Here is a 57,671-nt window from a genome sequence, read left to right on the forward strand (position 1 = left end):
TATAGTGCGCCCGGCGGGCGCACGTTTCAACGGGTGTGAGTCCCGAGTCCGCCTGGTAGTAGGAAGGACATAGCCAATGGCAAGGGTGTTGTGGGTGACTACGAATCTGAAGGAAGCCGGATGGCAAATCTCTGGTCTGACGCACAGAAATCATATCAGGCTAAAATCGGGGGTAAGGCTGCTATACAAGTTGAAGCCCAATAACTACACGGAACCGATTGTGGTAAATATGGCAGATGGATGGAGAGAAGGAACGTGCGAGTACCCGGGGAGATCTGCATGATGCGCTCTGAAAGGAGTAACTATTATCGCAAGGTAATACTGAACATGCAGAAGTCAGCAGAGGTCGTAGTAGTCGAGAGGTGAAGGACCGAATCAATAGGAGTCCCAAGTATAACCGAGAAAGGAGGAATGGCTGATGAAGGCAGAAAACTCTGATAACAGAGACTGTCCGCAAAGAGATAGTGCGGAACATGAAGGGTATGCGGAAGTGCGTAGGTCATTCCGCTCGATATGGAAAGAAAAGGACAGTGCACAGCCAGAACTCTTGGAGAAGATACTGTATAAGGACAACTTAAACAGAGCTTATAAAAGGGTGAAGGCAAGCAAGGGAGCACCGGGAATTGACGGAATAAGCGTTGATGAGATAGGTGCATACCTACGGGATAATCAAGAAACCATTATCGAGAGGATATACAAGGGGAAATATACACCCGACCCGGTAAGGGGCAAAGAAATCCCAAAAGCAGACGGTGGAATGCGAAAGCTTGGTATTCCAACAGTCAAAGACCGTATTTTTCAGCAAGCCATTGCACAACAACTGATGCCGATTTATGAAGCGCAATTCTCGGATGGAAGCTTCGGTTATCGCCCGGGAAGAAATGCGAAAGATGCCATCATTAAGGTGAAGGAGTATGCAGAAGAGGGTTATCGCTATGCAGTATCAATTGACCTCTCGAGGTACTTTGACACCCTGAACCACGAATTATTGCTGAACATTCTTCGGAGAAATGTGAAGGATGAAAGAGTAATACAGTGGATTAAGAGGTACTTGAGGAGTGGTGTCCTGGAAGATGGAGTAGTCGTGGACACAGAGGAAGGTTCACCACAGGGTGGAAATCTGTCTCCACTACTGGCAAATGTTTATCTCAATGAGTTTGACCAAGAATTCCAAAAGAGAGGAGTTCCGTTCGTACGTTATGCAGATGATATCGTTGTGTTGGCAAAGAGCGAAAGAGCCGCAAAGAGACTTTTGGAGACAAGCACGAATTATCTTGAAGGAAAGCTTAAGCTGACCGTAAACAAAGATAAAAGTCGTGTGGTCAGTGTGTTTGCAATCCGAAATTTTAAATTCCTTGGCTTCGCATTGGGAAGGAACGGGGAGGGTATATTTGTCCGAGTTCATCCGAAGTCATGGAAGAAGTTTAAATCCAAGCTGAAAGAGCTTTCTTCCCGAAGGTCTGTTCAGAGCATACGACCGGCATTGGAAAAGATAAAGGTATATGCCAGAGGATGGCTTAACTATTACGGAACTGCAAGGATTAAAAATCCCATTGATGCCATCAACGGGTGGCTTTACCATCGGATTCGTATGTGTATTTGGAAACAATGGAAGAAACCGAAAACCAAGAAACGCAATCTGATGAAGCTTGGCATACCCGAATATTTTGCACACCAGGCGGCCAATAGCCGAAGGAAATACTGGTATGTATCGGGTATGGGTGCGGTCAACAGAGCATTAACAAAAGAAAGACTGATAAACAGTGGCTTTTATGACTTAGCCACAGCCTATCAGTCTGTGCACATCAACTATTGAAAGCGCCGTGTACCGAACGGTACGCACGGTGCTGTGAGAGGACGGCGGTTAGTCACTGCCTCCTACTCGATTAAGCAGGAATATAGTTTTTTATCTGTGCCAAACTGGACAGTTCAGTGAAAACACGCTGTTTTCCGTTTATTTTGAAGGAATAATCTCCAGCCAGTATCCGTCAGGGTCTTCAATAAAATAGATACCCATTGAAGGATTTTCAAAACATACACAGCCCATCTCCTTATGCTTCGCAAATGCGGCATCGTAGTCATCTACTTTAAAGGCCAAATGTATTTCGTTGTCACCAAGCTCATAAGGGCGGTTCATATCCCGCAGCCAGGTGAGCTCAAGAAGGTGGGACATTGTGCCGTCTCCCAGAAATGCGATGGTGAAACTGCCGTCATCTGCATCCTTTGTCCTGACAACCTCCAGGCCAAGGGCTTCTTTATAAAAATCAAGTGACTTCTGTAAATCATAAACGTTCAGATTATTATGTGCAAATGTAAAATGCATATTTTTTACCTCCATATCTTGTGAATTTATATGTTTAGTATATCATATAGGAAGAGATAAGAGCAAGACAAGATGTGCCAGAAAATCCTTGCATTCTGTTGTTTTCTGTGATATACTACAAGCGTTGCAAAAAAACACGTGTGTGGATTTCTTTGACGGTGCCAAAGCCTGTTTGGAACAGGCCGGTTTCAAAGAAGAATTTAAAACATGCGGAAGTCAAAAACCAAATGGAGGAAAGAAACATGAGCGTTATTTCAATGAAACAACTTTTAGAAGCAGGTGTTCATTTTGGACATCAGACTAGAAGATGGAACCCTAAAATGGCTCCATATATTTACACAGAGAGAAATGGTATCTATATCATCGACTTACAGAAGTCAGTAGGAATGGTTGATGATGCTTATCAGGCAATTGCAGATATTGCTGCAGATGGCGGTACAATTCTGTTTGTTGGAACAAAAAAGCAGGCGCAGGATGCAATCAAGACAGAGGCAGAACGCTGCAATATGTTTTATGTTAATGAAAGATGGCTGGGTGGTATGCTCACGAACTTTAAGACAATTCAGAGCAGAGTTCAGCGTTTAAAAGATATTGAGAGAATGTCCGAAGATGGAACATTTGACGTACTTCCTAAAAAAGAAGTAATTGAACTGAAAAAAGAGTGGGCTAAACTGGAGAAAAACCTGGGTGGAATCAAAGAAATGAAGAGAGTCCCAGATGCTATCTTTATTGTAGACCCGAAAAAAGAGAGAATTTGTGTTCAGGAAGCTCATACATTGGGAATTCCGTTGGTTGGTATCTGTGATACAAACTGTGATCCGGAAGAATTGGATTTTGTAATCCCGGGTAACGATGATGCTATCAGAGCCGTTAAATTAATTGTTTCCAAAATGGCAGATGCTGTAATCGAAGTGAACCAGGGTGCAACAGGTGAAGATGAATATTATGAAGAAGCTGCAGAAGCAGTAGCTGGAGAGACTGTAGAAGTATAATAAGCATGTATGCAAAATGCTTCAGCCTGTGGGCACAGGCTGGGGCATTTTTGGATAATGAATTATCTTTTGGTGTATACCGTAATATATGTCCGTAAAAAACGGCAGACAGCATAAAAATATGAATAATGGAGGAATAATCATGGCAATTACAGCAGGAATGGTAAAAGAATTAAGAGAAATGACAGGTGCAGGAATGATGGACTGCAAAAAAGCTCTGACAGAAACAAACGGAGACATGGACGAAGCAGTTGAGTTCTTAAGAAAGAATGGACAGGCTAAAGCTGAGAAAAAGGCAGGAAGAATCGCAGCAGAAGGTGTCGTGAAAGCAATTGTAAAAGATGACAAAGTAGCAGCAATTGTAGAAGTAAACTCTGAGACAGACTTTGTTGCTAAGAATGAAGAGTTCCAGAAGTTTGTTGACGCAGTTGTGAATCAGGCAGCAAATACAGATGCAGCAGACATAGATGCATTCCTGGCTGAAGCATGGGCTGAAGATACAACAAAAACTGTAAAAGATGCTTTAGTTGCGGAGGTTGCAGTAATTGGCGAGAATTTGAATATCAGAAGATTTGAAAAAATCGTAACAGACGGATGTGTTGTATCTTACATTCATGGCGGTGGACGTATCGGCGTTCTTGTAGAAGCTGACACAGATGTTGTAAACGATGAAATTAGAACATGCCTGAAGAATGTGGCTATGCAGATAGCAGCTATGTATCCGAAATATGTATCCCGTTCAGAAGTATCTCAGGAATACATGGATCATGAAAAAGAGATTCTGCTGGCTCAGGCTAAGTTAGAAAATCCAGAGAAACCAGAAAATATTATTGAAAAGATGATTATCGGACGTTTAAACAAAGAACTGAAAGAAGTATGCCTGTTAGATCAGGTTTATGTTCAGGACAGTGACCTGACAGTCGCTAAATATGTGGAAAAAGTAGGAAAAGAAAACAATGCTAATTTAGCAGTAAAGAAATTTGTCCGCTTTGAAACTGGTGAAGGTCTGGAGAAGAAACAGGAAGACTTTGCAGCAGAAGTCGCTGCTCAGATGGGACAATAAGCCTAAGTTTATAAAGCATTTGGAATCTTGGAAAAACAAGTTTAGAAAATGCATTTTTTGATAGTACAGCTAAATATATAGAATGAGATAAGCTCTTGCAAATGCCGTAAATGCGTTATTTGCAGGGGCTTTTATTATTGTTGTGTTAATACAACAGCCTCTTCCAATATTTTAAAATTAGGTTTATAGTTTATAATTCAACATCGATTTTATTTGTGTTTTTGTTAGAAAATAATCCATATAAATCTCCACTCCACAAGAATATAACATTACTAACACCATTATTATATTATAATAAGATCATTAACACCTATAGAATTACTAGAAAATTTATGGTGAAATCATTGACATTAGATAATATTATTGACATTAGATAATATTGAATATACAATAACAGAAAATGTACATACTTATTGAATTGCTAACATTCTATATGGTATACATGGGCAGTTATCTGTATAATCGGCTAGGAGAAGATTAGAAGAGGAGTTAGTGGTATGAAGAAAAGAATCATTATGGTAGTCTTTGTTCTTATCGCTGGTATTGGTCTGGCAGCATGCGTAAAGACACCGGATGAAAAGGTAGTCGTGGATAAATCAAAAGGGCTGGCAAAAGAGAATATCATCCCGAAAGAAGATAAGATTCCTAAAGATCTGGGGATTCCGGAACATTGGCAGGAGCCGATGGAGAAGAATGATGGTTTTGTTATTTTGACGGCGGACTGTGATATTCAGATACCGGATATTTATAATACACCCGTATATTCTTATGAAAGAAAACACATGACAGATGAGCTGCTGAGCAAATTGTGTGACTACTTTTCCGATGGCGATAGATTATATGAAGACCCAGCTATGACGAAAAGCGAACTGAACAGGGAAAAAGATAAATTGCTCAACTATAAGGGAAGATGGCAAGGTTATTCTGATGCAGGATACAAGCATCGTGTTTTGGAATACGAGGCAAAATTAGAGGAACTCATTGAGAAAGCGCCGGAAAAAAAAGAGGAGCATAAATACATAGATGCCGAACTTACGACAGTGCATCAGACAGAAATAGAATATGTCAAAGGCTATTGGTATGAGAAGGTGTGGTATGCCTGGTATCATGATACTGAGGAGAAGATTGGATTAACAGCAAGGATAGACAGGGGCAGAGAAGTTGACCCTATTGTTCGGGCGATAGATTTCAATGATAAGGTGGGAAGCAATACGGGATTCGTCTTCAGCCAGGGTACGTTTATCGATGAAAAACAACTGGAAAACGACTGGATGGTGCAGAAAGCCTTTGAAGGGAGAGATGAAGAATACCTGACTTATTTGACGGGCAAGATGGAGCAGACGGTGGACGATACGTTTTCAGAAGAAGACGCTCTAAAGGAAGTCGAACAGATACTGAAGGACTTGTTGATAGAAGAATTTGCGGTTACAGATTGTGTGAAAGCAATCGGAACTATGGACAGTGAAAGCTGGGCGAGATTAGATGAAGAGGATCTTCCTCTGAGCGCGGGGTATTCTGTATACCTCTCCTTAAAGGCCGGAGACCTTTTGGGATATCCATTTCCGTGGATATATCTTTATAATGATTTGCCGGAGACTACGTATACACCAACGTTTTTAACAGAGAGATTGCACATTATTATCACAAAAGAGGGTGTACAGAGATTTGAATGGGTCGATCTTTCAGAGAAAAAGGATACAATTGCTGAGAATACTAAATTATTATCTTTTGATGAGATTAAGGTCAAACTTTTAGATCATCTGTTTTATACAGAGATTTCTGGCAGTGAAGAAACAGAAGGGTATACGAATACATATGATGTAAAAAATGTACAATTGCGGGCGGCAAATATTAATGCATATGAAGACCCTTCAGCTGCCTGGCTGGTTCCGGTATGGGTGATTGATGTAGATGGTATAACCGTTTACGAGAAAGCAGAGCAATCATGGGAGTTTAAATCAGGGATTACAACGGTTGTGCTGAATGCAATTGATGGTGGATATGTGACCATACAATTTTGATGTAACTGTGCCAGCAGACGATTTAAGCTGCATGTCTGAACTGTTACATATTTGATTCATATAAAATCTAAGAGAGATTGTGAAAGACAGGAGATGGGCATGAAAAGAATATTCCAAATTGAATTTAAGCGAAGGTTTTATTCAGCGGGGTTTTATGTGAGTATTCTTCTACTGGTGGCTGCTGGTGCGATTGGCTCTTACAGTACCGTAGAGTACATAAGGGATATGGGGCTGCCTAAAGGTGAAATCCGATTTATTGTTACAGTATATCAGGCGCTGTACTCGGAGGCATTTACTTTTATATTGCCAATTGCATGTACATTGGTTGCAAGTGCCTCATATCTGGAAGATTTGCAGAGTGGCATTTTGCGTTATGTTATGCTTCGTACAACGAAGAAAAGATATCGTTGGAGTAAGGTGATAAATTGTGCACTTTTTGGCATGTTTGTAATAGTTATTGCATTTCTATTGATGTTAGTCATATTTTTTACAGTATTTTTTCCAAATCATGGGGAGATACAGTATTTGAAAACTCTGGATATACCGTACATTTCTCAGTTTTTACAAAGGGTGGTTGTACTTGGACTCAATGGTTCATTTTATGCTCTGCTGGGAGGTGCAATAGCAATTATTACCAATAATAAATATATGGCTTATGCGGCACCTTTTATCTTTTACTATGTGATATCAACACTGTTAGGAGCATACTTTACAGGTGCATATATCATCAATCCAAAAGAATGGCTGTTGGTGCGATTTTCATTGCCGGGGGTGATTTTGGCTATTCTGGCAGTTGTTAATATAATTGTTATCATTTGTTATTCTAAAATTATGGAGAGAAGATGCAAAAATGAGTAATGTACGGTTGGTATTTTCTATAACAAAACTAAATTTTCTGGGATGGAAGAGAAATCCTAAAATAATTTCTGCATTTGTATTAGCTTTTGTTTTTTGCGTCATGCTTTCGGGGAGAGCGCTGACATTTGCGGGAAGTTACGGTACAGTTATGCAGATATTTGAACCTTTTATATGGGCATTTGGAGATGCGCAATCCATACTTCTGGCATCTATGCTGCTAATCTTTTTTTTTATTGATATGCCGTTTATAAATGATGCCACACCTTACTATCTAATGCGTATAAACAGGGTGATTTGGGTCAGTGCACAGATACTGTATATCGTGTTGGTCACCATAATATATATGTCGTTTTTATTAATTACTTTCTGTTTGTTGTGTGCACCCATATCTTTTCCAGGCAATATGTGGAGTGAAACTGGAGCAATGCTAGGTTACTCGGGCGTAGGAACCGAAATCGCATTGCCTGCATCAGTAAAGACGATGGAAATGTCCAACCCTTATGCGTGTACTGCAACTATTTTTCTCTTAATGACACTGTATACTTTACTTATAGCGACAATAATGATGGTATTTAATTTAATGAAGAACCGGTTTGGCGGAGTTCTAAGTGTATTTATCATTAACTTGTATGGCCTATTATTAAATCCTGAGTTTATTAGAAGAGTTTTAAAAATTCCTGAGACATTGCAGTATAAGAGCAATGTCATCAGTGGATGGATTTCTCCACTAAACCATGCGACATATTATATGCATAATTTTGGATATGATTTCCTGCCGAGGCTATGGCACAGCTATTTAATATTTGCGGTATTAATTTTGATTAATATTATAATAATTAAAAAGCTGGCAAAAAAATATCAATTTAATTTCTTGTAGAATATATGGGGAGGCCAAAGATGGATAGTGCGATGATAACAATTGAAAATCTCAGAAAAATCTTTAATGAGGAAGAAGTTTTAAAAGGGATTACATGTGAATTCACAAGAGGCGAAACCCATGCGGTAATCGGAAATAACGGGTCAGGGAAAAGCGTATTTTTTAAATGTATCTGCGGGTTTATAGAGCCTACGGGGGGCCATATTATTGTGGATGGAAAAGAAGTGAGAAAGGACATAGACTTTCCAGAGTCAATCGGAGTCATCATTGAAAGACCCGGATTTCTCCCTACATTGTCCGGGTTTAAAAACCTGCAATTGCTTGCGAAAATACGTCAGATTATTACAGATGAACAGGTGAAAGAAACAATCCAAAAGGTAGGGCTGGATCCATCTTCCAAAAAGGCAGTTGCCAAATATTCTATGGGAATGATACAGCGGTTGGGGATTGCCCAGGCTATCATGGAAGATCCGGAAATTCTCATATTAGATGAACCTTTTAACGGATTGGATAAAGAAGGGGTAAAAGAAATCCGGGGGTTGCTCATGAGATTAAAGAATAAGGGTAAGACCATCTTTTTAACCAGCCATAACAGCGAAGATATTAAGCTGCTGGCTGACAAGGTATGGGAAATGGATGCAGGTCAATTAGTGAGGATAGAATAATAGAATTGAATGATGGATATGCAAAAACATTCTGAATTTTCAATCCCCGAGAAATCCCGTATTTACGGGGAATTCGGGGACTTTTATTATCATCCATTAAGAAAGTAATAATAGATATTACATAGGGAACGTGATATACTATTGAGAATAGACAAAAGTTGATTGCATTGTTAGGCAGTAGATGGATCCGTGGAGAGTTTGCTTTACACACTTGAAACGGGTTCATAAGTCCTGTTTGGATATACATGAACTGGATATTGTTCTGCATTTACTAAAATATTTAAATTCCTAAAAACGAAAGGATTTCATCATGAATAAACATAGAAGGATGAATTTGATTCTGCGCTTTTTCAAAGGATCAAAACGCTTTTTCATTATAGCTGTACTTGCATCTTTGGCAACTACGATTTTAAATGCTCTTATCCCACAGATTTTCCGTTTTACGATAGATTCGGTTCTTGGCGGAGATGGGTATAAATATCTGGCATCTCACCTTTGGGTGATGTCGCTTTTGTTAATCGGAGTTGCGCTCCTGTCCGGGGGTGCTCTTTTTTTGACCAGAACTTGTACGGCAAAGTCAGGAGAAAACTTTGCAAAAAATCTGAGGGATGCTTTATTTTCCCACGTGCAGCGTCTGCCGATGAAATGGCATGATAGGCATCAGACAGGGGATATTATACAGCGTTGTACCTCAGATGTGGAAGTAATACGCAACTTTGTGCTCACTCAGTTTTTGGAAGTATTCCGAACTGTTTTTATTGTAGTGGTTTCTTTTGGGATGATGTTGTCTATGAATGTAAAGCTGTCGCTGCTGACTCTTATATTTGTTCCCATTGTTGTCTTGTATTCCACCATATTTTACCGTCTCATAGCCAAGCGGTTTACCATTGCTGACGAAGCAGAGGGAGAGCTGTCCACAGTCGTGCAGGAAAATGCAACTGGGGTGCGGGTTGTCCGGGCCTTTGGCAGGGAAAAGTTTGAGATGGAGCGGTTCAGGGAAAAAAATGAAGGCTTTGCACGTCTTTGGATTCGCCTTGGAACCCTTTCAGGACTTTATTGGGGCATAGGTGATCTGATTACGGGGCTGCAGGTTGTGACGGTGATTGTAGCAGGCGCAATTGAGGCGGTAAGCGGCAGTATTACAGTGGGAGAGTTTATTGCATTTGCATCTTACAACACTACACTGGTGTGGCCTGTACGGGGGCTTGGAAGGATTCTTTCTGATATGAGCAAGGCGGGGGTGTCTTTTGAACGTATGGAATATATTCTAAACGCGAAGGAAGAGGACTACAGCGAGAAAGAGATTTACAATAAGGAAGTTCGTCGCGAAACCGAGAACCACGAGATTGCTTTTTCTCATGTAAATTTTGCATATGATACAGAGAAACAGGTTCTAAAAGACGTGGATTTTATCATACCACAAGGAAGCGTATTTGGAATTCTGGGAGGGACGGGAAGTGGGAAATCCACCATTATACAACTTTTAAACCGGCTTTATGAACTTGGAGATGAGGATGGAAAAGTAACGGTTGGAGGACGAAATGTAAAGAAAGTTCCGTTAGAATGGCTTAGAAAGAATGTGGGGATGGTACTTCAGGAGCCATTCCTTTATTCCCGCACCATAAGGGAGAACATAGCTGCCTCTGTACCAGGGGCAACCATGGAAGAAATTCGGGAGGCGGCAAAAATTGCCTGTGTGGATGAAGCAATTATGAATTTCGTGGATGGATATGATACATTGGTAGGCGAACGCGGGGTTACCTTGTCAGGAGGTCAGAGACAGAGGATTGCCATTGCCAGGATGCTTCTTCAGAAGACGCCTATTATGGTGTTTGATGATTCTTTATCGGCGGTGGATTCTGAGACCGATTCCAGGATACGGAAGGCGCTGCTTCAAAATAGAAAACAAACAACGATTATTTTAATTTCCCATCGAATTACAACGCTGATGAATGCAGATCAGATTATGGTCCTCCATCAGGGGCGCATAGAAGAGTTGGGAACCCACAAGGAATTGATTGGGCAGCAGGGGATTTACAGACGGATCTATGACATTCAGATGAGTCAGGATGATAGAATGCAGGTGGAGGAATAGTTATGGCGGCATATGAAGAACAAGAATATAACAAACCATTCAGCATAAAAGTATGGGCAAAAATGCTTCCATTTTTTCGCAAATACCGCAAACAGTTCATCATTACAATAGCGATGAACGTGCTTTTGGCGGGGGTGGATGTGCTGGTTCCTCTGTTTCAAAGCTTCGCCATTGACAGGTTTATTGTGCCGGGGAAGCTGGATGGAATCGGGTTATTTGCCGGATTGTATGTGGCAGTGATTGTGGGGCAGACCATCGCAGTATATATTTCTGTACGTGCGGCCACCACCATTGAAATGTATGTGGGAAAAGACTTGAAACAGGCTCAGTTTGAGCATTTACAGACGTTGTCGTTTTCCTATTACAATACTACGCCGGTGGGCTATATCCATGCAAGAGTTATGAGTGATACGCTGCGGATAGCAGGGATGACGGCGTGGGGACTGATTGATATGTTTTGGGCCTTGATTTATGTGGTCAGTGTATTTTTTATTATGTTTGCGCTGAATGCGAAACTGGCATTGATTATTCTTTGTATTGTGCCATGTATAGCAGTCCTGACGGTGTATTTCCAGAAGAAGATTTTATACTGGAACCGGAAAGTCCGCAAAATAAATTCACACATTACAAGTGCATACAATGAAGGAATCACCGGGGTCAGAACTTCAAAGAGTATGGTGATAGAAGAGGACAATCAGGAGCAGTTTTGCCATATTACAAAGGATATGCACCAGGCAGCAAGCCGTTCAGCAAAACTAAATGCGGTTTATATTCCGTCCATTTTATTTTTCAGTGCAGCTGCATCTGCTATTGTACTTGCAAGGGGCGGCTATATGGTGCAGGGAAATTTGATGAAGCTGGGAACCCTTTCGGTATTTATCTCCTATGCAGTGGTCATCTTTGAGCCTATTCAGCAGCTTGCAAGATTGCTGGCAGATCTGGTATCTTGTCAGGCCAACATAGAGCGTGTTATGGACTTGCTGGATCAGGAGCCAAATGTAACGGACACAGAAGAAGTGGAAGAAAAGTACGGGGATATGTTCCATCCCAAGAAGGAGAACTGGGAGCAGATTAAAGGAGATATTGTTTTTGAAGATGTATCCTTTATGTATCCCGATGGAAAAGAATACGTGTTGGAGCATTTTAATCTGGAAATTCCTGCGGGGACGAACGTGGCCATTGTGGGAGAGACCGGGGCGGGGAAATCAACTCTTGTGAATCTGGTTGGCAGATTTTTTGAGCCTACAAAAGGGCGCATTCTGATAGACGGGAAGGATTATAAAGAACGTTCTCAGCTTTGGCTTCACAGCCAGATTGGCTATGTACTGCAAACCCCCCATCTTTTTTCGGGAACGGTCTATGACAATATCCGCTATGGACGGCTTGATGCCATCGATGAGGAAATTGAAGAAGCAGCAAGGCAGGTTTCGGCAGACGTGGTGGTAAAAAAGCTGGAGCAGGGCTATCAAAGTGATGTTGGGGAGAGTGGTGGAAGGCTTTCCACGGGAGAGAAACAGTTGATTTCTTTTGCAAGAGCAATTCTTGCCAATCCAAGTATCTTTGTACTTGATGAGGCCACTTCTTCCATTGATACCCAGACTGAACAGCTGATTCAGGAGGCCACAGACCACCTGCTTAAAGGGCGCACCTCTTTTGTTATTGCCCACAGGTTATCCACCATCCGTAAAGCAGATGTAATTCTGGTCGTGGAAGATGGGAAGGTTATTGAGCAGGGAACCCATAGAGAGCTGCTGCAAAGAAAGGGATATTATTACAATTTATATTCCAAGCAGTTTGAAGAGGAAGCTGCCATGCAGGTGCTGTTGTCAGAGTAGCTGCAAAGAGAGTGGTGTCGTTAATATAGTTACAGCATATAGGGAATGAAGATATTTGGAAAGAAAGGTAGCCATTATTATGAGAGTTGAGTTATTGAAGAATTATCCCCAATACGTAAAAGAGGTATCTGCATGGCTGACAAAAGAATTCGGCGGCTCGGAGAGCCTGAATTTTTACTCTGAAATTGTACATCACAGTTTAAATGAAAACTACGATTTGCCAATCACATTTATCGCGCTTGAAAAAGACGAGCTGGTTGGAACCGTTGGACTATGGCGCAGTGATTTTCTTCCCAGACAGGATGTTTTTCCCTGGTGTGCAGCGTTGGTAGTAAGAGAGGATAAACGAAAGGCAGGAATCGGAACTGCATTACAGCGATATGTAATTCAATATGCAAAGAAATTGAATTATGAGAAATTGTATTTATTTGCAGAATTCCAGGGGTATTATGAGAAAATTGGATGGAAAAAATGGGGAACCGGCCATGAATACGGCGGAGGTAAAATTACAATATATAGTTATGATTTAAACTGAAACAGTTTAAGAAAGCCGAGGGATCCTTGTGTGAGGGATACTTATCTTCCAAGCTATAAACAGCTTTACGGATATAGGATTATTTGACAACAGTATTACCGTTCTTTGTGGAAAGTAATAATGGATATTGCATGGGGAACATGATATAATATTAAGAAAATAGAAGAATAGGAGGGGGACTATGACAGAGTATGACAGGATTATTAAAAATATAGATGCCAGTATGGCAATGGAAGGTATGCCCCTGACAATAGATGACAAACAACGTATCCGCGCATGTCTGGAGGGAAAAACGACTTTTCAGGATGTTGTAAATGAAATTATTAAAAAGCACACAAAACAGGCGGCAATGTGAATATGTTAAAAGATTATTCTTACGAATATGAATACGATTCCCGATACTGTTACCCGGAGAGTCGGGTTTTGAAAAACAAATTGAATATTACAGATGAAAAAGAACTCCTAGAGGCAGAGCGGGAAATAATCTCTGTAAGGATGGCAGAAATTTTAGGAGGTAGGTGGACTCGTGGAAAGTTTGATTTTGCACACTTGAAACAAGTCCATAAGTTTTTATTTGGAGATATTTATGATTGGGCGGGGAAAGTTCGCCTTGTTAACATCTCAAAAGGAAATCGCTTTTGCAAAGTGGAATTTATTGAGAAGCAAATGAATGAGATTTTTCAAAGGCTAAAATGTGAAAATTTTCTTAGAGATGTGAAAGATACACAGGAGCTAGGAGAGCGTTTAGCTTATTATTTAGGAGAAATCAATGCAATTCACCCTTTTCGCGAGGGGAACGGAAGAGCACAAAGATTGTTCATAGAACATCTGGCACATTTCCTTGGATATCGTCTGGATTTTATGAAGATAAACCGGGAGGATATGTTGCTTGCCAGTGTGAAAGCTTTTGACTGCGATTACACGATGTTGGAAGAGTTGATTATAGAAGCGTTGGAAAAAGAAATGTAGATAGTGAAACTGTTTTTCAAATTATCCTCCAAATAAAACATTGGAGGAACAAGATAGATGAGAGGACCTGAGACAACGGAAAGTCCTGTAAATATTTGGGGATTGGTTTAGCGCCATACAAAAGTTTGCAAAACAGATGGGACTATAAGCCCAATTTCATATTGAATCTGGTCCCCGGGAAAGTCCATGTTAATGGAAAATTCGGGGATTTTCTAACGTTCGCCCCCCCTTTTGTCTATAGTATACAAGAGAGTTTATTAATGAATGAAGTTTGTACAATAATAGTGGAGGTATGACGCAGATATGGATTTAAGGGTATTAGACTATTTTCTGATGACAGCCAGAGAAGAAAATATCACAAAAGCAGCTCAGCTCCTTCATATTACTCAGCCCACCTTGTCCCGGCAGCTCCGGCAGCTTGAGCAGGAGCTTGGCGTAGATTTATTTCAGAGGAGTAATCACAGCATTTATCTAACAGATGCCGGTATGCTGTTTCGCAGGCGGGCCCAGGAATTGGTTGACCTTGCGGATAAGGCAAAAAGGGAAGTGCATCAGCCAGATGAAATGCTTACTGGAGAAATTGGAATCGGCTGTGGAGAATTAAGCAGTATGGCAGAGCTTTCAGAAATGATGACTGCCTTTTTGAAAGAGCAGCCGTTGGTGAAATTTGAATTGCGAAGTGGTAACAACATAGATATTAAGAGTTGGCTGGAACGGGGAATACTTGACCTTGGTCTGATGATTGAACCAGTAGATGTAGGGAAATATGATTACCGCAGGATGCAGACAAAAGAACGATGGGGAATTTTAGCACATAAGGATTCAGAATTTGCAGGCAGAGATTCGATTAAGCCAGGAGATTTGGCTGGTGTTCCGTTGATTACGGTTGGAAATGATTTGGTTCATAATGAACTCGTAAGATGGTATGGAGATTATGCGGTACAGATGATGCCGATTGTGCATTATAATCTGTTGAACAACGCAGCGACGATGGTTCAGCAGAAAGCGGGCATTGCGGTGTGTCTAAAACTGAATTGCCAATATGAAGATTTATGCTTTATTTCCTTTGAACCCGAGCTGACATTAGGGTCTGTTCTGGCATGGAAGGATCAGCAGTCATATGCAAAGGCAACAGCCGCATTTATTAGGTTTATAAAGAAATACAAAAAATGAATTTCTGATAATACAATATAAGCGTTAGACGTGGAAAAATAGCAGATGTACAATAAGGGTGTTCCAAAGAGGAACGCCCTTAATTTCATTATATGGAGATAGCAATATGTATAATACACCTCAAATTGCATTAGGAATATGGTCATGGGGCATTGGTTTCATTGGTGGTGGTCAGGTATCCGGTGTTGATACCAGAGGTTTCTGGGATATTGCGATGGCTTGAAAGGCGGTGACAGGCATATGACAAAACAGGAAGCAAGCAAATTTTATATGATTCCTGAAGAAGTTCTGGATGAATACGCAGCATGGGGACTGTGTGGTGAAGTAAAGAAAGTTATGGCGGATTGGAAGTACGATGATCAGGATTTGGAACGGCTCAGTATGATTATGGCGCTCCACGATATGGGCTTTGCAAATGCGGATGTGGAGATTTATATGAGGCTCTTGTTGAAGGGAGATTCCACAAAGCCGGAGCGTATGCGTATGCTGAACAGGCAGAGAAATAAAGCTCTGGATGAGATTCATCTGAGGGAACGGCAACTGGAGCGGATGGATTATCTGAGACATGAAATCCGACAAAACAAATGACAGAATTGTTATTGGGCGCTATAGTGAATGGTAAGTCTGCCTGGGCTCTGGCTGCTAGTATTTCCAAACCGGTGATAAAATTGGCAACTGTATGAAAATTGAAGAATAAGGGCCGGCAACAACAAGCTTTTGACAAAGTCAGAGGAAGATATTCAGAATTAGCTGGATATAATTATGATTGAATAGGAGGATAAATGTTATGGTAAAGCAGACAGCAGGAAGAGACAGTCTTGGAGATTTTGCTCCGAAATTTGCGGAATTGAATGATGATGTTTTGTTTGGCGAGGTGTGGTCACGGGAGGATAAGTTAAACTTAAAAACCCGTTCTATTATCACACTTACTGCATTAATCAGCAAAGGCATTGTGGATAGCTCTTTGCAGTATCACCTGGCAACTGCCAGAAAGAACGGTGTGACACGTACTGAAATGGCGGAAATTCTGACACACCTTTCGTTCTATGCGGGCTGGCCAAATGCATGGGCAGCATTCCACATGGCGAAAGAAGTCTATGCTGATGACATCGGGACAGAGGAACATGGCGGTTTTTTCGGTCAGGGTGAGCCAAATGTGAATTTTGCGCAGTATTTTATTGGAAGTTCTTATTTAAAGCCTTTGACTAATCCACAGGAAACAGTATTTATTGCCAATATTACCTTTGAGCCGGGATGCCGTAACAACTGGCATATTCACCATGCTGCGAAAGGGGGCGGCCAGATTCTGATCTGTGTAGATGGAGAAGGCTGGTATCAAGAAGAAGGAAAAGAGGCCCAAAGTCTGAAGCCGGGCGATGTGGTAACGATTCCCTCAGGCGTGAAGCACTGGCATGGAGCTAAGGTAAACTGTTGGTTCAGTCATTTGGCAGTGGAGTGCCCCGGAGAAAATACTTCCAACGAATGGCTGGAACCAGTAACAGATGAATGGTATCAAAAATTATTGCAGGAGGATTAAAAATGGAGAAGAAAACATTAGTTGCATATTTTTCTGCCAGCGGAGTTACTGCGAAGCTGGCAAAAGCGCTGGCAGAGATAACGGGAGCTGATTTATACGAAATTCAGCCTGCACAGCTATACACAAGTGCTGATTTGGACTGGACAAATAAGAAAAGCCGCAGCAGTACAGAGATGAACAATCCTGATTCCCGGCCGGCCATTTCCAGTAAGGTCGAAAACATGAATCAGTATGAGACTGTATTTGTGGGCTTCCCTATCTGGTGGTATGTGGCTCCTACGATTATCAATACATTTCTGGAGAGTTATGATTTTTCCGGCAAGGCGGTTATTCCATTTGCAACCTCTGGCGGGAGCGGCATGGGGAAGACAGACAGTATTCTGAAAAAGTGCTGCTCTCCTATAACGAAGTGGAAGTCTGGCAAACGCTTTGGCGGTGCTGATAAGGCCGTGCTGAAGTCTTGGGTTGATAGTCTTGGGTTGTAAATTCCCTCACGAAAGTTAATTAGAGAGGGGTCTGACTAATAAATTATGTAAAGTATACAAATAAAAAGTGGAATACCATATAAATTGTCCCAAATGACCAATTCTTTAAAAGTGACGCGATGAATGTTATCTTTTTCAGCTGACACAGCATAGTATATTATAAAGGTACAAGCAAACAGGAAAGGAGAGAAACGTAACTTAGAAAGAGGAGGTGCTTATTTTATGAAACGAAAAACTACATATGGTGCTTTATCTGGAAAAATGTTGGCATTATGTCTGGCGTTGATGTTGGCCATGATGTCTCTTACAGCATGTTCTGGCAAAAATAATGACGGTTCCACTGAGACAGTAACAGACTCAAAAGACACAGAAGAAAAGGAAGCTACTGCAAAAGAGCCAAAGTATATATTTTTATTTATTGGGGATGGCATGGGTTTTCCCCAGGCATCCGCTTATGGAGTTTATAAGGGAACCAAAGATCATAATTTTACAGGAACATTGGATGACCCTACAATTGACAATATGCCGCAAACTGAGAATGCAAGTTTTATGGAGTTTCCAACGGTTGGGGCTGTAACTACATATGATGCCTCGAAATTCGTTACGGATTCTGCTTCAGCAGCAACGGCAATTGCCTGTGGTGTGAAGACCCTGGACGGTTCTATTGGAGTTGATGCTCAGGGAGAAAAAGTTCCCAGTATTGCTGAAATGTTAAAGGAACAAAAGGACTACAAAATCGGAATTATTACTACAGTATCATTAAACCATGCAACTCCTGCAGGTTTCTATGCCCATGTAGAATCCAGGGGTGATTTGGTTACCATTGGGGAGCAGTTAGCAGAAAGTGACTTCGACTTCTTCGGCGGAGGCGGTATCAATACGAAAAAAGATGAAGAACGTGATGCTGTTATGACAAAAATCGAAGAAGCGGGATACAATGTAGTAAACACAAAAGAAAATATTATGAGCTTATCTGCAGATTCCGGCAAGACCGTTGCTATTAATGAAATACTGGATACAGAAGATGATATTCAGTATTCCATAGATCAGCAGGCAGATGATCTGAAGCTGTCTGACTATGTACAAAAGGGAATTGATGTAATTGACAATGATACAGGATTTTTTATGATGGTTGAAGGCGGAAAAATTGACTGGTCAGCCCATCGAAATGATGCATACACTACCATCAATGAAGTAAAGGAATTAGAATCAGCGGTAGATGTAGCTGTAAAATTTTACAATGAACATCCTGAGGAAACCCTAATCTTAGTTACCGGAGATCATGAAACAGGAGGAATGGCCTTAGGGCAAAATACGACCTTCTATAACACTTACTATACAGCTATGGATAAGCAGCAATTGTCTTTCCAGGTCTTCAATACGGAATATTTAGAGAAATACAGGGAAAACAGCACTTCTTTTGAAGATGCCATGAAAGATGTGAAAGAGCAGTTCGGACTGCTGATGCCAGGAGACCCTGATGCAGAAACAGATGACATTTTGCTTTTGACAGAGGATGATGTAGAGATTTTAAGAGAAGCCTATGATATAAGTATGATTCCATATGATGACAGGGAACTGACAGCAGAGTATGAGAATAAATATTCTTCTTATGACTATGAACCGTTCCAGTTAATGATTACAAGAATCGTAAACAGTAAAGTTGGTATCGGATGGTCTTCTACCGCCCATTCAGGGCTTCCGGTTGCAATTTATGGACAGGGAACGGGCAGGGAGGTCTTTGACGGATTTATAGACAATACGGATATATGTAATAGCTTGAAAGAGCTTGCCGGATTAAAATAAGAAGAAGCGGGATGAGAAAATGGTAAAAAAACATAAGGGGAAAATTCCCTCTCTTGTCATACTAGGATTTATAATCATATTATTATTGATTCCAAATTCTTTTGAAAATCCAAACTATGAGCGTTTCCAGCAAGTAAAAGCAGAAGTATTATCGGTTGATAATCATCAGGTCCAAGATATGGGAATTTTAAACTCGGGTTTACAGATTTGTGAAATAAAAATCTTACAGGGACCCAATAAAGGAGAGATTGTTTCAGCAGATAATTTGCTGTCAGGCTCTTTAGAGACGGATAAATTATATGAAGCTGGAGATAAAGCATTGGTACTGGCAGATTTCCGGGATTCTAACAGTGTGAAGGCCACATTGGTAGACCTGTACCGGCTGCCTTATGAATTGATTTTAGTTGCAATTTTTGTGCTGTTACTGGTCTGCTTTGCAGGATGGGTAGGAGTTCGGGCAATCTTGTCGTTTATATTTACTATGCTTTCTATTTTCAAAATTTTAATACCATTGTTTTTGAAAGGAATACATCCCATTTTACTGGGAGCAGGGGTTACTATACTGACAAGTACGGTCATTATACTTCTTGTATATGGCTGGAACCGGCAATTTGCTGCAGCTACGATTAGTGCGGTCACAGGAACTTTGTTTACTGCGGTACTGGCATATATTTTCGTAGAACTTTTTCAAATACATGGAGCAGTTATGGAGTATTCCGAAAGCCTTCTATATGCAGGATACTCGGGACTGAATCTTACTTCTATATTCATTGCAAGCATTTTTATTACTTCTTCCGGAGCAGTCACAGATATTGCAGTAGATATTACTTCGGCATTGCAGGAGCTGGTTGAGAAAAAACCTGAACTTAGTATGAAAGAGCTGATTGCCTCAGGCATGGTAATCGGAAAAAACAACATTGCTACAATGACGACAACTTTGCTGCTGGCATATTCAGGAGGATACATTGGTTTGCTGATGGTATTTGTGGCTCAGGGAACTCCTTTGATTAGTATTTTGAACTTGAACTATGTATCAGCAGAGATTTTAAATACGATGGTAGGAAGTATCGGATTGGTTTTAGTTGCTCCAATATCTGCGGTTATTACTGGAAAATTGCTGGCCAGAAAACCGGTATCAGTATCGGCAGTGGAAAACAAAGAATCATACGAATCAGTTTCTTAACTTGTGAAGACTGGGAAAATGTATTAGCAGCCTTCAAAGGTTTGCAAAACAGATGGGTTAATAAGCGCAATTTCATAATGAATCTGGAATCCCCGGAAAGCCCGTATTTATGGGAACTCCGGGGATTTTGTGTTTTAGTATAATAGAGGAAAATATACTAGTATCTAGTGTTGACTGTACCACATTTTGTGTACTGAGTGGAGTGTAGGGATGGGATAACAGTAGTTGGAGCGAGCGGAATAATATTATATAAAATATTATTTCTAGTAGTGGAAATGGAGTGTAGTGTGATAAAATATAGCATATGAAATAGAGGAAGATTTATGGAAATGGAAGTATCTTAAGAAGCAGAGCTGCTTGCTCTTTGATTAAAAATCATTTAATTTATGACAATCCTTGGATATTATAAAAAATATGAAATAATATAAAATTGATGTTTATAATATATCATTGTGTTGACAATTATACAAAAAGATGATAAAAATAAATTAACTAATAAAATGAAAAGTCATATTTGTATTGCGCATTATAATAAGAGCTGTTGAACTTGAAAAACATATTACGAGTTCAACAGCTCGTTGAATATAAAAGTTTCATAAGTTGACAAAGGAGAGGTTATGCAGACAAAAAGGCGAATATATTTTGTGTGTAGCGTAGGAATCATATTGACCATGTTAACCGGCTGTATATCGGAAGAAAGTGCTTCAATAAAGAATAAAGAATTTACAATCGGTATAGTAACTAAAGCAAAAGACAGTGAATACTGGATGTCGTATATATCGGGAATTAATAACGCTGCCCAGGATTACAATGTTAACACGGTCCTGATCTCCCCACGGACGGAGAAGGAGGGTGACGTTCAAAAGAAAATGATAACCGATATGCTCAAGAAAGATATTGATGCAATTGCAATTTCTCCAATTGATTCAAATAAGACCTCCTATCTGGAGATGGCAAATGAACGCGGCATTCCTGTGTTTGCGACCGATTCGGACTATTTTGATGCAGATGTACCATATATCGGTTATGATAATTACCGAATGGGCGCAGATCTGGCGGCAAATGCCAGCCAATATTTAAATGGTCAGGGCAGTGTTGGTATTATATCCGGCAGCCTAAGCCAGGCCGGCCATAAGCAGCGGGTGGATGGTTTCTGTGACTATCTCAGCAAGAATTCGGCTATCAACACGGCCTTTATCATCGATGGATATAGCAATTTGATGTTGCCGGAGACAGAGATAAGTTCATTGTTAGAGAATAATCCGGAAGTTGGTGTGATTTTTGTTACGAATGCAGTGGCGGCCTTGGGTCTTGCTGATTACCTATATGAACAGAAAATTGATATTGCAATCTGTGCTATGGATGCCCAACAAGATGCCTATGAAGCAGTCAGAACAGGAAGGATCCTGGCGTTGGCAAATCATTCGGGGTACGACAATGGATATCAGACCGTAAAGCGTATTGTTAAAACGGTGCGGGATAAGGAAGAGGCAGAAAATGTGTTGCTTAGGGCGGATATCTTAACGAAAGATAATATCTATAACTATGACCTGCAGGGAGAACCGTAAGGGGGGATGGAAGTGTGGAGTCTGCGGAATAAGGTTTTGCTGGGTGTCTTACTGGTAATAACACTGATTGTAATCTGTGGTGTAGCTGTAATATATAAGAAAGATGCTGAAATGATTCAGGATGATTATTGTCATAATTTATATTACCGGGTTGAACAGGCCGGTAAATATTTTGATGATACCATGAGTAATATTTATGAAATCTCAGTTGAGCTTACATATGAGAATGACCTAATCCACCTTATCAAGCAATATAAACAGCAACAGACAGAAGAAAGCGCTGCGGATTTGGCACAGGTTCTGATGGAATATAAGAATAAAAATATGCAGATTAGTTCGATTTGCGTTTATATTGAGGACTTGCCTGTTATTATCACCTCGGAAGAGTATCCGATGCGCCTGGAAAATACGAAAATAGATTTGGATCAGTCATGCGCAGTCGGCCCGGTACTGATTAAGGAGCCTTATAAAAAAGAAGGTAATGTTCTGTCCTTCGTAAATAGCTTGGAAAGCCCGGGGCTGGAAGATGTAACGGTGATGGTAAATATCCAGGAAAGATCAATATACTATAATTATCTGGATTATTTAGATGGTGAAAAGGTCAAGGCAATGGCACTGGTAGATACAATTGGGAAGGTGGTATCAGCAAAGGAAAGGAATCAAATTGGTTCCCAGTTTAGCGAAGAGTTGTTTTCAGATATTGAAAGTCAGGCAATCATCAGAGATAAAGACAGAGATGAAATTGGTATTTCGTACCGGACTCCATTTTCTCAATATACTATCCAGGTAGTAGTGTCGACTGATGAAATACTGGTACAGCTGCGTTCACTGCGTTTTTTTGTTCTGACATTAAGTATTGTCTTTATATTGGTTGCTTTCTTTATCTCCTATCTTAGTACGATGCTGATCTACAAGCCATTAAGCCAATTGACTGAAACAGTAAAGGAGGTAGGAAATGGAAATCTTAATAAACGCTATGTCGTGACAACCAGGGATGAAGTGGGGACACTGGGAACAAATTTTAATAATATGCTTGATCAGATCAATGAACTATTCCGGCAACTGATCAAAGAAGAGCGGCTAAAAAAGGATGCTGAACTGGATGCACTTCAATATCAGATTACACCGCATTTTATGTACAATACGTTAAATACGATAAAGTGCTACGCCCTGACCAGAGGGGAGCGGGAAATTGCCGATCTGATTGCATGTTTTGCCGATTTACTGCAAACTGCAATCAGCAAAAAGGGGTCATTTATCACTCTTGCCCATGAGGTAAGTATCGTCAATAAATATGTGATTCTGCAGCAGTTCCGTCACGGCGATGCTTTTCAGGTAGACTATCAGATTGGGGCAGCCTCAGATTGCTATATTCCGCGATTGATTTTACAGCCGTTTGTTGAGAATTCAATTGAGCATGGTTTTGATATGCGAAAGGGTGATAATAAGATTCTTTTAAAGGCTGTAATTGCCGGTAATAAGCTGGTGATCCGGGTAAAGGATAACGGTATTGGTATGACACAGGAGTCTATTGAAGAGTTGTTAAGCAGCCCGGCGAAGAAATTCACCGGTATGAGTAATATTGGAGTTTCAAATGTTAAGGAGCGGCTTAGTCTCTATTTTGGTGCAGAGGGAAGCGTTACGATGGAAGAACAGGCAGAAGGGATCGAGGTGATAATATCAATGCCGGCTATTTTCGATTCCCAGCAATTATATAAGTTTAGTGATACGGAGGAAGACAATGAAGTATAAAGCAATTATCGTTGAGGATGATCGAATTGTCCGAAGCTATATGTCCAATCTTGAAGTGTGGGGCGACTATAATATTGAAATTGTCGATGGGGCCAGGGATGGTGTGGAGGCATTGGAAAAAAATCAGCAGTTGCACCCGGATCTGATTATAACTGATATCTCCATGCCGCAGATGAATGGTATCGAACTGATTAAGGAAATCAGAGCAATCGACCAGTCTGTCTACATCATGGTGCTAAGTTGCCACGACGAGTTTGAATATGTCAAAGAAGCGATGAAATTAGGTGCCAATGAGTATGTGCTGAAAAACACTTTCAGTGAAGAGACGCTTGCTGAGATATTGCCTAATACGGTAAAAAGCATGCAGCGGCAAACTAAAATTCAAGATCATCAGTTTTATGCCAAACAGGATTTAAAGTTTTATTTTTTCAATCAGATGATGGCCGGGATGTTGTCTGGAGAGGAAAGGGAAAGAAAGCGTGAAGAAGCAGATATAGCCGGGAAGTATGTTAACTGTGCAGTCATCAACTTCTTTATAGCGGAGTGGAGTTCAGTGAAATTTCAATCATTATTGCCGGATTGGGATCGATATAGCCGGATTTTGCTGGAAAGGTTAGCAAATTATTTTACCAAATATTTAAAGGACAGTCAGGAATATGTTGAGACTATTTATCTGGGGGAAGGGAACTACTGTTGTTTTGTAGATGTATCAAAGGAACGACGGGTCAGCCGTATGCAACAGCAATTAATTGAAACTGTTTCGGTCGTACATAAATGCCTCAAAGAAGAACCGTATCGGTACGTTCTGGGAGTAAGTGATGTCTGTGCCGGTGAGTCAAATATCAAGCAGGCCGTGTTTCAGGCCAGAAACATGGTGAAATCAAGTTTTTATCTTGATGATGCAGTACTATATTATGCAGGTGGTCTGGGCAATCATATTACCGAAAAGCTGCCAGAGCCGGCAGCGGCTCTGATCAGGCAGTTATCCTCATATCTGCAGGAAGATAAAGACGAAGAAATAATTATGGCCCTGAAAGAAATAATTTCTCGATTTAAGGAGGAGCTCACTGCTCCCAGTGTTGTGGTGAAGTGGCTGAAAGATTTAGATCACCTCCTTCAGATGGACCGGGATGTTGAACACTATAACCATATATATTCAATTAATGATGTCCAAAAGATCTGTGACAGTTATAAAGGTGCAGTGCTGATGCTCCCGGTAAAAAAGATGCCGGAAAATATCAGTCCGGCAATGCAGAATGCACTAATTTATATTCATGAAAATTATAAGAAAAAGATTGGTTTAAAAGATGTTGCCGATGCAGTCCATTTAAATGCAGCATATCTGAGTACGTTGTTTAATAAAGAAATGCCAATTGGATTTTCTAAATATTTATTAGAGTTAAGAATGAAAACGGCCAAAAAATTACTGAAGAATACAAATTATAAAGTGAAAGAGGTTGCAGAAAAAGCGGGTTTCTTTGATTATCATTATTTTGCCAGAGCTTTTAAAGATCTAACCGGCTTAAGTCCGCTGGAATATCGAAAAAATAATATTAGACAATCTGATATTTAGAGATTGTAAAAGAGTGGAATCGAATTGGCTTCGATTCCACTCTTTTTTGCGGAAAAAGCAGGTGTGGAAAAATAACATATTTTGTTACTAAAATTCAGGTTTCTAAAAAAAAGATACAAACTTGCAGATTGTAAAGCAAAAAGCCAAATATATGTAATGAAATCTGAATTTATACGACTTAATCTTATCTAAAATAGCAATTATAATAAACCAAGGTCAAGATATCATTTACAGATCTTGCAAAATTACAGGATTGGAAAGGATAGGAGAAGAAATGAGAAAAGTTGGAATTGGATTGATTGGAGCAGGGGTTATTGCAAAATTTCATATGCAGGGATATAACTCTGTATTTGAAAATTATGGAGATGTAGAACCGAGATTTGTGATTGTGGCAGATTTAGATATAGAACGGGCGGAGAAACTTAAAGCTTCCTATCGTTTTGAAAAAGCTACGGATAACTGGCGCGATGTAATTGAAAATCCAGATGTAGAATTGGTTTTAATTACTACCCCTAACTATTTACATGCAGAAATGGCAATAGCAGCAGCAAAAGCCGGGAAGCATATCATGTGTGAAAAACCGATGTCAATGGATCTTGAAGAAGGAAACGCAATGGTCGAAGCGGTAAAAAATGCCGGAGTCATCAGTCAGGTTGATTTTGTATACAGGAAATGCCCGACCATTGTTGAAGCAAAGAAAATGATCGATAATGGCACAATCGGTGAAATTGTTACTTTTAGGGGCTGGTTTGACTGTGCTTACATGGCAGATCCAGAGACGCCGATGATGTGGCGGGAGTATAAAAAGTTTGCCGGCACCGGCAGCATGGGGGATTTGGTGGCTCACGTAATCAGTCTTTCGGATTACCTGTTAAATGAGCAGGTCGGTGGAATTGACGAAGTAAATTGTTTCTGCGATATCGTTTATAAAGAGAGAGAAGATATGTTTGACCCGGCTAAAAAGGCTGAGGTGGATACAAATGATATAGATTACTCAATTGTCCGCTATCAGAACGGCCGAATCGGAGTGCTTTACTCCTCCAGAGTGGCAGTTGGTCATGACAGCCGGTTAGGCTTCGAAGTAGTGGGATCGAAAGGAATAATTAAATTTGCCTTAAACCGGATGAACGAACTGGATATCTTCATCGAAGACGGCGATGCGGTCAACCGTGGTTTTAAAACATTATCTCCCAATCCTAATCATGGAGAATTCAGTCATTATTGTACATATGGTGATGATGGCATCAGTTACCCGAACGTAATGGGAATCCAGGCGCATTCGATGCTGGCAGCAGTGGCAAACAATCAACCACTGGATATTGATATTGCTTATGGATTAGAAGTGGACCGTGTAATGCTGGCAATGCAGAAATCAGCGAAGAGTAAAAAAGCTGTAAAAGTGTCTGATATAAGGTAAGAAAGGAGATGGGACGATGAACGAATTACGAGTAGGACTAATCGGCTGTGGTGCGATTGGAAAAGACCATGCTCTGAGGATTCAAAATAAACTGCAGCGGGCCAGGATTGTTGCAGTAACAGATGTGGTCAGGGAAAGCGCTGAAAAAGTTGCACAGCTATGTGATTGTACGGTCAGAGATACAGCAACCGAGATCATTGCTGACCCGGAGATCGACGCCGTGGTTGTGACTGCCTGGGATCCGGCCCATAAAGAGCTGGTACTGGAATGTATCGAACATCAGAAATTCGTTTTTTGTGAAAAACCACTTGCGACTGAAGCAAAAGGCGCTGAAGAAATCATCAGGACAGAAATGCAGGGAGGAAACAGACTGGTCCAGGTTGGATTTATGCGGCGTTATGATAAAGGGTACCGCCAGATGAAAGAAATTATCGATGGAGGAGGGATTGGTGCACCGCTGCTGGTTCACTGTGCACACCGAAATGTCGCTAGTGGAAAAGGGGTAACAGAAGATTTTATGATAACCCAAACCTGTATTCATGAAATAGATCTGACTAAGTGGCTGGTTGATGACGATTATGATTCAGTACGCTGTCTGGTCGGCCGGACTTCAAAAGAAGCGCCGGATGGGCTCAGAGATCCACAGATGGCCCTGATCAGGACAAAAAGCGGGATTTGCATTGATGTAGAAATCTTCTTAAATGCACGTTTCGGATATGATATCCAGTGTCAGGTGGTCGGTGAAAGAGGTACCGTTAACCTGCCCGATCCATCTTATCCACCGATCAGAACCGAGGCGATGAAAGGAACTCAGTTGTGCACCGACTGGTCAATCAGGTTCATTGAGGCATACGATGTGGAGCTTCAGGAATGGATTGACAATACGATTCAGGGCATCACCGCAGGGCCAAACTCATGGGACGGATACATTGCCGCCTTAACGGCTGATTTATTGATTAAGTCAAGAGATGAAGGTGGTGCTGAGATTAAGTTAAATACGCCTGAGCGCCCGGTATTCTACCAAAATTAGGAGGAGAAAAGAAGATGGGTGACACAAAAACGACGACAGTTCCGCTTTTAGAGATGCGGAATATTACGAAAATATTCCCAGGTGTGGTGGCGCTTAATAATGTAAATCTCACGATCAGGCAAGGTGAAATACACTTGCTGCTCGGTGAAAATGGGGCTGGAAAATCGACTATGATAAAAACAATCATCGGAATCAATAAGCCGGAGGGAGGCGAGATGTTCTGGCTTGGCCAGCCGATGAAAATACATAGTCTGGATGACGCCTATGAACTCGGGATTTCAGTAATTTATCAGGAACTCAGTAATATTCCCTGTCTAAGTATCGTTGAAAATATGTATCTGGGATGTGAAAAGCGGAAGAACGGACTGATTAACTGGAAAGAACAGCGTACTTGTGCAAAAAAAGCTCTTGAGCGTGTTGGGCTGTCAGATATTGATGTTGATACACCGATGGAGAAGCTTGGGATGGGGCAAAGACAGCTTGTGGAAATCGGGCGGGCAATCGACCGCAAGGCTAAACTGATTATCATGGATGAACCGACTTCATCGCTGAGCCGGAAAGAGATTGATTTCCTGATGAATCTGATGCTTGAGTTGAACCGTGAGGGGGTTGCCATTTTATTTATTACCCATAAGCTTGACGAAGCCAAATGGGTTGGAGACCGCGTTACGGTTCTGAGAAACGGACAGAATTCAGGGGAAACGCTGATGGTCAGTGATGTGACTGAGGATGATATTATTCAGATGATGGTTGGCCGTACGCTTGATGAGAAATATCCAAAACGAAAAAATATTTCCATCGGGGAAGAGATTTTGCGTTGTGAAGGATTATGTGCGGATAAATTTGATGAAGTGTCTTTTTCTGTTAGGAGAGGTGAAATGCTCGGTGTGTTTGGCCTGGTAGGGGCTGGGCGGACCGAAGTGATGCGGGCGATTTTTGGCGCTGATGCACTGGCGGATGGGAAAATCTATCTCGAGAACAAGGAGATCATTATGAAACATCCGCGTGATGCGATTAAGCAGGGCGTGGTGCTGATCACCGAAAACCGTAAAGAGGAGGGGCTAATCTTAATTCACGATGTGGTTGAAAATGGAACGATTGTTACTCTTGATAAATTCAAGAGCAGGATTGGGCTGATTGATAATAAAAAGCGTAATGCGATGGTCAGAAAGCACGGCGAGGATTTAAATCTCCGTCCGCTGCAGCCTGATAAACAGTCGCTTAATTTCTCAGGCGGCAATCAGCAAAAAATAGTTATCATGAAATGGCTGCTTTCGGGAGCGAAAGTATTTATTTTCGATGAGCCGACAAAGGGAGTTGATGTTGGAGCAAAAGTTGAAATATATAACATCATGAATCAGCTTCTGGAAGATGGCGCATCAATCATCATGGTTTCATCGGAAATGGATGAAATCCTTGGAATGAGTGACCGAGTTATGGTTATGTACGAAGGAAAACAAATGGGTATTTTAGATAACGATGGCTCGGTGGGACAGGAAGAGATTCTGACACTGGCAACAGGAGGGACGCTATAAAATGAAGAAAGAGAAAAATGTAGGTATTCAGATAAGAGAGATCATGGGTAAAGCAGGACCGATTATTGCACTGATTCTGTTATGTATCTTTTTAGCATTTAAAACAGATAAATTTTTAACCTTAAATAATATTATGAATATCGCCCGACAGACTTCCATGAGTGGATTTCTGGCTTTGGGGATGATGGCCTGTATTTTAACTGCGGGCATTGACCTGTCGGTTGGTTTTACGATGACCCTTTCAACAATCGTTATGGCGAAGTGTGCGGTTGAACTAGGTTTGCCGCCATTCCTGTGCCTGATCATTTGTGTGTTTACCGGTGCGGTACTGGGGTTGATTAATGGATTGCTGCTGACGAAATGTAAATTGCCGCATCCTTTTATTTCAACTATGGGTACACAAAATATCTATAAAGGGATTGGCCTTGTTATTACAGGGGCGACTCCTATTGCAGGGATGCCGCTGATGATTTCCTGGGCAGGTTCGGCAACAGTAGCAAACTCGAGTGGGACGGTTCTGGATAAGATTCCTGTCGGTTTTATTCTGATGCTAATTGTATATGTTATTTTCAGTATTTTCCTAACCTATACCCGATTGGGACGCCATATTTATGCAGTCGGAGGGAATATGACAACCGCCGGCTTATCGGGTATTAATGTTGATTTTGTCCGGACCAGTGTTTATGTTATTTCCGGGATAATGGCATCACTGGGTGGAATTATTGCCGTTGGCCGAAGCGACTCAGCTTATCCACTTTCCGGGTTGTTGCTGGACAATGATGCGATTGCCGCAGTTATTATAGGCGGTACTAGTTTCTTTGGTGGTAAAGGTAATGTTTTAGGCACATTTTCTGGTGTAATCCTGATTTCAGTATTGCGTAATGGACTTAATCTGCTGAAGGTAAGTGCTGATATGCAGACCATTTTCCTGGGAGGCATCATCATTATTGCTGTATTTATTGATGTGATTCGTAATGGCGGCTTCAAACGCGTAAAACGGATGAAAAAAGAAGACGAAGTAAAAACAGTAGTGGCATAGTCGCAGAAAGTAAATAAAAATCCCCTACCTATGGGCAGGTGGAAAATAAAAGGAGGAAGAAAGTATGAAAAGGGAAACAAAGAAATGGAGTGCACTGGTATTGAGTATCATGATGCTTATGTCTTTATTAGCCGGATGTAACGGCGCTGATAAGGCTGAAGAGACTGATGGTGATGTGCAGTCAGGTGGAAAAGATTATGAAATTACCGTTGTATGTATGGCTTTGAATAGTGATTACTGGCATATGGTTGAAGCGGGAGCAAAGCTGGCTGGTAAAGAATTGGGAGTAACAGTGGATGTGGTTGGGCCTAACGCAGAATCTGATTCAGCATCACAGATTAACATGGTTGAAGATGCCTGCAATAGCGGCGCTGATGCGATTGTACTGGCACCAAATGAGCCGACTTCTCTGGTTTCCGCGGCTAAGACGGTAAAGAATAATGATATTCCGCTGGTAATCATTGATGCTAGGCTGGATACAGATGATGAATCATTATACAGCTGTTTCATTGGGACGGGGAATGTTGCAGCCGGTGGAGAAGGCGGAAAGTACATAGCTTCTAAGCTGCAAAAAGGTGATAAGGTAGCCATCATTCGTGGATTGAATGGTCAGAGCATCCATGATCAGCGTGCCAACGGTGCTCAGGAGGCAATGGAAGAAGCGGGCCTCAAAATCGTTTCGGTTCAGCCTGCTGATTCGGACCGCGGTAAGGCGGTCAACGTAGCAGAAAACATGCTCCAGTCAGACCCGGATATCAAAGCATTCTATGCAACTAATGATGATATGGCCCTGGGTGCGCTGCAGGCAGTTGAATCGGGCGGTCTGAAAGATGTTGTAATCGTCGGTTTTGACGGTACCTTTAATGCGATGGATTCGATTGCAGATGGTAAATTGACGGCGTCTGTGGCACAGCAGCCAATTGAAGAAGGATATCAGGGGGTTGTAAATGCAGTTAAGCTTCTTGACGGCGAAAGTGTTGAGAAAGAACAGTCACTTGATGTAGTTGTCTTAACAGAAGATAATGTGGCTGATTTCCGTAAGAATATTGAGGACTTAATTGAAAAATCAGGTGTTAAGCTTAACTAAGCTAAATATTAAGAATGGTGCCGGGCAAAATCTTTTACCGGCACCATTTTAGAAACAGATGAGGTGAGCTTAAATAAGGAGGCGCAAGATGTTAAAGAGAAAAAATATAAAATTAGGAATTGCTCCGATTGCCTGGGCAGAAGATGACATGCCCGAATATGGAAAGGAAACGACCTTCCTGCAGATTATCAGTGAAATTGCTCTGACAGGATATGAAGGGACAGAGATTGGCTGTAAATATCCTCATGATGCCAAAATCCTAAATGAAGAACTGGCGCGCAGGAGGCTTGAGAATATAACTCAATGGTTTAGTTCTTATATTAATGAATTACCATTCTGGCAGGTTGAACGGGACTTTAAAGACCATATGTACTTTTTAAAAGCCTCAGGCGCGAAGCTGATCAACGTATCCGATCAAAGCTTCAGCGTCCAGCACCGGTCCAGTACCTGTTTTACCAGAAAGCCGGTTTTAAATGATGAACAGTTCCGGGAACTGGCGGATGGCCTGAATAAACTGGGTAAAACTGCCGTTGATCATGGAATGATAGTTGTGTATCACCACCATATGACCACGACTGTACAGACAGCAGCAGAGATAGACAGGTTGATGGAGCTGACAGACCCCCGTTATGTGAATTTGATTTTTGATGCGGGACATCTTGCATTCTCGGGAGATGATCCGGTTACTGTCCTGGATAAACATTTTGACCGGATAAAACATATCCATTTAAAAAATATCCGTCAGAATGTCGTTGACCGGTGCCGGCAAGAGGGGCTCAGCTTTCTGCAGTCAGTGTTAGAAGGAGCATTTACAATACCCGGTGATCCGGAAGGTTGTGTGGATTTCCCGGCAATCTTTAAGATTCTTGAAGAGAGGGATTATAAAGGCTGGCTGGTAGTCGAGGCAGAACAGAATCCATATATCTACAATCCGTATGATTATGCGGTCATGGCCCGAAAATATGTAAGGGAACAAACAGGAATCTAAAGAGAATTATTCAGTGGAAAGCAATTTTTCGTAAATTACTCGGTAAAAACGAGTGGAAACTACTATTTTCCGGGCAAGATTACGATAACGTAATGGTAATTTGAAGTGTTAATATTAATTTAAAGAAATGATTTCTTAAGAGATATCACAAAAGTCAGATATCTCCAAACATGATATCTGACTTTTTATTAAGCAAAATGAATGACTTTGATGTCTTTAGGGTCTAGATGATAGAAAGTCGCCAGATGCTTGGTCGTGGTTTCTAAAACAGCCTCCAGATTTCGGCTATACAGTGCATCGAGGATAGCACCATGCTGAGCTACATCGCAATATGCAGAATCCACATCTAACTGTTCGGTTTGCAGCAGCCTGGTTTTGAGAACCATACTTTTTTGGAGATTGATCAACAGATCATTTTTACTGATTTCTACTAATTTCATGTGGAATTGGGAGTCGTATTTAAATTGATCGTACCAATTATTTTCCAGGTGTGCGGCATCGCATTTCTCAGTTAGGCCTTTTAGTTCATCAAAATCCCTATTACTGCCATTTTGAATTGCCAGTTGTGCAGAAAGACAGTCCATTGTGATCCGTACCATCCCCAATTCTTTAATTGAATTCTCATCAAAAGTTATAACTTCAGCGAAACGATTGGGGTAGAGTGTGACGATACCTTCATTTGATAAACGGCGGACAGCTTCGCGGACCGGGGTTCTGCTGACGCCTAATTCTTCTTCTAAAGATTGCTCGTTAATCCGATCACCGCACTTTAACTTTTTAGTTAATAATAGTTCTTTGATGTGATCATATACAAAATCTCCCAGGACAGCTTTATTTTTAACTCGCATAGTACTTGCTCCTTTTAAATTATAATAGTTAATTATATCAGAAGAGGAATATAAAAATCAATATATTATAAAATAAAATGCATTTTATTTAATTAGTACAAATAATATACAAAAATAATAACATATGTTAGTGCAATATTCTTGTTAGTTTAACTTGACATTCAAGAAGCGATTATATACAATGTGAGTAAGAATATATAATATATAAAATATTATAAAATTAAAACAATATTATATTTTAAAAAGGAGAAAATTATGTATCAAAACAAAGATCCAAAAGAGTTTGCTAAAGAGATCCGTATCCAGGTTTTAGAAGCGCTGAAGAATCTTGGGTTCGGGCATATCGGAGGAGCGATGTCAGCCACTGATGTTTTAGCAGTATTATATGGAAAGGCGATGAACATTGATCCAGCCAATCCTCAGTGGGAAGACAGAGATTACTTTGTTATGTCCAAGGGTCATGCCGGGCCGGCGCTTTACACAACGCTGGCACTGTCGGGGTATTTCCCGGTAGATGAGCTAAAGACCATTAATACAAATGGAACGAGGCTGCCAAGCCATTGTGACCGGAATAAAACACCTGGTGTTGATATGAGTACCGGTGCTTTGGGACAGGGAATGTCAACAGCAATCGGAATCGCTCATGGTAACAAGATGCTAAAAAAGGATAGTTATACATATTTGTTATTGGGAGATGGTGAATGTGATGAAGGGCAGGTTTGGGAGGGCGCTTTATACGCACCTCAGCATAAGCTGAGTAACCTGATTGCATTTGTTGATTACAATAAGCAGCAGTTGGATGGATACACCAAAGATATCTTGGATTTGGGTGATATGAGCAAGAAGTTTACCGAATTCGGCTGGTATACCATCGAAGTGGATGGTCATGATACGGACGCCATCTATGGAGCAATCAAATTAGTCAAGGCACAAAAAGAAAAACCGGGAATGATTATTCTAAATACGGCAAAAGGAAAAGGATGTACCTTTGCTGAGGGAATTTTATATAACCATCACATGACTTTTACCAAAGAACAGTGTGAAGAAGCAATCGAATCCTTAAAGAAGGGAGACCAATAAAATGAACTATAAAATAGATAACAGCCACGCAGCCGAGAAACTTGCAATGAGAGATGCCTATGCTGAGACAATGACAGAGCTGGTCAAGGAAAATCCCCGGATTGTGTATCTGGAAGCAGACTTGATGAATTCTATCGGAATGGTTAACTTTGCGAAAGAATTTCCGGATAATTCAATCAACTGTGGGATCCAGGAAGCTAATATGATTGGAACAGCAGCCGGAATGTCGGCAGTGGGTATGATTCCGTTCACTCATACATTTGGCTGTTTTGCAACCAGAAGAGCATTGGATCAGATATTTTTATCAGGTGCCTATGCCAGAACTAATATCAGAATGCTGGGCAGTGATCCGGGAGTAACGGCAGCGTTTAATGGTGCAACCCATATGCCATTTGAGGATATTGGGTTACTGCGGGGAATTCCGAATATTACTATCATTGAACCGACTGACTCAACAATGCTGCGGGATATGGTGAAGCAGACAGCTAAAATGGAAGGAATATTCTATATTAGATTATCGCGTAAAAATGCGGTGAAAGTTTTTGAAGATGGGTCGACATTTGACATTGGTAAAGCGGTAAGTATCAAAGAAGGCACTGATGTTACCCTGATTGCTTCCGGCATCTGTGTGGATGAAGCGATGAAAGCAGCAGAAATCCTGCAGCAGCAAAATATTAACGCAGCCGTTCTGAATGTATTTACAATTAAACCGATCGACCGCGAAGCAATTGCGGCGGCAGCTAAAAAAACAGGTGCAATTGTTACCGTCGAAAATCACAATATCCATAACGGTTTGGGCAGTGCGGTAGCAGAAGTGCTGGCAGAAACCACACCGGTACCAATGGCACGAGTGGGAGTTCAGGATAAGTTTGGTGAAGTGGGATCGGTTGATTATCTGAAAGAACGGTTTGGTTTAACCGCGGAAAACATAGTAAAAAATGCGCTGGAAGTTATAGGCAGAAAGTAAAGGAGACAGAAATGATATTAAGAAGTAATGACTTTAAAAAAGGTTACAAGAAAGTAGTAGTTGAAGAGAATGAAAATATTAAGATGGATTTCGGCCTGCTGGGGTTAGAAAAAGGTGAGTCTTACAAGTTTAATGAGGCAAAAGAATGTATCTTTACCTTAATTAAAGGAGAATTGCTATTTAAATATGAAGGGAAGCAAGAAAAAGCACTCAGAAATTCATGTTTCCATGAGAATCCGACCGTGCTGCATGTTCCGGAAAATACAGAGGTTGAGGTTGTATGTATCAGTGATAAGATTGAAATGTTGGTTCAGAGTACCAAAAACCCCAAGAAATTTGCAGCTAAATTGTACAGGGAAGAGGATTTGCTGTGTCCAACCGAGATGCGCGGCGCTGGAATGATGAATGAAGCATCAACCAGAATTGTCAGAACATTCTTTGACCGCAGCATATGCCCGGAGACCAATTTCTTTATCGGTGAAGTGGTCAGCTACCCGGGAAAATGGTCCAGTTATCCACCACACCAGCATACTGAACCGGAGATTTACTTTTACAAGTTTCTGCCGGAAAACGGATACGGATTTGCGGAGATGGGAGATGAAGTGAATAAGGTAAAAAACAACGATCTGACTGGAATGCAGGCCAATGTAACCCACAGCCAGTCAACAGCGCCGGGATATGCAGAGTATTACTTGTGGGTCATCCGGTTACGTGATGATGAAGCGATGGTAACAAATGTTGTGGAAGAACACAAATGGGCAGCAGAAGATGGAGCAAAATATTTCCCTGAAATATAGGAAAACTGCTTTGTAAACGGAGGACATTATGGAATTTTCAGTAAAACCAATAATTGCAGTATATCAATCGTTACAAAATTTTATTGAACAAAAAGGCATTGACAGCAAGGATTTGATTATCACCAATGAGTATGTACTGGTGCCGCAGCTTAACGGCGCACCGCTGCCATGCGATGTGTTATATCAAGAAAAATATGGCCAGGGTGAACCATCTGATGAAATGATTGATGCGATGATCCGGGACATGAAGAACAAGGACTATCAGCGAATTATTGCAATCGGCGGCGGTACCGTAATTGATATTTCAAAACTGTTTGTCTTTGGTAACGGATACAATGCGGAAGGAATTTTTGCCAAAGGTTCTGAATTACCGAAGAAAAGACAGCTGATCGTTATTCCTACTACCTGTGGAACCGGCAGTGAAATGACCAATATTTCGATTGTCGAGTTTAAGCAGAAACAGACTAAGATTGGATTGGCGGTACCGGCATTGTATGCGGATGAAGCGGCTCTGATTCCGCAGATGCTCGATACACTTCCCTATGGTGTCTTCGCGGCAAGTTCTATAGATGCCTTGGTGCATGCGGTTGAGTCATATGTTTCACCAAAGGCAACGGTATTCTCGAGGATGTTTGGTAAAACAGCGATTGAGAAGATCTTGCGCGGCTATATGAAGATGAGGAAACGAAATGTCCAGGGACTGCCAGAGGATATGGAGGATTTTCTGGTGGCCAGCACAATGGCCGGGGTGGCATTTGGTAATGCAGGATGCGGGGCAGTCCATGCGCTTTCGTATCCAATTGGAGGGAACTATCATGTGCCCCATGGCAATGCCAATTACATGGTCTTTGAAGGCGTGTTTCTGATGTACAAGAAGCTGGGTGCAGACCTGTCACCAGTTGAAGAGGTGCTGGAAGAGGTACTTGGATGCACCAGAAATGATGTCTGGTCTGATTTGTTTGAACTGCTTAGTTTTGTATTGGAGCGCAGGGCATTAAAAGATTTAGGTGTTGATGAAACCAAATGTGCCGAAATGGCAGCGTCGGTGATTAAGAATCAGCAGCGTCTGCTGGCAAACAACCCCATCAAACTGTGTCAGGAAAATATGAAAACAATCTATATGAGTTGTCTATAGAGTAAGGAGAGCTTATGAAAACAAGAGAAGAATATATTGAAAGTTTAAAAAAACTAGATTTGCAGGTTTATCTGCTGGGCAAGAAGGTGGAAGACCCAACAGAACATCCGGTGATTGTTCCTTCGTTAAACTCGGTGGCGATGACCTATGAACTGGCTCAGATGCCGGAATATGAAGACTTAATGACAGTGACATCGAACCTCACCGGTGAAAAAATCAATCGTTTTACCCATCTTCACCAGAGTACCGATGACCTGCTTAAAAAAGTAAAAATGCAGCGTCTGCTAGGTCAGAAGACCGCCTCATGTTTCCAGCGCTGTGTTGGAATGGATGCGGCTAATGCCGTATATTCCACTACATACGAGTGCGATAAAGCGCACGAAACCCACTATTTTGAAAACTTTAAGAAATATTGGGAACGCATTCAAAAAGAAGATTTGGTTGTTGACGGAGCAATGACTGATCCTAAAGGAGACAGAGGGTTATCCCCGTCACAGCAGGAAGATCCGGATATGTATCTGAGAGTGGTCGAAAGAAGAGCGGACGGAATCGTGGTGCGTGGCTCAAAAGCTCATCAGACCGGGATTGTTAATTCACATGAAGTAATCGTTATGCCGACTGTGGCGATGCGGCCGGAAGATAAGGATTATGCAGTTGCCTTTTCCCTGCCGGCTGACGCGCCGGGAATCTTCATGATTTATGGACGTCAAAGCTGTGATACCAGAAAATTGGAGCCTAATGCAGACATAGATCTTGGGAATAAGAATTTTGGCGGTCATGAAGCGTTGATGATATTCGAGGATGTATTTGTGCCAAATGAACGGATTTTCTTGAATGGTGAGACCGATTTTGCGGGAATGCTGGTAGAACGCTTTGCATCGTATCATAGGCAGAGCTACGGAGGCTGTAAAGTTGGTGTAGGCGATGTACTGATTGGTGCGGCTGCACTTGCAGCTGACTACAATGGGGTTCCGAAAGCAAGTCATATTAAGGATAAACTGATTGAAATGAATCACTTAAATGAATCCTTATACTCCTGTGGGATTGCCTGTTCTTGTGAAGGGTGTCAGCTGGAAGCAGGAAACTACTATGTGGATGCCCTGCTGGCGAATGTATGTAAACAGAATATTACCCGGCTGCCTTATGAGATTACCCGTTTGGCCGAGGATATTGCCGGTGGTCTGATGGTAACGATGCCGAGCCAGCGGGATTATGATAATGAAAAGTTAAAACCTTATATTGACAAATACCTCAAAGGAATTGCCGATGTCAGCACCGAAGACCGTATGCGTATCCTGCGTCTGATCGAGAATATCACTCTGGGAACGGCAGCAGTTGGCTATCGGACAGAATCGATGCACGGTGCCGGCTCACCCCAGGCTCAGCGGATCATGATTGGCAGACAGGCGAACATGGAACATAAAAAGGAACTGGCCAAAACAATCGCAGGTGTAAAGAAAAAGTAAATGCACCTGTCAATACCCTTTATGCTTGGAGTAAGAATATGGAAGATTTCAGAGAGAAATATAGAAACAAATATGTAACTGCCGAAGAAGCAGTAAAAAAGATCAAAGACGGGAACTTGGTAGCAATTGGCCATGCGTGCGGTGAACCACGGGCATTAACAAGAGAATTTTCAAAATATGTACTGCAGCTTAGTGATGTTGAGACAATCCATATGATTGGTATGGGTGAGAGCACATACTGTCTGGAAGAAGCCGAAGGGCATGTCCGCCATAATTCTATTTTTGTCGGCAATAAAAATGAGCGGCAGGCGATCAAAGCAGGGAGAGCAGATTATACTCCTAGATATTTTTCTAAAATCCCCTCTTTGTTTACCGATGGTTCGCTGCCCCCTGATGTGGCTTTAGTACAGGTCAGCAAACCTGATAAACACGGCTATGTAAGTTTTGGTGTTTCAGTCGATTATAGTATGATTGCAGCCAAAGAAGCAAAACTAAAAATTGCCCAGATAAACAGCTATATGCCAAGGTGCCACGGTGAATGTTTTATGCATCTGGACGAATTCGATTATCTGGTTGAAGAGGACATTCCGCTGCTTGAATTATCCAGGAGCGAATTGACCGAAGTGGAAAAAAAAATCGGGCGTCACTGTGCAGGCCTAATCGATGATGGAGCAACTCTTCAGTTGGGAATTGGTGCATTACCGGATGCGGTACTTCTCTCCTTGAAAGATAAAAAAGATTTAGGAATCCATTCAGAGATGTTCTCTGACGGCGTGGTCGAACTGGTCGAAGCCGGAGTTATAACGAACACTCAAAAAACACTGCATCCTGGGAAATTGGTCGCAACCTTCTTAATGGGGAGCCAGAAGCTTTATGACTATATCGATGATAACCCTGTCGTATACATGGCATCTGCTGACTATACGAATGACCCCTATATCATTGCAAAAAATGATAATCTGGTGTCAATAAATTCTTGTATTCAAGTGGACTTCATGGGTCAGGTAAGCGCCGAGAGCATCGGAACGATGCAGATTTCCGGTGTTGGCGGACAGGTGGATTTTGTCAGAGGTGCCAATATGTCAAAAGGTGGAATTTCAATTATTGCCATGACCTCCACAGCCAAAAACGGTACCGTGTCTAAAATCGTCCCCTATTTAGAACAGGGTGCAGCTGTAACGACCGGACGAAATGATGTAGCCTATATCGTTACCGAGTTCGGCGTTGCGGATCTTAGAGGTGTTTCCTTGAGGGAACGGGCCAGACGGCTAATCTGCATCGCGCATCCCAATTTCCGTGAAGAGTTGATTAAAGAATGGGAAAAACGTTTTCAGATGAATTGGCAAGAAGCAACTAAATAAACAAAATTATGCAATAAAGGAAAGGAACAAAAATCATGGGAAGAACTAGAATGACGGTAGGTCAGGCAATTGTGAAGTTTTTGAATCAGCAATATGTTAGCTTTGATGATGATGAACACCGCTTCGTCGATGGTATTTTCACCATTTTTGGCCACGGTATTGTGGCAGGGCTTGGACAGGCACTTGATGAGGAACCGGGGGATCTCAGAGTGTATCATGGGCGTAACGAACAGGGAATGGCTCACGTAGCAATTTCTTACGCAAAACAAAATAACCGAAGAAGAATCATCGCTTGTACGTCTTCAATAGGACCGGGAGCTGCGAATATGGTTACCGCAGCCGGAACCGCGACTGTAAATAATGTTCCGTTATTATTATTCCCCGCTGACACCTTTTCCACCCGGCAGCCAGATCCGGTGCTACAGCAGATCGAGCAGCCGCACAGCCTGGCAATCACGACCAATGATGCCTTTAAACCTGTTTGTAATTACTGGGATCGTGTAGCGAGGCCAGAACAGCTGATGACAGCAATGATTAATGCGATGCGGGTGCTGACGAATCCGGCGACGGCAGGAGCAGTTTGTGTTGCAATTCCCCAGGATGTACAAGGTGAAAGTTTTGACTTCCCGGATTATTTTTTTGAAAAACGGGTACATCGGATCATGAGGAGTCCGGCAGACCCGGCTCAGATTGATGATGCGGTTGAAATGATCATGAAGGCAAAAAGGCCACTCTTTATCGGAGGTGGCGGTGCGCGGTATTCAGAAGCGGGAGCAACCCTTCAGAAGCTATGTGAGGACCTGACCATCCCCTATGCCGAATCCCAGGCCGGAAAGAGTGCCACTCCTTCCAGCAGCCCGATGAATGTTGGTGGGGTGGGTGTGACAGGAACATTGTGTGCCAATACGATTGCTGAGGAAGCAGATCTGGTTGTTGGTGTAGGCACCAGATTTAATGACTTCGTAACCGGATCAAAAGAGATTTTCCGTAATCCGGATGTTAAATTCCTATCGATCAACGTATCAGACTATCATGCTGAAAAATTAGATGCTACGAAGGTAGTTGGTGATGCCAAAGTGGTGCTGGAACGACTCGGGGGAATCTTAAGAGAAAAAAGATATCAAACTGGATACACCAAAGAACATATTGCTGGTCTGAAAGATGAGTACATGAAAGAGCTGAAAAGAATTCAGGGAATTACATATACCGGGAAAAACTTTGTTCCGCTGGTACCAAGTTGGACACCAGAGATCATCAATGATTATTTGAAGAGGATTGGCGGTACGATTACAGAGACCAATGGACTGGGGATTATCAGAGAATGCATTGCTGAAGATGCTATCGTTGTAAGTGCTTCTGGAAGTTTGCCGGCTGACATGGAAAGAATGTGGCTGACTGATGCAAAGGATTCTTACAATATGGAATATGGTTACAGCTGTATGGGATATGAGGTGCAGGGAGCTCTTGGAGCAAAACTGGCTTGCCCGGATAAAGAAGTGTATGCAATTGTTGGTGACGGTGCATTCCTGATGCTGAACTCAGAGCTGACAACTGCTATCCAGGAGAAAAAGAAGATCAATGTAATTGTTTTCGATAATGCTGCCTTTGGTTGTATTAACAACCTGCAGATGGGAAATGGAATTGGCAGCCTGTGTACCGAGTTCCGTTACAGAAATGAAGAAACCGGCAAGACAGATGGTGATTATATTAGTATTGACTTTGCCAAAGTTGGTGAAGGTTATGGTTTAAAGACTTACAGTGCGAAAACACCAGAAGAATTAAGAGCAGCGATTGAAGATAGTAAGAAGCAGGAAGTTTCGACCCTGATCGATGCTAAAGTATTACCAAAGACAATGGCAGAAGGTTATAAATCATGGTGGCATGTGGGGGTGGCGTCAACCAGTAAATCAGAAAAGACAGTGGATTCATGGAAGAATAAAGACGAGAAGCTTAAAAGTGCCAGAATGTATTAGATTAATTTCGACCGCAGTGCCTGACACTGCGGTCTTGTAATATCATACCATAGAATGTTATAGTAGAGGAGACAATAATGGATTTTAATCTGGAGAAGAAACATGAAATGGCGCGGACCTTATTTCGGGAATTCGCGGAGAATGAAGTGAAACCATTGGCTCAGGAAGTCGATGAAACAGAAAGCTTTCCCATCGAAACGGTAAAGAAAATGGCAGCCTGTGGGTTACTTGGAATTCCTGTTCCGAAAGAAAACCTGCTGGGTGCACAAGGATGATACTGCGCCACTCTTTGATGTGGCGGATTATGGCATTGTCGGAGACTATCGTAAGATTGTTCCGATATTAACTGAGCAGCTGAAAAGTGCAGCTGCTGTGGAGGTCTAAATATGAGAAAAAGAATTGTATTAGCAGGTGCGTGCCGGACGGCCATCGGTGCGATGGGCGGCAGCCTCAGTAATGTTTCGGCGGTAGAACTGGGGAGTATTGTCATCAAAGAGGCGGTCAAGCGTGCCGGAATAACGGAAGATGATGTTGAACATGTTTATATGGGGAATGTAATTCAGGCCGGACAGGGTCAGAATGTGGCCCGGCAGGCTGCGGTAAAAGCGGGCATTCCATATCGTGTGCCTGCGGTTACCATCAATGTTGTTTGCGGTTCCGGATTAAACAGTGTCAATATGGCAGCCCAGATGATCCGGTCGGGTGAGGCGGATATCGTAATCGCCGGCGGCATGGAGAATATGTCCAGAGCACCTTACTATCTGGAGAATGCCAGAGCGGGCTACCGCCTCGGCGATGGCAAGTTAAAAGATTCACTGGTCGGCGATGCTCTGTGGGATGCATTCCATGATTATCATATGGGAATCACTGCAGAAAATGTGGCAGAACGGTGGAATATCAGTCGTGAGGAACTGGATCAGTTCGCTTATGGAAGCCAGGTCAAAGCAACCGCCGCGATTAAGGGTAATGTGTTTGAAGATGAGATCGTACCGGTTGAGATTAAGACCAGAAAAGCAGCCTACCAGTTTAAAGAAGATGAATCGCCGCGGCCGGATGCATCATATGAAAAAATGAGTAAGCTCAGACCGGCATTTAAAGCGGATGGAATCGTGACGGCAGCGAATTCTTCGACCATTAATGATGGGGCCGCGGCAGTCGTCGTGATGAGTGAAGAAAAGGCGAAAGAGTTAAATGTAACACCGATGGCGGTTTGGCTGGGTGGTGATCTGGCTGGAGTCGACCCGGAAATTATGGGGATTGGTCCCGTCGCAGCAACCAGAAAGACCCTGGAAAAGTTGAATCTGACGATTGATGATATCGACCTGGTCGAGGCGAATGAAGCGTTTGCAGCCCAGTCGATTGCGGTCCAGAGAGATCTGGCGATTCCTGCAGAAAAGCTAAATATTCACGGAGGTGCTATTTCGCTGGGACATCCAGTCGGGGCATCAGGAGCCAGAATCTTAGTAACCTTGTTACATGAACTGAAACGAAGTAATCGCCGGCTTGGCCTGGCTACCCTCTGTATCGGTGGGGGAATGGGCTGTTCGGCGATCGTCGAAAGCATATAAGAGGTGGCTGAATGAAATATATTGAGATCCGGAAAGTAGAAGATTCCTTGATAATCACTATTTCCAGACCGGCTGCGATGAATGCTCTTAACCTTGAGGTGCTTAAAGAATTAAAGGAGTCTTTTAGTAACGTTGATGTAGATAATATCAGGTGTGTTATTTTGACCGGCGCCGGTAAGAAGGCTTTTGTAGCAGGTGCGGATATTGGACTTATGGAGAAACTAACAAAGAAGCAGGCTAAGGATTTCTCTTCATTTGGTTCCAACGTGTTTCGCATGATTGAAACCTTCCCAATTCCGGTAATCGCAGCGGTAAACGGATATGCCCTGGGTGGCGGGCTGGAGCTTGCGCTTGCTTGTGACATCCGTATCGCTTCTGCGAATGCGGTGTTTGGGCTGCCTGAACTGGGATTTGGTATTATTCCTGGATTTGGAGGAACCCAGCGGTTGATGAGGACAATTCCGGGTGGCTGGGCTAAGGAAATGATTTATGCCAGTACCCAAATAGATTCAACCAGAGCGCTGCAATTGGGGCTGATTAATGAGGTTTGCCAGAGCGAAGAATTGATGGACCATGCTCTGATGATTGGCAAAAGAATTGCCCAAAATACACCAAATGCAATAAGGCTGGCAAAAAGGGCGATGAACGATGGTTCAGATGAGCGGATCATTTTAGGTCTTGATCTGGAGTCAAATTTATTTGCCCAATGTTTTGAAAATGAGGAACAGACGAGCAGAATGAAAGCTTTTATTGAAAAATCAAAAAGAAGATAGCATGCGGGGGTATATAATGATGAAAGTAGGAGTAATAGGTGCCGGAACAATGGGTCAGGGCATTGCCCAAACTTTTGCCGAAGGTCTTGATTATGAGGTGGCATTATGTGATATCTCTGAGGATTTTGCTGGCAAGGGTAAGCAGGCGATTGCCCGCCAGTTAGAAAGAATGGCCGCTAAAGGCAAAAAGAATCGTGATGAAGTAAAGCAGATTTTAGAAAAAATCCGGATTGGAGTAATCGATTTATCGGCAGATTGTGATTTGATTATTGAAGCAGCAGCGGAAAATATGGATATTAAAAAGGATATCTTTCAAAAGTTAGAAAAAATATGTGATTCAGCTGCGATATTTGCAACTAATACGTCTTCTCTTTCAATTACTGGGATATCAGCCGCAGTTCAGAGGCCAGTTATCGGAATGCATTTTTTTAATCCGGTTCCAGTGATGAAACTGGTTGAGATAGTGAGAGGGGTAGACACTCCTGATGACATCGCTAAGCGAGTAAAAGATATTGTCGAAGATATCGGTAAAGTTTCGGTAGAAGTATCAGAACAGCCCGGTTTTGTAGTAAATAGAATTCTGATTCCGATGATTAATGAGGCGATTGGACTCTATGAGCTGGGTGCTGCCTCCGTCGAAGATATTGATACATCAATGAAGTTAGGTGCGAATCATCCGATTGGGCCGCTGGCGCTGGGAGACCTGGTCGGCCTGGATGTGTGTCTGGCAATTATGGAGGTTCTTCAGGCAGAAACAGGAGATCCGAAATACCGGCCGGCTCCGCTGCTGCGAAAAATGGTTCGGGGTGGACTGTTGGGCAGAAAAAGTGGAAAAGGCTTTTATACCTATAGGGATGAGGAGATGAAGTTATGAAAAATATAATGATTGCCCAGTCCGGCGGTCCGACAGCAGCCATTAACGCAACGGTTGCAGGAGCTATATCGGTGGCATTATCAAGCAGCGAAGTAGGTAAAATATATGGGGCCCAAAATGGGATTCAGGGCGTTTTAAATGAAACCTTTATTGATCTAAAGGAAAAGATCCGCAGTAGTCAGGAACTGGAATTACTCAGTCACACACCGGCCGCTGCTCTTGGCTCATGCCGGCTAAAGTTAAAGGATTTGAAGAAGGATGAGACTCAGTTTGAAAAGATTATTGATATCTTTAAAAAGTATGGGATCAACTGCTTTATTTATATTGGCGGCAATGACTCAATGGATACAGTGGATAAGTTATCGCAGTATTGTGCAGCAAAGAATATTAGTGATATCATCGTTGTTGGAGCACCTAAGACAGTTGATAATGATCTTGTCGGTACTGATCACTGTCCGGGATTCGGTTCGGCAGCGAAATATATCGGTGTAACCTTTTCAGAATTAGAGCGGGACTGTCATGTATATAAGACTAAGGCAGTGACGATTGTTGAAGTAATGGGTCGAAATGCCGGCTGGTTAACAGCAGCTTCCTCTTTGGCCCGGATAAATGGGGCTAAGGGTCCTGATCTCATTTACTTGTGTGAGCCAGTATTTTCAACGGAGCAATTCATTGCTGATGTAAAAGCCAAGCTGGAGAGACAGGATGCAGTATTGGTGGCGGTCAGCGAAGGGATTATGGATGAAAACGGAAAATATATCTCGGAACAGGTTCAAAGTGGGATGCTGGATGCATTTGGCCACGCGTACACTTCGGGTTCGGCGAAAGTTTTAGAAGAATTGGTCCGCGAAAAAGTTGGCTGCAAAGTGCGTTCGATTGAATTAAATTTAATGCAGAGATGTGCTGGTCATATTGCCAGTGCGACCGACATCACGGAATCTAAAATGCTTGGAATGAAAGCTTGCCAGTGTGCTTTAGAGGGACAAAATGGTGTGATGGCCGCAATCGTCAGAAAGAGTGACAGTCCGTATGTTGTAGAGTACACAGCGGTGCCGGTAAATCAGGTCTCGAATAAGGAGAAGAAAGTACCGGATGAATTTATCAACGAACATAAGAATGACGTAACGCCTGAAATGGTTGCGTATCTTTTACCGCTAATTCAGGGGGAAGTTAATCAAGAGTATGTCAATGGCATTCCGAAACAAATAGAATTATATTAAAAAGGAGGTACGCAATGGCATTAGTAACAACAACTGAAATGTTTAAAAAAGCTTATCAAGGCGGATATGCAATCGGCGCTTTTAATGTGAATAATATGGAAATTATCCAGGGAATTACCGAAGCGGCCGGAGAATTGAAATCGCCGCTGATCTTACAGGTATCGGCAGGGGCCAGAAAATATGCGAATCACGCGTATCTAATTAAGTTAGTCGAAGCAGCTTTAGAAGTGAACGATATTCCCATTGCCCTGCATTTAGACCATGGTGCTGACTTTGAAATTTGCAAATCTTGTATTGACGGTGGTTTCACCTCAGTAATGATTGATGGATCACATCATGATTTTAAAACTAACATGGAGATAACCAAGAAAGTAGTTGAGTATGCCCACGATAAAGGAGTGGTTGTCGAAGGTGAATTAGGCCAGCTTGCCGGCGTTGAAGATGACGTCAATGTATCGGCAGAAAATGCTTCCTATACCGATCCCGATCAGGTCCAGGAATTTGTTGAACGCACCGGTGTCGATTCACTGGCTATCGCGATCGGCACCAGTCACGGTGCATTTAAATTTAAACCGGGCCAAAAACCACAGCTTCGCTTTGATATACTGGCAGAAATAGAAAAAAGACTGCCTGATTATCCTATCGTATTACATGGTGCGTCCTCTGTTTCACAAGAATATGTGAAACAGATCCAGCAATACGGGGGAAATCTCGCTGATGCAATCGGGATTCCGGAAGACATGCTGCGTCAGGCGGCGAAATCGGCAGTTTGTAAAATCAACATTGACTCCGATTTGCGTCTGGCATTTACTGCTGGTGTGCGGAAGGCACTGGTGGAAAAGCCGGAGGCTTTTGATCCCAGAGAATATCTGAAAGTGGCCAGAGGCAATATTAAGTCATTAGTTGAACATAAGATTAAACATGTTTTAGGCAGTGACGGAGCGGTCTAAGTCTAATATCTAAAAAGAAACAGAAACTTCTAACAAGAAGCTATTGCAGACAAAAAGGAAGCAATAGCTTTTTGTAAACAAATTTCAGAGGTAAAGTAGAGAAGGAGCAAACGATGGGAATAAATATTTGCGGTGCACCCTGCTGCTGGGGTGTTGATGATATCACGAATCCGAATCTTCCGACCTGGCAGAGAGTGATGAGTGAAGCTCATGAGGCAGGTTACCGGGCGATTGAACTGGGGCCCAATGGATGGATTCCGACCGATGACATCGAAATGGTAACGGCTGAATTAAATAAGAATAACCTTGCAATCGTCGCGGGCACGATTTTCGATGATATGTTGAGTGAAGAAAACTATGAAAAGCTGATTAATCAGGTTGATGGTATATGTAAGCTCATTACCAAATTACCACCCTTGCCGTTAGAAGACGGACAGCGCTGGCCCACTCCATATATGACAATTATGGACTGGGGCCATGATGAACGAGATTATGCTGCGGGGCATTCAGACCAGGCTCCCCGGCTGGAAAAAAAAGAATGGGACCAAATGATGCGTCATTTTAGAGGGTTGGCTGAACGGGCAAAGAGTTATGGCGTTCGTCCGGTAATGCATCCTCATTGCGGCGGCTATATTGAATTCAGCGATGAAATTGAACGTATGATAGAAGAAATCCCCAATGATTTGGCTGGTCTTGTCCTGGATACCGGACACCTGCAATATGCTGGACTGGACCCGGTTGAATGGATTCGGAAATATAAAGACCGTCTGGATTATGTACATTTTAAAGATATTGATCCGAAAGTTTATGATGAAGTGATGAATGAACATATCCGTTTCTTTGAAGGATGTGCAAAGGGATCCATGTGTCCGATCGGGCAGGGGATGATTGATTATAAAGCGGTTGCGGATGTACTTGCGGAAATTAACTATCATGGCTACATAACTATTGAACAAGAATGTGATCCGCGTAATGTCGGCAGCAGCCTAAAAAACGTAAAAGCAAGCGTCAACTTTCTAAAGAATATAGGATATAACATCTGATGATAGTTATGAAAAATTATAAAAACTATAAAAAAAATCTGACTATATTATTTAGTATGATTGCAATCTTTTTTACTGGTTTTCCCCATGTCTGGTCGCTCTATTCGCCTTACGTTATCAGGATAACCAATTGGACAAGAGAACAGGTTTCAATGTGCTTTTATCTGGCGCTTTTTACATTTGTCTTCGGCAATATTGTGGGAGGAAGAATCCAGGATAATGCAAAACCGTTGAGGGTGCTGGCGGCCGGCGGCCTGCTGCAGGCGTTGGGAGTCCTTTTAAGCGCTTATCTAATGATTGCTAACCCGATTCCGCTTTATCTTACCTTTGGGGTTATGCAGGGATTCGGCCAGGGTATGGTCTATGCTGTATTATTAGCAACAGCCCAGAAATGGTACCCAAAAAGAAAAGGATTTGGCTCGGGGATTGTAATAACCTTTAATGGCCTGAGCGGCTTGTTGTTAACTCCGTTAAGCCGGTTTTTCCTGGCAGCAGACGGCCCTCAGAAGGCACTGAAGGTAATTGCCGGACTAATGGCAATTGCCTGGGCTGGATCAATCCTATTCGTCCGCCAGCCGGAAGATGTACAAGCGGTACAAAACGTAAACGGTGAGACAGAAAAAAATAAAAAGAAACAATATACAGCCAAAGAAATGGTGCAAACCAAAAAATTTTATCTTTTGGTTGCATCTATGTGCCTGGCTTTAATCCCGTATTTATTGATTTCACCGATTGCTCAGGGAATTCAGGTGGAGCGTGGCTTACATAAAGATATTGCTGCTGGTGGGATTATGATTGGTGCAGCTTTAAATGCGCTGGCCAGAATCGTAGTGCCGGCTTTGTCTGACCGTTTTGGCCGGATTTATACGATACGAGTGGTGTATATCATCATGTTCTTTGCTTCCGGCGGCATTATTGTAGCCAGGACAAATATAATGTTTATCTGTGTAGTCATCCTGTTTGGGTGCTATGGAGCTGTCATGGGAAGTTTTCCTTCTATCGCAAGCTCGATCTTTGGCACGGCACACGCAGCAGAAAACTATGGATATATCATGACCGGAGTCATTTTGGCTACCGGGCTGTCGCCATTAATATCAGCCTTGCCGTCGAGTAACAATGGAGTGGGGGGTGATTTATTTCTGATCGTAGGATTTGCCTGCTCAGTCTTGGCGTGTATCTGCATTACTTTATTAAAAAAAGAACTGAGCAAGTGTTAACTGAGCAGATAAGTACCTCCCAGGCCAGCCGATTTAACTATGTTGGTTTGGAGGTACTTATTTATTCCTTATTTAGAGCATTAATCCGTAAAAATTTGTTGACCTTTATAAATGCCGGCAGGCATTTGAATACCTGATCTGAGTTTAAACATGCTGCCACTGCTATTACCGGAAGTTTCCAGACAAACGCCGCCAGTAAAGAGAGCGGATACATGATTACCCAGATGCTGACCATATCCAGTTTCAGGGCAAAACTGGTGTCGCCGCTGCCGCGGATGATACCAGTGTTAACAGGCATCTGATAGGAGGTACCAATAGCGGTAATGCTAAGCAGGGTGATGATCTGATACGTCAGATGTTTTGCAGCCGGTGTCAGCGAATATAAACTGATCAGCGGGGTCTTAATCAGGTTAAGGAGCAGGCAGATGGTCAGGCCGACAATTAGATAAATCCACTGCAATGAACGCTTATACTGGTTGATTTTTTCAGTTTTACCACTGCCGACGGTTTTGCCAATCATTACCACAGTAGCAGAGGAAAATCCAATCGCAATCAGTTTTAGATATTGAAAGATGGTAGTTGCGGCACTATTTGCTGCAATTGCATCGGAGGATAGATGTCCGAGTATCGCTGTCTGCAGGCCGACCGACAGGCCAAACAGGGTCTGGGTCACGACAATTGGCACGCTTGAGTTAATATAAGTGACCAGCAAAGCTTTCTTTATCTTATAGGATGGCATACAAAACAGGTCCGGGAATTTAGATTTAATATATATAATAATTAATAGCAGCTCTACGAACCGGGCGGTCAACGTTCCGATTGCCGCGCCGGTAACTCCTAATGATGGTGCGCCCAGCTTTCCGAAGATAAACACATAATTCATCGCTATATTAACGGCAAGTGAAATGCAGGAAATATAGAAACCTATTTTAACTTTTTCCATGCTGCGCAGAGCAGCCAAAAGAAGATATGTAATAATGAAAGGGATATAGGTAAAACGCATAATCTCTAAGTATTGGCAGCCGGAACTGATGATTGCCGGGTCAGTCGTGAAAATCTTTAGCACAGGAACCGGGAAGAGGCTGGTTAAGACGGTCAACAGGATGCTTACAGACAACCCTATAATTACTGCGATCTTGGTAAGCAGGTAGATTGGTCTTAGATTCTTTTTACCCCAGTACTGAGCAGATAGCGTGACCAGTCCTTCGCCCAATCCCAATGAAACCTGCTGAAATAGAAACTGAATTTGATTTACCGAAGCAGCTGCAGCCAAAGCTGTCTGGTCATAACTGCCAAGCATGATATTATCAGCGACATTGACACTGAAAGTAATCATATTTTGAAATACTATTATGGCAGCTAATCGAAAAAAACGTTTATACATTTCTTTTGTTTCGTTTTCTAATGGACGCATAATCATAATAATTTCCACCTTATTCTTGATTTTTGAATAGCCTTGCATCCCCAGAGGTACTGTTAAGTAAATAGTAGTAAACACAAAAGCAATTAAATTAAGAAATTTTACGCTATTAATCTTAACCGGAAAGGCAATATATAATTTATTAAATATTATACAATATAAATAAATCATATACAATATAAAAATTAGTATAAAACAAAAGTTAAATGATGATCTCTTAATGTGTCAGTTATCCTGTTTGGCTGCTGCATAAAATTTTACATTTAATAAAGGCCTGAGTTGCTGATTAATCAGCAACTCAGGCCTTTTCCATAAGAATTCAATTATTTTTACTATTCATTAAATCTATTGAGCGTTTGTACTGCACCGGTGAAAGGCCAACATGCTTCTTAAACATAGCACTGAAGTGTGCCGGATTACTAAAGCCTAATAAATCTGAAATTTCTGCCATTGTCAGTTCGGTATTCATTAATAAGCTCTGGGCTTCACCGAATCTCCGATAGAGTAAATAATGGATTGGCGATATGTTCATTTTTGCCTTAAAAGCATGCGATACATAATTGGGAGTCATGTTTAAAGCTTTACTGATACTTTCTAATGAAAGCGGTTTCGTGTAATGTGTATCTAAATAGTGCTTAATCTTATCCACAATCGCGTCCGAGTTATTGGCAGAGGTACGGATCTGATGACGGTCTCTGCTAAGCAGAAGTTGATTGATCAGTAGGAGAACTGATATGGACATCGAAGAACAAACATCATATAGTTGCTCAAAATCCAGTGATAACATAAAAATAAGTTCCATCAGAGGTCCGATTTTTTCAGCAAAACTACCGCAAGATACAATGGGGCTAGTGGAGTTTTTGATTAAACAGTTATTTGGCAGATTTTTGATTCTTACATTTGTTAAGGCACAACAATAAGACCGCATACTGTTGTTAAAAGCCGGAGCATCCCCATGTAATACTTTTTCATTACATATAATCATGTCCCCTTCTTTCACTGCATAGAGCTGGTTCTCCACCATATAATATCCGCAGCCGCTATGTACATAATAAAGTTCCAATTCAGAGTCGTGGGAGTGAAAAAGCCGGGCATATTTATTATTATGTGTTTCGTCAATTAGGTATACGGCAGTTAGTTGTGGAATCTCTTTGTCTCTAAAAATATCTGATATCTGATTTTTTTTTTTGTCCATGAAATCCTCCTTTAATCAGTGCATTGCAATTTCTCATAAATCAATCAGAAAGAACGTATCCAAAACGCTCATTTCAGACCAAGATTACGATACCGCAGTTTTTATTTGTGATGTTAGAATTACTTTAAAGAAAGAATTTGTGGACGCTGCTTTTCTTTTTAAATACACAAATAATTGAGAAAAGGATTCGGATATTAAGTTGTATATTATAGTGACAAGTGTGTGTTACTTGCAGTTTAGCATAATTAAGGCAGATAATCTAGATGCTAATTTTACTTAAATATCAAAGATAGGATCGGAGTCCACATAAGAAAAGGAGGAGAAGAAAAAATTGTTAAAACGAGAGAACATCAAGTTAGGTATTGCTCCCATTGCATGGACAGAAGACGATATGCCGGAGTATGGAAAAGAAGCCACTTTTCTGCAGACGATCAGTGAAATTGCATTGACGGGGTATGAAGGTACGGAAATTGGCTGCTTGTACCCACATAGTTCCAAGATATTAAATGAGGAGTTTGCGAGAAGGGGAATTGAAAATATTACCCAGTGGTTTAGTGCTTACATTAATGAGCTTCCCTTCTGGCAGGTCGAAAGAGATTTTAGAGATCATATGTACTTTTTAAAAGCTGCCGGAGCAAAATTAATCAATGTGTCCGATCAAAGCTTCAGTGTCCAACACCGGTCCAGTACAAGCTTCTTAGATAAGCCGGTACTGAACGAAGAACAGTGGCAGGAACTTGCAGAGGGGCTTAATAAGCTGGGGAAGATTGCTGTTGAACATGATATGGCAATTGTCTATCACCATCATATGACAACTACCGTCCAGACTGCTTCGGAAGTGGATAAACTGATGGAACTGACTGATCCGCGCTATGTGAGCCTGATTTTCGATACGGGGCATTTAGCATTTTCCGGTGATGATCCGGTTGCTGTCCTGAAAAAGCATTTTGACCGGATTAAACACATCCATTTGAAGAATATCCGTAAGGACGTTGTAGAACGCTGCCGCAAAGAACGAATGAGCTTTTTGGATTCCGTACTGGAAGGTGCATTTACAGTACCTGGTGATCCGGAGGGATGGGTAGATTTCCCGGCTGTATTTAAGATTTTAGAGGAGCGGGAATACAAAGGCTGGTTAGTGGTTGAGGCTGAACAAAACCCATATATCTATAATCCTTTTGATTATGCGGTAATGGCCCGGAAGTATGTCAAAGAACTCACTGGAATTTAAGAAATTTATTTTATACATATTAAGAAAAACAGGTAAATGAAAGGAAGAAGTAAAAATGAAGAAATTGAAAATAGGTATTATTGGTGTTGGCAGATTAGGGTATGAGCATGCCTGCAATATAGCGAATCGTGTTCCTAATACAGAATTGGTTGCAGTTTGTGACCGGAAAGAAGAGCGGGCCAGAGAAGTATCCAAAGAATTGGATGTTGCAGCCTTTTATACAGATGCTAAAGATCTCTGCGCAGATCCGAATGTAGAGGCTGTTGCAATCATTACTAATACAGATTCCCACGCAGAAATCATTAAAATTGCTATGGATGCAGGAAAGCATGTATTTTGCGATAAGCCGCTCAGCGAAACAATCGAAAAGTGTAAAGATGCAGAAAAAGTTGTAGCTGCTCATCCAGAGCTAACCTTTATGCTGGGATTTATGCGCCGCTATGATAAGTCTTATGCGATTGCAAAACAGAAAATAGATAATGGTGACATCGGCGATGTTATCTTAGTCCGCTGCTATTCACAAGATCCCATTTCTATTATTGAGGGGACCCTGGAATATGCACCGCGCTCAGGTGGTCAATTTATTGATATGAACATCCATGACATCGACTTGATTCGCTGGCTGACCAATTCAGAACCGAAGAAGTTGTGGTCCATTGGCGGCTGCTTTGAATTTAAACAATATAAGGACTGGGATGACGGAGACAATGTATCGACAATGATGCAGTGTGAAAGTGATGCGATGGCATTCATGTATGCAGGCCGTGCAGCGGCTCACGGTTCTCATGTTGAAACGGAAATCGTTGGTACCCGCGGAACCCTGCGTATCGCCGGTGTTCCAACCAGCTCAATGCTTGAAGTGATGAGTGAGCACGGAGTGTGCCAGGAGTGTTATCAGGATTTTGTTACCCGCTGGCATGATGCATATGTAACTGAGATGGAGGTGTTTGCTAATTGTGTAATGAACAAGGAAGCAGCTACACCAACTGTCGTTGACGGAACAAAAAATACGGAAATTGCATTCCGCTGCAAAGAATCTTTCATGAGCGGCAATATGATTACTTTATAAAATGTAACGGATGAAATGATTGCAGGGAGAAGAGGAAAATGGAAATGAAAAAGGTTAGAATTGGTTTGATTGGAGCAGGAAGAATCGGTAAATTGCACGGGGAAAACCTCGCTCACTCGGTAGCACAGGCAGATTTGGCCGCAGTAGCAGATCCAATGATGAATGATGAGATGAGAAGCTGGGCGGAATCTATGGGTATTAAAAAATGTTATGATGATCCGGAATCAATTTTAAATGATCCGGAGATTGATGCCATTTTTATCTGTTCGGCAACAAACACACACGCTGACTTAATTAAACGTGGAGCGTTAGAAGGAAAGCACATCTTTTGCGAAAAGCCAATCGATACAGATTTGAAAAAGATTGAAGAAACGCTTGAAGTAGTGAAAAAAGCAGGAGTTAAACTGCAGGTCGGATTTGTCCGCAGATTTGATCATAACCATAAGAAAGTACACGATACTGTAGCCGAAGGCAGGCTGGGAAAAGTACATGTGGTAAAAGTGACCTCCAGAGATCCCGATCATCAGTCCATGGAATATATTAAGGTTTCCGGCGGTATCTATATGGATATGACTATTCATGACTTTGATATGGTACGTTATCTGGCCGGAAGTGAAGTGACTGAAGTTATGGCATATGGTGCTGAGCTCAGTGGTGCTGGTTATGCAGATTTTGATGATGTCGATACTACCATTGTGATGATGAAGTTTGAAAATGGAGCTTTGGGCGTGATTGATAACAGCAGAGCTGCTCATTATGGATATGATCAAAGGACTGAAGTGCACTGCGACAAGGGATGCGTTCAGGTGGCTAATGACAGGAATGATATGTCCATGATTTCGACGGCTGATGGTGTTGAAATATCAAAACCCACCTGGTTTTTCCTGGAACGCTATAATAATGCATTCATTTCAGAGGCAGAAGAGTTTACCAAAGCTGTTTTAAATGATACTCCAACATTGGTTAATGGCAACGATGGACTAGCGCCTGTGAAGATTGCTATGGCTGCGGCTAAGTCACTGAAAGAAGGTTGTCCGGTAAAGGTGGGTGATCTGTAAAATGAGCCAGGTAAAAGAAAATACAACCGATAGTGTTGTTGTCAAACCATTATCTGTGGGGACCAGGGTTTCTTATGGATTTGGTGATACGGCATGTAATATCGTGTTTGGAATGATTTCGACACTTTTGACTTTATTTTATACTGATTATGCCGGTATTTCAGTTGCAATTGTTGGTTTGGTTATGCTGATTTCGCGTATCTTTGACGGAGTTTCAGATGTTATCATGGGCTTCATCGTAAACCGGACCAACTCAAAATGGGGAAAAGCCAGACCATGGATATTGTGGATGAGTATTCCTTACTGTATTTCTGCGGTGGCGTTATTTCTGGTTCCTCAAACGAACGAAACATTACAATTTTGGTATATTTTCATTACATATAACCTGTGTACCACAGTATTCTATACTGCAATCAACGTACCATACGGAACATTATCAACAATGATGACTCGTTCCTCTCACCAGCGTGATTTGCTTTCTATCTTTAGAATGTCAATGGCACCGATTGGCCGTATTATAGCCGTAACGTTTACGATGCCTGTGGTTAAACTGTTTGGTGATGATCAGGCAGCCTGGGTGAAAGCAATGTCGATGTGGGTAATACTGGCATTCATTATGCTGGTAACCTGTTTTTTGAAGTGTAAAGAGACGGTTCATATAGAGTTAGCTGCAAAAACTAAAGTTCCATTTAGCAAGAACATCAAGGCATTACTGACCAACCAGTACTTTTGGTCCACTTTGATTTTGTGGACGGTTACGTGTGTACATGGAACAATCGTAGGAACAACCCTGCCCTATTATTGTAAATACATTTTCAGAAACGACACATGGATGTATAGTGTCTTATATTTTGCAGAAGCCGGAACCTTGATTTTAGGAGCAATGCTGTGTCCGTTTTTGCTGAAGAAAATGGGCAAGAGGAATCTTTCGTTGATTGGTGCTGTTATTGCGGTAGCATCACATATGCTGCTTTTATTGAATCCTTACAGTTTCAGCTGGGCCCTTGGGACCAGTATTATCAGAGCATTAGGTGAAGCACCGTTGACGGCGGTTGTCTTCGGGATGATGGGAGATGTTATTGAATTCGGTCAGTGGAAGAGCCGTGTCAGACAAGAAGCATTGGTTTTCGGCGGAGGATCTCTGGGCTTTAAGATTGGGACTGGTATTACCAGTGTAGTTATTACATCGATGCTGAATACCGCCGGTTACCTCAGCTCTACCGGCGGTAATGTAACCCAGCCTGGAAGTGCAGTGGATATGATAAGGAATATCTATGTATGGGGACCAACCCTGATTTGGGCAGTTGCAATAATAGTCCTGATCGTTTATAAATTGGATAAGAAGTATCCAAAGATTATGGAAGAACTTGGTGAAAGAGAAGCAAGAGGTGAATTGTAGAGAGGAGCAGGGAATGCTGAAGCTTGGATATAATGAAGCAACATGTAAGGAAAACTCAAATGTAAGAAGAGATCTGGAATTGTGCGAAAAGCATGGTTATGACTATATCGAACTGCGTCTTGATATGTTGAAGGAGTATTTAAAATATAATACACTGGATGACTTAAAGGACTTTTTCGCCAAAAATAAGATCAAACCATTTGCCTTTAACTCGATTGAAAATATTAATTTCTGTTCACCAAAAGAATGGGAAGAACTAATCAATTTATTTACCTTTGGATGCAAGATTGCCAGGGAAATTGAAAATCCATATATAATTGTAGTTCCAACGATGACGGATGAAATCTGCACAAAAGATGAAAAAGAAGTGTTTGAGGACTCTGTTGAAGTGCTGAATAAGCTGGCCGATATTGCAGAGGTCTACGGAGTTAAGCTATCGTTCGAACCAATCGGAGATCGCCGATGGTGCTGTAATAGTCTGAGACAAGCTTTGGAAATTGTGGAGGCAGTTGATCGTGATAGCGTTGGTCTAACCGTCGATTGTATTAACTTCTATATGCATGATAAGGCGGCGGACATTGAATTTATCAAGAGAATTCCAAAAGAGAAATTATTTGTTTT

The 57,671-nt window shown here is 41.8% G+C and carries 51 protein-coding genes and 2 pseudogenes (1 of these 53 running past the window's edge); 49 read left to right on the forward strand and 4 right to left on the reverse strand.

Annotated elements, in window-relative coordinates:
• The first annotated feature begins 76 nt into the window (after positions 1–76).
• Positions 77–283 carry a hypothetical protein gene (locus tag A8805_RS17835; protein ID WP_242992448.1) on the forward strand — a complete coding sequence of 69 codons (207 nt, stop codon included), beginning with the start codon at positions 77–79 and terminating at the stop codon, positions 281–283.
• Between the two features lie 135 nt (positions 284–418).
• Positions 419–1,816 (forward strand): group II intron reverse transcriptase/maturase, encoded by a 1,398-nt coding sequence (gene ltrA / locus A8805_RS17840; protein ID WP_109713116.1) that lies wholly within the window; start codon positions 419–421, stop codon positions 1,814–1,816.
• A 138-nt stretch (positions 1,817–1,954) separates the two neighbouring features.
• Here the strand turns inward: ltrA and A8805_RS17845 are convergent, their stop codons facing one another.
• Positions 1,955–2,323, reverse strand: coding sequence for a VOC family protein (locus A8805_RS17845; protein WP_109713680.1), 369 nt, complete (start codon positions 2,321–2,323; stop codon positions 1,955–1,957).
• 242 nt (positions 2,324–2,565) lie between these two features.
• On the opposite strand from A8805_RS17845, the gene rpsB reads away from it, so the two are divergent.
• The 26 genes from rpsB to iolE (A8805_RS17970) all read left to right on the forward strand — a co-directional run bounded on the left by rpsB (position 2,566) and on the right by iolE (A8805_RS17970) (position 32,406).
• Positions 2,566–3,315 (forward strand): 30S ribosomal protein S2, encoded by a 750-nt coding sequence (rpsB, locus tag A8805_RS17850; RefSeq protein WP_109713683.1) that lies wholly within the window; start codon positions 2,566–2,568, stop codon positions 3,313–3,315.
• 142 nt (positions 3,316–3,457) lie between these two features.
• A complete protein-coding gene (gene tsf, locus A8805_RS17855; RefSeq protein ID WP_109713685.1) occupies positions 3,458–4,378 on the forward strand; it encodes a translation elongation factor Ts in 921 nt (306 codons plus the stop codon).
• Between the two features lie 497 nt (positions 4,379–4,875).
• Positions 4,876–6,399 carry a DUF6034 family protein gene (locus A8805_RS17860; protein WP_109713687.1) on the forward strand — a complete coding sequence of 508 codons (1,524 nt, stop codon included), beginning with the start codon at positions 4,876–4,878 and terminating at the stop codon, positions 6,397–6,399.
• A gap of 99 nt (positions 6,400–6,498) precedes the next feature.
• Positions 6,499–7,257 carry a hypothetical protein gene (locus A8805_RS17865; protein ID WP_109713689.1) on the forward strand — a complete coding sequence of 253 codons (759 nt, stop codon included), beginning with the start codon at positions 6,499–6,501 and terminating at the stop codon, positions 7,255–7,257.
• A gap of 7 nt (positions 7,258–7,264) precedes the next feature.
• Positions 7,265–8,134 carry a hypothetical protein gene (locus A8805_RS17870; RefSeq protein ID WP_242992470.1) on the forward strand — a complete coding sequence of 290 codons (870 nt, stop codon included), beginning with the start codon at positions 7,265–7,267 and terminating at the stop codon, positions 8,132–8,134.
• 20 nt (positions 8,135–8,154) lie between these two features.
• Positions 8,155–8,799, forward strand: coding sequence for an ATP-binding cassette domain-containing protein (locus tag A8805_RS17875; RefSeq protein ID WP_109713693.1), 645 nt, complete (start codon positions 8,155–8,157; stop codon positions 8,797–8,799).
• Between the two features lie 310 nt (positions 8,800–9,109).
• On the forward strand, positions 9,110–10,894 hold the full coding sequence (locus A8805_RS17880; RefSeq protein ID WP_109713695.1) for an ABC transporter ATP-binding protein: 1,785 nt from the start codon (positions 9,110–9,112) through the stop codon (positions 10,892–10,894).
• 2 nt (positions 10,895–10,896) lie between these two features.
• Positions 10,897–12,729, forward strand: coding sequence for an ABC transporter ATP-binding protein (locus A8805_RS17885; protein WP_109713697.1), 1,833 nt, complete (start codon positions 10,897–10,899; stop codon positions 12,727–12,729).
• Positions 12,730–12,808: 79 nt separating this feature from the next.
• Positions 12,809–13,264, forward strand: a complete 456-nt coding sequence (locus tag A8805_RS17890; RefSeq protein ID WP_146199459.1) for a GNAT family N-acetyltransferase — start codon at positions 12,809–12,811, stop codon at positions 13,262–13,264.
• A 181-nt stretch (positions 13,265–13,445) separates the two neighbouring features.
• Positions 13,446–13,619 (forward strand): antitoxin VbhA family protein, encoded by a 174-nt coding sequence (locus tag A8805_RS22210; RefSeq protein WP_181392901.1) that lies wholly within the window; start codon positions 13,446–13,448, stop codon positions 13,617–13,619.
• A gap of 2 nt (positions 13,620–13,621) precedes the next feature.
• A complete protein-coding gene (locus tag A8805_RS17895) occupies positions 13,622–14,233 on the forward strand; it encodes a Fic/DOC family protein (protein WP_109713701.1) in 612 nt (203 codons plus the stop codon).
• Positions 14,234–14,536: 303 nt separating this feature from the next.
• Positions 14,537–15,406 carry a LysR family transcriptional regulator gene (locus A8805_RS17900; protein ID WP_109713702.1) on the forward strand — a complete coding sequence of 290 codons (870 nt, stop codon included), beginning with the start codon at positions 14,537–14,539 and terminating at the stop codon, positions 15,404–15,406.
• A gap of 240 nt (positions 15,407–15,646) precedes the next feature.
• Entirely contained in the window at positions 15,647–15,994 is a 348-nt protein-coding gene (locus tag A8805_RS17905; RefSeq protein WP_109713704.1) for a MerR family transcriptional regulator, read from the forward strand.
• 199 nt (positions 15,995–16,193) lie between these two features.
• Complete coding sequence (locus tag A8805_RS17910; RefSeq protein WP_109713706.1) at positions 16,194–16,943, forward strand: carboxymuconolactone decarboxylase family protein; 750 nt, start codon at positions 16,194–16,196, stop codon at positions 16,941–16,943.
• Between the two features lie 2 nt (positions 16,944–16,945).
• Entirely contained in the window at positions 16,946–17,428 is a 483-nt protein-coding gene (locus A8805_RS17915; protein WP_109713707.1) for a flavodoxin, read from the forward strand.
• Positions 17,429–17,650: 222 nt separating this feature from the next.
• Complete coding sequence (locus A8805_RS17920) at positions 17,651–19,234, forward strand: alkaline phosphatase (RefSeq protein WP_109713708.1); 1,584 nt, start codon at positions 17,651–17,653, stop codon at positions 19,232–19,234.
• Between the two features lie 19 nt (positions 19,235–19,253).
• The gene (locus A8805_RS17925; RefSeq protein WP_109713710.1) at positions 19,254–20,417 is read left to right on the forward strand and encodes a YibE/F family protein; all 1,164 of its coding nucleotides are present in this window, start codon (positions 19,254–19,256) and stop codon (positions 20,415–20,417) included.
• A gap of 617 nt (positions 20,418–21,034) precedes the next feature.
• Positions 21,035–21,985 (forward strand): substrate-binding domain-containing protein, encoded by a 951-nt coding sequence (locus A8805_RS17930; protein WP_109713712.1) that lies wholly within the window; start codon positions 21,035–21,037, stop codon positions 21,983–21,985.
• A 6-nt stretch (positions 21,986–21,991) separates the two neighbouring features.
• The gene (locus A8805_RS17935) at positions 21,992–23,737 is read left to right on the forward strand and encodes a sensor histidine kinase (RefSeq protein ID WP_109713713.1); all 1,746 of its coding nucleotides are present in this window, start codon (positions 21,992–21,994) and stop codon (positions 23,735–23,737) included.
• Positions 23,727–25,310: a response regulator transcription factor gene (locus tag A8805_RS17940; protein WP_109713715.1), complete on the forward strand. Its 1,584-nt coding sequence runs from the start codon at positions 23,727–23,729 to the stop codon at positions 25,308–25,310. The genes A8805_RS17935 and A8805_RS17940 overlap by 11 nt, the downstream gene beginning before the upstream one ends.
• 274 nt (positions 25,311–25,584) lie before the next feature.
• Positions 25,585–26,727 (forward strand): Gfo/Idh/MocA family protein, encoded by a 1,143-nt coding sequence (locus A8805_RS17945; protein ID WP_109713717.1) that lies wholly within the window; start codon positions 25,585–25,587, stop codon positions 26,725–26,727.
• 16 nt (positions 26,728–26,743) lie between these two features.
• Positions 26,744–27,757 carry a Gfo/Idh/MocA family protein gene (locus A8805_RS17950; RefSeq protein ID WP_109713719.1) on the forward strand — a complete coding sequence of 338 codons (1,014 nt, stop codon included), beginning with the start codon at positions 26,744–26,746 and terminating at the stop codon, positions 27,755–27,757.
• Between the two features lie 14 nt (positions 27,758–27,771).
• Positions 27,772–29,292 (forward strand): sugar ABC transporter ATP-binding protein, encoded by a 1,521-nt coding sequence (locus A8805_RS17955; protein ID WP_109713721.1) that lies wholly within the window; start codon positions 27,772–27,774, stop codon positions 29,290–29,292.
• Position 29,293: 1 nt separating this feature from the next.
• On the forward strand, positions 29,294–30,331 hold the full coding sequence (locus A8805_RS17960; RefSeq protein ID WP_109713723.1) for an ABC transporter permease: 1,038 nt from the start codon (positions 29,294–29,296) through the stop codon (positions 30,329–30,331).
• Between the two features lie 64 nt (positions 30,332–30,395).
• A complete protein-coding gene (locus A8805_RS17965) occupies positions 30,396–31,418 on the forward strand; it encodes a sugar ABC transporter substrate-binding protein (protein ID WP_109713725.1) in 1,023 nt (340 codons plus the stop codon).
• Positions 31,419–31,506: 88 nt separating this feature from the next.
• Positions 31,507–32,406, forward strand: a complete 900-nt coding sequence (gene iolE / locus A8805_RS17970) for a myo-inosose-2 dehydratase (RefSeq protein ID WP_109713727.1) — start codon at positions 31,507–31,509, stop codon at positions 32,404–32,406.
• Between the two features lie 188 nt (positions 32,407–32,594).
• Here the strand turns inward: iolE (A8805_RS17970) and A8805_RS17975 are convergent, their stop codons facing one another.
• Positions 32,595–33,254: a GntR family transcriptional regulator gene (locus A8805_RS17975; RefSeq protein WP_109713729.1), complete on the reverse strand. Its 660-nt coding sequence runs from the start codon at positions 33,252–33,254 to the stop codon at positions 32,595–32,597.
• Positions 33,255–33,509: 255 nt separating this feature from the next.
• Between A8805_RS17975 and A8805_RS17980 the strand changes: the two genes are divergently transcribed.
• From A8805_RS17980 to A8805_RS18055, 16 genes and pseudogenes are all read left to right on the forward strand, one after another.
• Positions 33,510–34,334: a transketolase gene (locus A8805_RS17980; protein ID WP_181392903.1), complete on the forward strand. Its 825-nt coding sequence runs from the start codon at positions 33,510–33,512 to the stop codon at positions 34,332–34,334.
• Position 34,335: 1 nt separating this feature from the next.
• The gene (locus A8805_RS17985) at positions 34,336–35,301 is read left to right on the forward strand and encodes a transketolase family protein (protein ID WP_109713733.1); all 966 of its coding nucleotides are present in this window, start codon (positions 34,336–34,338) and stop codon (positions 35,299–35,301) included.
• A gap of 11 nt (positions 35,302–35,312) precedes the next feature.
• Positions 35,313–36,098, forward strand: coding sequence for a 5-deoxy-glucuronate isomerase (locus A8805_RS17990; RefSeq protein ID WP_109713735.1), 786 nt, complete (start codon positions 35,313–35,315; stop codon positions 36,096–36,098).
• A gap of 28 nt (positions 36,099–36,126) precedes the next feature.
• On the forward strand, positions 36,127–37,233 hold the full coding sequence (locus A8805_RS17995) for an iron-containing alcohol dehydrogenase (protein ID WP_109713737.1): 1,107 nt from the start codon (positions 36,127–36,129) through the stop codon (positions 37,231–37,233).
• Between the two features lie 14 nt (positions 37,234–37,247).
• Entirely contained in the window at positions 37,248–38,699 is a 1,452-nt protein-coding gene (locus A8805_RS18000; RefSeq protein ID WP_109713739.1) for a 4-hydroxyphenylacetate 3-hydroxylase family protein, read from the forward strand.
• A gap of 38 nt (positions 38,700–38,737) precedes the next feature.
• Positions 38,738–40,060 (forward strand): acetyl-CoA hydrolase/transferase family protein, encoded by a 1,323-nt coding sequence (locus A8805_RS18005; protein WP_109713741.1) that lies wholly within the window; start codon positions 38,738–38,740, stop codon positions 40,058–40,060.
• 35 nt (positions 40,061–40,095) lie between these two features.
• Entirely contained in the window at positions 40,096–42,033 is a 1,938-nt protein-coding gene (gene iolD / locus A8805_RS18010) for a 3D-(3,5/4)-trihydroxycyclohexane-1,2-dione acylhydrolase (decyclizing) (protein ID WP_109713743.1), read from the forward strand.
• Positions 42,034–42,110: 77 nt separating this feature from the next.
• Positions 42,111–42,305 (forward strand): annotated as a pseudogene (locus A8805_RS18015) (acyl-CoA dehydrogenase family protein); the annotation flags it as partial.
• Positions 42,295–42,417, forward strand: a pseudogene (locus tag A8805_RS23035) (electron transfer flavoprotein subunit alpha/FixB family protein); the annotation flags it as partial. The pseudogenes A8805_RS18015 and A8805_RS23035, both read left to right, overlap by 11 nt.
• A 2-nt stretch (positions 42,418–42,419) precedes the next feature.
• A complete protein-coding gene (locus A8805_RS18025) occupies positions 42,420–43,601 on the forward strand; it encodes an acetyl-CoA C-acetyltransferase (RefSeq protein WP_109713745.1) in 1,182 nt (393 codons plus the stop codon).
• 11 nt (positions 43,602–43,612) lie between these two features.
• On the forward strand, positions 43,613–44,374 hold the full coding sequence (locus tag A8805_RS18030) for an enoyl-CoA hydratase-related protein (RefSeq protein WP_109713746.1): 762 nt from the start codon (positions 43,613–43,615) through the stop codon (positions 44,372–44,374).
• Positions 44,375–44,393: 19 nt separating this feature from the next.
• On the forward strand, positions 44,394–45,248 hold the full coding sequence (locus A8805_RS18035) for a 3-hydroxyacyl-CoA dehydrogenase NAD-binding domain-containing protein (protein WP_109713832.1): 855 nt from the start codon (positions 44,394–44,396) through the stop codon (positions 45,246–45,248).
• Entirely contained in the window at positions 45,245–46,468 is a 1,224-nt protein-coding gene (locus A8805_RS18040) for a 6-phosphofructokinase (protein ID WP_109713749.1), read from the forward strand. The genes A8805_RS18035 and A8805_RS18040 overlap by 4 nt, the downstream gene beginning before the upstream one ends.
• Positions 46,469–46,482: 14 nt before the next feature.
• A complete protein-coding gene (gene fba / locus A8805_RS18045) occupies positions 46,483–47,418 on the forward strand; it encodes a class II fructose-1,6-bisphosphate aldolase (protein ID WP_109713751.1) in 936 nt (311 codons plus the stop codon).
• Between the two features lie 113 nt (positions 47,419–47,531).
• The gene (locus A8805_RS18050) at positions 47,532–48,461 is read left to right on the forward strand and encodes a sugar phosphate isomerase/epimerase family protein (RefSeq protein WP_109713753.1); all 930 of its coding nucleotides are present in this window, start codon (positions 47,532–47,534) and stop codon (positions 48,459–48,461) included.
• Positions 48,462–48,469: 8 nt separating this feature from the next.
• Positions 48,470–49,678, forward strand: a complete 1,209-nt coding sequence (locus A8805_RS18055; protein WP_207657727.1) for an MFS transporter — start codon at positions 48,470–48,472, stop codon at positions 49,676–49,678.
• A 61-nt stretch (positions 49,679–49,739) separates the two neighbouring features.
• On the opposite strand, the gene A8805_RS18060 is transcribed toward A8805_RS18055, so the two are convergent.
• Together A8805_RS18060 and A8805_RS18065 are read right to left on the reverse strand one after the other, a co-directional pair.
• Entirely contained in the window at positions 49,740–51,098 is a 1,359-nt protein-coding gene (locus tag A8805_RS18060) for an MATE family efflux transporter (RefSeq protein ID WP_181392904.1), read from the reverse strand.
• Positions 51,099–51,417: 319 nt separating this feature from the next.
• Entirely contained in the window at positions 51,418–52,293 is an 876-nt protein-coding gene (locus A8805_RS18065; RefSeq protein WP_109713759.1) for an AraC family transcriptional regulator, read from the reverse strand.
• Between the two features lie 331 nt (positions 52,294–52,624).
• Between A8805_RS18065 and iolE (A8805_RS18070) the strand changes: the two genes are divergently transcribed.
• The 5 genes in view from iolE (A8805_RS18070) to A8805_RS18090 are tightly spaced (at most 55 nt apart) and all read left to right on the forward strand, a layout consistent with a single transcriptional unit that may run on beyond the window.
• Positions 52,625–53,524: a myo-inosose-2 dehydratase gene (gene iolE / locus A8805_RS18070; protein ID WP_109713761.1), complete on the forward strand. Its 900-nt coding sequence runs from the start codon at positions 52,625–52,627 to the stop codon at positions 53,522–53,524.
• Between the two features lie 55 nt (positions 53,525–53,579).
• On the forward strand, positions 53,580–54,593 hold the full coding sequence (locus A8805_RS18075) for a Gfo/Idh/MocA family oxidoreductase (RefSeq protein ID WP_109713763.1): 1,014 nt from the start codon (positions 53,580–53,582) through the stop codon (positions 54,591–54,593).
• Between the two features lie 38 nt (positions 54,594–54,631).
• Complete coding sequence (gene iolG, locus A8805_RS18080; RefSeq protein ID WP_330406004.1) at positions 54,632–55,651, forward strand: inositol 2-dehydrogenase; 1,020 nt, start codon at positions 54,632–54,634, stop codon at positions 55,649–55,651.
• A 1-nt stretch (position 55,652) separates the two neighbouring features.
• Positions 55,653–57,050: an MFS transporter gene (locus tag A8805_RS18085; RefSeq protein ID WP_109713765.1), complete on the forward strand. Its 1,398-nt coding sequence runs from the start codon at positions 55,653–55,655 to the stop codon at positions 57,048–57,050.
• Positions 57,022–57,671: the 5' portion of a sugar phosphate isomerase/epimerase family protein gene (locus A8805_RS18090; protein ID WP_242992472.1), read on the forward strand. The gene runs 223 nt beyond the window's last position; only the first 650 of its 873 coding nucleotides appear in the window; it begins with the start codon at positions 57,022–57,024; its stop codon lies off the right edge, out of view. The genes A8805_RS18085 and A8805_RS18090 overlap by 29 nt, the downstream gene beginning before the upstream one ends.

It is taken from the genome of Faecalicatena contorta, assembly GCF_003149105.1.
GTDB classification, from domain to species: domain Bacteria; phylum Bacillota; class Clostridia; order Lachnospirales; family Lachnospiraceae; genus Muricomes; species Muricomes contortus_C.

Bases quoted from the DNA above. Each gene is read 5' to 3' on its own strand.
- A8805_RS17835 (WP_242992448.1), top strand. From the start codon at position 77: ATGGCAAGGGTGTTGTGGGTGACTACGAATCTGAAGGAAGCCGGATGG.
- ltrA (WP_109713116.1), top strand. From the start codon at position 419: ATGAAGGCAGAAAACTCTGATAACAGAGACTGTCCGCAAAGAGATAGT.
- A8805_RS17845 (WP_109713680.1), bottom strand. From the start codon at position 2,323: ATGCATTTTACATTTGCACATAATAATCTGAACGTTTATGATTTACAG.
- rpsB (WP_109713683.1), top strand. From the start codon at position 2,566: ATGAGCGTTATTTCAATGAAACAACTTTTAGAAGCAGGTGTTCATTTT.
- tsf (WP_109713685.1), top strand. From the start codon at position 3,458: ATGGCAATTACAGCAGGAATGGTAAAAGAATTAAGAGAAATGACAGGT.
- A8805_RS17860 (WP_109713687.1), top strand. From the start codon at position 4,876: ATGAAGAAAAGAATCATTATGGTAGTCTTTGTTCTTATCGCTGGTATT.
- A8805_RS17865 (WP_109713689.1), top strand. From the start codon at position 6,499: ATGAAAAGAATATTCCAAATTGAATTTAAGCGAAGGTTTTATTCAGCG.
- A8805_RS17875 (WP_109713693.1), top strand. From the start codon at position 8,155: ATGGATAGTGCGATGATAACAATTGAAAATCTCAGAAAAATCTTTAAT.
- A8805_RS17880 (WP_109713695.1), top strand. From the start codon at position 9,110: ATGAATAAACATAGAAGGATGAATTTGATTCTGCGCTTTTTCAAAGGA.
- A8805_RS17885 (WP_109713697.1), top strand. From the start codon at position 10,897: ATGGCGGCATATGAAGAACAAGAATATAACAAACCATTCAGCATAAAA.
- A8805_RS17890 (WP_146199459.1), top strand. From the start codon at position 12,809: ATGAGAGTTGAGTTATTGAAGAATTATCCCCAATACGTAAAAGAGGTA.
- A8805_RS22210 (WP_181392901.1), top strand. From the start codon at position 13,446: ATGACAGAGTATGACAGGATTATTAAAAATATAGATGCCAGTATGGCA.
- A8805_RS17895 (WP_109713701.1), top strand. From the start codon at position 13,622: ATGTTAAAAGATTATTCTTACGAATATGAATACGATTCCCGATACTGT.
- A8805_RS17900 (WP_109713702.1), top strand. From the start codon at position 14,537: ATGGATTTAAGGGTATTAGACTATTTTCTGATGACAGCCAGAGAAGAA.
- A8805_RS17905 (WP_109713704.1), top strand. From the start codon at position 15,647: ATGACAAAACAGGAAGCAAGCAAATTTTATATGATTCCTGAAGAAGTT.
- A8805_RS17910 (WP_109713706.1), top strand. From the start codon at position 16,194: ATGGTAAAGCAGACAGCAGGAAGAGACAGTCTTGGAGATTTTGCTCCG.
- A8805_RS17915 (WP_109713707.1), top strand. From the start codon at position 16,946: ATGGAGAAGAAAACATTAGTTGCATATTTTTCTGCCAGCGGAGTTACT.
- A8805_RS17920 (WP_109713708.1), top strand. From the start codon at position 17,651: ATGAAACGAAAAACTACATATGGTGCTTTATCTGGAAAAATGTTGGCA.
- A8805_RS17925 (WP_109713710.1), top strand. From the start codon at position 19,254: ATGGTAAAAAAACATAAGGGGAAAATTCCCTCTCTTGTCATACTAGGA.
- A8805_RS17930 (WP_109713712.1), top strand. From the start codon at position 21,035: ATGCAGACAAAAAGGCGAATATATTTTGTGTGTAGCGTAGGAATCATA.
- A8805_RS17935 (WP_109713713.1), top strand. From the start codon at position 21,992: ATGGAAGTGTGGAGTCTGCGGAATAAGGTTTTGCTGGGTGTCTTACTG.
- A8805_RS17940 (WP_109713715.1), top strand. From the start codon at position 23,727: ATGAAGTATAAAGCAATTATCGTTGAGGATGATCGAATTGTCCGAAGC.
- A8805_RS17945 (WP_109713717.1), top strand. From the start codon at position 25,585: ATGAGAAAAGTTGGAATTGGATTGATTGGAGCAGGGGTTATTGCAAAA.
- A8805_RS17950 (WP_109713719.1), top strand. From the start codon at position 26,744: ATGAACGAATTACGAGTAGGACTAATCGGCTGTGGTGCGATTGGAAAA.
- A8805_RS17955 (WP_109713721.1), top strand. From the start codon at position 27,772: ATGGGTGACACAAAAACGACGACAGTTCCGCTTTTAGAGATGCGGAAT.
- A8805_RS17960 (WP_109713723.1), top strand. From the start codon at position 29,294: ATGAAGAAAGAGAAAAATGTAGGTATTCAGATAAGAGAGATCATGGGT.
- A8805_RS17965 (WP_109713725.1), top strand. From the start codon at position 30,396: ATGAAAAGGGAAACAAAGAAATGGAGTGCACTGGTATTGAGTATCATG.
- iolE (WP_109713727.1), top strand. From the start codon at position 31,507: ATGTTAAAGAGAAAAAATATAAAATTAGGAATTGCTCCGATTGCCTGG.
- A8805_RS17975 (WP_109713729.1), bottom strand. From the start codon at position 33,254: ATGCGAGTTAAAAATAAAGCTGTCCTGGGAGATTTTGTATATGATCAC.
- A8805_RS17980 (WP_181392903.1), top strand. From the start codon at position 33,510: ATGTATCAAAACAAAGATCCAAAAGAGTTTGCTAAAGAGATCCGTATC.
- A8805_RS17985 (WP_109713733.1), top strand. From the start codon at position 34,336: ATGAACTATAAAATAGATAACAGCCACGCAGCCGAGAAACTTGCAATG.
- A8805_RS17990 (WP_109713735.1), top strand. From the start codon at position 35,313: ATGATATTAAGAAGTAATGACTTTAAAAAAGGTTACAAGAAAGTAGTA.
- A8805_RS17995 (WP_109713737.1), top strand. From the start codon at position 36,127: ATGGAATTTTCAGTAAAACCAATAATTGCAGTATATCAATCGTTACAA.
- A8805_RS18000 (WP_109713739.1), top strand. From the start codon at position 37,248: ATGAAAACAAGAGAAGAATATATTGAAAGTTTAAAAAAACTAGATTTG.
- A8805_RS18005 (WP_109713741.1), top strand. From the start codon at position 38,738: ATGGAAGATTTCAGAGAGAAATATAGAAACAAATATGTAACTGCCGAA.
- iolD (WP_109713743.1), top strand. From the start codon at position 40,096: ATGGGAAGAACTAGAATGACGGTAGGTCAGGCAATTGTGAAGTTTTTG.
- A8805_RS18025 (WP_109713745.1), top strand. From the start codon at position 42,420: ATGAGAAAAAGAATTGTATTAGCAGGTGCGTGCCGGACGGCCATCGGT.
- A8805_RS18030 (WP_109713746.1), top strand. From the start codon at position 43,613: ATGAAATATATTGAGATCCGGAAAGTAGAAGATTCCTTGATAATCACT.
- A8805_RS18035 (WP_109713832.1), top strand. From the start codon at position 44,394: ATGAAAGTAGGAGTAATAGGTGCCGGAACAATGGGTCAGGGCATTGCC.
- A8805_RS18040 (WP_109713749.1), top strand. From the start codon at position 45,245: ATGAAAAATATAATGATTGCCCAGTCCGGCGGTCCGACAGCAGCCATT.
- fba (WP_109713751.1), top strand. From the start codon at position 46,483: ATGGCATTAGTAACAACAACTGAAATGTTTAAAAAAGCTTATCAAGGC.
- A8805_RS18050 (WP_109713753.1), top strand. From the start codon at position 47,532: ATGGGAATAAATATTTGCGGTGCACCCTGCTGCTGGGGTGTTGATGAT.
- A8805_RS18055 (WP_207657727.1), top strand. From the start codon at position 48,470: ATGAAAAATTATAAAAACTATAAAAAAAATCTGACTATATTATTTAGT.
- A8805_RS18060 (WP_181392904.1), bottom strand. From the start codon at position 51,098: ATGATTATGCGTCCATTAGAAAACGAAACAAAAGAAATGTATAAACGT.
- A8805_RS18065 (WP_109713759.1), bottom strand. From the start codon at position 52,293: ATGGACAAAAAAAAAAATCAGATATCAGATATTTTTAGAGACAAAGAG.
- A8805_RS18075 (WP_109713763.1), top strand. From the start codon at position 53,580: ATGAAGAAATTGAAAATAGGTATTATTGGTGTTGGCAGATTAGGGTAT.
- iolG (WP_330406004.1), top strand. From the start codon at position 54,632: ATGGAAATGAAAAAGGTTAGAATTGGTTTGATTGGAGCAGGAAGAATC.
- A8805_RS18085 (WP_109713765.1), top strand. From the start codon at position 55,653: ATGAGCCAGGTAAAAGAAAATACAACCGATAGTGTTGTTGTCAAACCA.